Below are 51,613 nucleotides of genomic sequence, written 5' to 3'. Positions count from 1 at the left end.
CCCGCGGTGCCGACGCTCAAGGATCGCTTCGGCGTCGAAGGCAGAGTCATCTCGGCGGTGGACCTGGTCAACGGACTCGGCCGGCTCGCGGGACTCGAATTGATCAAGGTGCCGGGCGCGACTGGATATCTGGATACCGACTATGCGGCGAAGGCGCGCTACGGGCTTGAATCGCTCAAGTCGCGCGACTTCCTGCTTTTGCATATCGAAGCGCCGGATGAAGCGGGCCACATGGGCCGCGCCGATCTGAAGACGGAAGCGATCGAGCGTATCGACGAATTGATCATCGGGCCGCTGCTGAACGATCTGGGCGCGCTCGGCGATTTCACGATCCTGCTGATGCCCGATCATGCGACGCCGAGCCAGCTCAAAACGCATTCGCCGGAGCCGGTGCCGTTCGCGCTGCTGACCTCATCTGCGATGAAGGCCGGTATTGCGCGCCGCTACACTGAAGCCGACGGCAAAAAAACCGGAATCGTCGTGAGCGACGGCTTCCACCTGATAGAGTCGTTGTTCGGAAGTGAATTGAGTTTGGCGAACTGACGCGGAGGCCCGGATGGAGCGGAATCTTGCCCTTGAGGTTGTGCGCGCGACAGAGGCGGCCGCGCTGGCGGCGGCGCGATTCATCGGCAAGGGCGACGAGCGGATGGCCGACCGGGCCGCCTGCGACGCGATGCGCAAGACGCTCAACTCGGTCGCGATGGACGGCAAGATCGTGATCGGGGAGGGCAAGGAAGACGACGCGGAATTTTTGTACGAGGGCGAGATCGTCGGCACCGGCGCGGGACCCGAGGTGGACCTCGCGCTCGATGCGCTGGAGGGTTCGCTAATCTGCGCGACCGGGGGACCGAACGCGTTGTCATGCGTCGCGCTGGCCGAGCGCGGACGAATCCTTAGATGTCCCGACACTTACATGGACAAGATCGCGTGCGGACCGGCGGGGCGCGGCGTGATCAATATCGATCGCTCGCCGACCGACAATCTGAAGGCGCTGGCCGAAGCGAAAAAGGTGTACGTCGAAGATTTGCGGATCGCGATCCTCGACCGTCCGCGCCACGAAAAGTTGATCAACGAGATGCGGCGCGCCGGCGCGGGAATCAAGCTGCTGTCAGCCGGCGATCTGTCGGCGGCGATCGCGACGACGCGGCCGGAGAGCGAAATCGACATGCTGATCGGCATCGGCGGTGCGCATCAGGGGGTGCTGGCCGGCGCGGCGATTCGCGCGGTGGGCGGCGAAATGCAATGCCGCTTCATGCCGCGCAATTCGGTAGAGGCCGAGGCGTGCATCGCGATGGGCATCATGGATTTGAAGCATCGCTACACGCTCGAGGAACTGGCGGGCGAAAACGTGATGTTCGCCGCGACCGGCGTCACCACTGGCGATTATCTGCACGGCGTGCGTTTTTTCTCCGGCGGCGCGAAGACCAACAGCGTCGTGATGCGTTCGACGACGCATACGGTGCGCTTCATCGAGGCAGTTCATCATTTCGACTTCAAGCCGGAGTATTGACCCAGAGCGGCTGCGCGTGTCGCGATAAGAGTTCAGTCGCGATCGATGTTTCGGCTCGCGAGAGGAAATTGAGCAATGTGGTTGCGGGTATCAATCGACCATCAGCCGGTGATGATCAACGGCGATCGCATTCTCAAGATAGTCGGACTGCCGAAGGAGGAAGGGCGCGGCTGCATGTTGTTTGTCTCGCAGACAGAATTCATCACGGTCGATCAGTCGCTGCAGGAAGTGATGATCTCGCTCGGCTTCGAGGATCGCGGCTGAGGCTCTTTTCACCCGCGTCAGAAGTTTTCGAGCGCGCGGCAGGTCGGCGTATCGGCTTTCACCTGGCCGCCGAGGCACGCGAGCTTGGCTGAATCGACCAGCGCTGGCACATCCAGATTGCGTGGCCACGTGCCGACATTGACGGCGGCGCAGGCGCGCGCGTTGTTTGCGGCGCACCATTCGCTGAGTTCCGCGCGAATCACGGCAAGCTGCTGGCAAGTGTCCTGACGGCCGGCCTCGCAACTTGGAGTCAGCGCCGGAAGATCGCTCACCGATTCAATCGCGACCCGGGTGCCGACGATCTGTATGATGGTGTCGCAGGCGGGCTGATTTCCCTCGTGGCATTTTTGATCGGCGAGCGCGCGCAGCTTGTCCACCGCGGCTTCCGACTGCGATTGCTCGGCGCATCCGGCGACCAACACCGTGAGCATCGACGCCGCCGCCACGACTGCAGCAGATCGCAGTAAAGTTTGCGCACGACCGATCGCAAGCCGCTCGAACATCCGCGCATTGTTTCCCGCGATTGGCAGTGGCGCAAGCGTGATCGATCAGTCCGCTACGCTTGGTCGGGTTCGTTACCGCAGGGTTGACATCGCGGGCGCGGCGGACGGAACTAGGGTGCATCAGCACGAGTGGCCGTGCGCGATGCTCGATCATTCACAGCAAAAGGAGTCACTTCGGTGGAACTGAAAAATCTGATTTTCGACAAGGCTGCGATCGCGACGTTGACGGTGAATCGCCCGACGGCGCTGAACGCGCTGAATCGCGAAGTGCTCGAGGAACTGGCGCGGGTGATTCGCGAGGTGCGCCACGATTCGTCGATCCGCGTGCTGATCGTGACCGGCGCGGGCGAGCGTGCGTTCGTCGCCGGCGCGGATATCGCCGCGATGTCGAAAATGTCGGCGGCTGAGGGCTTGGATTTCTCGCGGCTGGGGCATCGCGTGATGGAGACCTTCGAGGATCTGCCGATCCCGGTGATCGCGGCGGTAAACGGCTTCGCGCTGGGCGGCGGCCTCGAACTGGCGCTCGCCTGCGACCTGATTATCGCGAGCGACAAGGCGCGCTTCGGACAGCCGGAAATAAATCTCGGACTGATTCCGGGATTCGGCGGAACGCAGCGCCTGCCGCATCGAATCGGCCACAATAAGGCGCGCGAACTGATCATGACGGGCGAGATGTTCGACGCGAAGGCGGCGCTCGAGTGGGGGCTTGCCAACCAGGTCGTGCCGGCGGCCGAATTGATGGATACGGCGCGGAAGCTGGCGGAGAAAATCGCGGGCAAGTCGGCGTTCGCGCTCAGGCAAGCGAAAGCGGCGCTGCGCGCGGCGTTCACGATGGAAGAAGACGCGGGGCTGCGCTTCGAGCAGCAGACGTTCGGCGTGGTGTTCGGCAGCGCCGATCGCGTCGAGGGCACGGCGGCCTTCGTCGAGAAGCGCGAGCCTAAATGGCAGCACAAATAGCCGCGATTCGCCGAAGCCTGCGGGTCCCCCGAACGGCTCGTCGGGAGGCTACTGCTCTGGAAGACTCTGTGCCTTCTTGAGTTCGGCGGCGGTGCTGGAGACGCATTCGTCATAGAGCTGGCCGTAAGTGATAGGCTTCCTTTGTGGCAGTTTGCGATCGCGTGGAGACTGTTTGTACGAAGCGCATCCATCCACGTCAGATTCCGCATTGGCGATGGCAAGTTTTTTACGCTCCAGTGCATTGCGCCGCGGCAATCCGACCGAGTAGGTTCGCAGAGAGCCGTCGGTCCCTTTGTAAAAAAGTGCTCCGAGTCCCAGCGGGCTATCCGGATCGACCTCAAGCTTGCAGGCGCACCACGCCGCGCGAATCTTCCTCGCCTTATGCGCAACCCGCAGGCATTCCTTGGCATCCGTGTGTGGCGGCACGACTATCGACCCAGGTTCACCGATGTCGCCATAGCCGGTAAAAATGCTGGTTTGAGGTTTCTTCGGATCCATGAGCGATGCCCAATTTCGAGCGGACGATTCGCACAGTGAATCGGGCCATCCCATCTCCGGCGGCGGATGGAAACACCACGTGCCGGAATCGACATGGCAGGGTGGCGTAGTATTCGTGTCGGCAGTGAAAGTTCGTGGCGGCAAACCTGCGCAGAAAACGGTATCCAAATTATAGACAAAGCAATTCGGCTTGAGCTCGGTGAATTCCGACGACGACGCGCACTGACACCACTTGCGGCGTGCCTCGCGCGCGAGTTTCATCACGGCCTGACACATCTCGAAACTGCCGAAATTGTGCTTGACCTCGAAGGTTAAGTCGTAGCAGCGTGAGTTCGGATATCCCATATCAGCGGGTGGATTCGCGCACCACGATCCTGGATCGACCCGACATTGCTGTTCGGCCCAGCCGATATCGTGCAGTGAAAGTGCAGCGAACAGCACCGCGACCAGGAGTGGCGTGTGTGATCTCATCAGCGTTCACCGGAGGTGAACTTCCGACAACTGAGATTGCAGTATCTATTAGATTGCCCGGTATGGCGCCAGCGCGGGCCTATTCCTCGGCGGGATGGAAAACCACCTTGACCCGATCGACGTAATTCAGCAAAGCCTCCGCGTGCCGTTTGATCGCGGTGTCGTCGTGGGCCGCCAGCGCCCGCTCGATCACGCGCGCCAACTCGGTCATCGCATCGAAGCCGTAAGCGCCGCCTTCGCCCTTGAGGCGATGCGCCGCACGGCGGACGCGCTCGTAATCGTGGCGCGGCAAGGCGTCGAGAATGCTCTGGACGTCGGCGCGCTTGCGTTCGAGAAACCCCGGAATCAGATCGCTCAGGCTTTCATCGACACTGATGGTTATATGCTCGGACATGCTCCACCTCGGCGGGTCGGTGTCCCGCTGGCGAGCTCAAAAAGCAAATGCGATGCCCGCGCGACCATCGCCCAATCGAGCTTTGGTTTGCGCTTAGGCGTCGCCCTCAATCAGCGCATGTACGAAAATGAGATTTCGCCGCTAGTGTGGAACATCGGATGACACATGGGCGGCGAAGGAAGCTCAATCGCCAAGCGCGGTCTCGAAGTCCTCGAGCAGATCGTCGCTCGACTCGAGCCCGACCGACAGCCGGATGAGGCCATCGGAGATGCCGGCGCTCGCGCGATGCTCCGGCGACATCCCGGAATGCGAGGTCGTGGCCGGCCGCGTGATCAGCGTCTCGACTCCGCCGAGGCTCGGCGCGCTGATCGGAATCGTCACGCGCTCGATGAAGCGCGTTGCGGCCGCGAGCCCGCCTTCGAGTTCGAAACTGAGCACGCCGCCGAAGCCGTCGAACAATTCACACGCGCGCAGATGATTCGAGTGGCTCTCGAGGCCCGGGTAATTGACGTGGCTCACTGCGGGATCCTGCTCGAGCCATCGCGCGATTTTGAGCGCGCTTTCATTCTGATGCCGCACGCGCACCCCGAGCGTCTTGATGCCGCGATTCAGCAGGAAGCAGGCATGCGGATCGAGCACGCCGCCGAGATGATTGAGCGTCCGCGTCACGCTGCGCACCAGTTCCGCGCGGCCGATCACCGCACCCGCGACGATGTCGGTATGTCCGTTCAGGTACTTGGTGCCGCTATGCAGCGAGAGGTCGAAGCCGATTTCCGCGGGCCGAAAATTGAGCGGGCTCGCAAACGTATTGTCGATGATCGAGAGCAATCCGTTCTCGGCGGCGAATGACACCACCGCTTCGAGGTCGCCTACCTGCAACAACGGATTGGACATCGTCTCGACGTAGATGGCCTTGGTGTTGGGACGGAGTGCCTCGCGCCAGGTGGCGGGTTCGTCGCCGTCGATGAAATCGACTGACATCCCGTAGCTGGGAAATTCCACGTTCATCAGATCGTGGGTGCCGCCGTAGAGGCAATCCTGAGCGAGCAGATGGCCGCCGCCGGCCAGCACGGTGAAGAGCGTCGCGGAAATCGCCGCCATCCCGCTGCCCGCGACCAGCGCCGCTTCCGCGTTTTCGAGCGCCGCCAGCTTCGCGTGCAGCACCGTATGATTGGGCGTGTTGCTGAGGCGGATGTAGCGCAGATCGTGGTAGCTCTTCTGGCCGCTGTACTCGAAGGTGGACGACTGGAAAATCGGCATCGTGACGGCGCCGCCGATCAGTGGTTCGGGCTCGCCGGCGTGAATCAGCTTGGTGTCGAATCCTTTGATTAGCCGCGCCATCTAGCACGCCTCCATGAGATGATCGGTTCTAGCACCGGTGGTCGGCAGAATCACCTGCCGGGGCATCGATCGCAATCCGCGCGGCGCATCCGGAGTGGCTCGGCTGAGGGTTTCCCGCGAACTTCGGCGCGGGTAAGCTTGGCGCGATGAATACCAGAATCGTCGAAGCGCCGGGGCCTCGCGCGTGAAGGCGCTGATCATCGGCGGCGGCATTATCGGGAGTTCGATCGCGTGGCGATTAGCCGCGGATGGCAACGCCGTGACTGTCCTCGAGCGCGCGCGTTTAGGCCAGGAGGCGTCGTGGGCGGCGGCCGGACTTATCGGCCCGCAGGCAGAGGCTCACGAGCCGGGCGCGTTCTTCGATCTGGCGCTCGCGGGAAAACGATCGTTCGACGAAATTGTCGAGCGGCTGACGCGCGAGAGCGGCGTCGATCCTGAGTACGATCGTCAAGGCGTCCTCTACGCGGCGTTCACCGAGGAAGATCGCGCGGAATTGCAATCGCGCGCGAAATGGCAGCGCGCGGCGGGCGGCGAGGTCGAGGAACTCACGCCGCGCGACGCCTTGAAACTCGCGCCGATGCTGTCGGCAAAAATACTCGGCGCATTGCACATGCCGACTAACTGGCGCGTCGAGAATCGCAAGCTCACGCAGGCATACATCAATGCGGCGATCGCGCGCGGCGCTCTGTTTCGCGAAGGCGCGCGCGTCGATTCGATCGTGACTGCGGGCGGCCGCGCGACGGGCGTGCGACTCACGGACGGTTCGATCGAAACTGGCGATCTCGTGATCAACGCGGCTGGCTCGTGGTCGGGCGAGATTCGCGGACTCGAAGAAGATCGAATTCGTTTTTATCCGGTGCGCGGACAGATTTTATGCTTCGATGCGCTGCCTGGATTGGTCGGGCCGTCGCTGTTTTCCGCCGACGGCATCATCGTGCAGCGCCGCGACGGTCGTATCCTCGCGGGCTCGGTGTTCGAAGAGGCCGGCTTCAACAAGAGCGTGACGCTCGACGGGCTTGAGCGGGTTTCTCGCGCGGCGCGAGCGCTGGCGCCGGATTTGGCGTCGATGCCGTTTCGGGAAGCGTGGGCGGGGCTCCGTCCGGCCAGCGAAGATCTGCTGCCGGTGCTGGGGCCGTCGCCGACGGTCGGCAACGTGATTTATGCGGCCGGACATTTCAGGAGCGGTATTTTGCTCTCGGCGATCACCGGCGAAGTAATCGCGGACCTCGCGGCGGGGCGGAAGCCGTCGATCGATTTGGCGCCATTCGCGCCGGCGCGATTTCGCGATGGAATCGCCCATCCGGTCAAGCTTGCCGATTGGAAATGACGGAGCGATTTGGATGAGCGAGCGAATCGCACTCGGATTGGTGCGCGATTTGTTTTTCAGGTCGAAGATCGACGCGGTGGCATCGGCGCTCGGCGCCGACGTGATCTACGCGTCGTCGCTCGACGCTGCGATCGAGCGATGCGGCGAGAAAATCCCGCAGACTGTGTTCGCGGATCTGTCCGATGCGGCGTTTCCGGCGCTCGAGACGGTGGCGAGGATTCGCGCCGTCGCGCCGAATGCACGCCTGGTGGGTTTCGCATCGCATATTGATTTGAAACCGCTCAAGGCGGCGCGCGAGGCAGGCTTCGAACTTACGCTATCGCGCAGCGAGTTCACGGCCCGGTTGCCCGAGTTGCTGAAGTCGTAATCACGAGCGATTGTGATCGAGAATAAGCCCGATGCCCCCCGTCATCGAGAGCGAAGGTGCTCTCCTCCGTCATCCCGTATGGGGGCCGGAGTCGGGGAGCGCAAGTCGTTTCTGTGGCGCGCGATCCGGCCCCCCCTCACCTACCTCGTCGCTTGAGAGCGACTCGGCCTCCTCTCCCGTAAAGTAACGGGAGAGGTGTTAGGACCGGAACTTTTCTTGCCTGTCGTTGCTGCTACATCCTTCAGCTCCGGCGGTCTCCGTTGACTATTGAGTTATTACTTATTGATTAAAATAGTTCGATTACTCACTTAGTATTGAACTGACTAAGCAATTCGGCGAAGCGGCTGGTATCCAGGAACACCAGAACGGCGGCGCCGGCGGCGAACATGATGACGAAGCCCGCGATCAGCCGCAGATAGAAGGCCGGCTGATTGCTCGATTGGGCAATTGCCGACTTGAAAATCGCATTGACGCCGGCGGCGAGCGTCAATCCGACCACCGCATCGCGGGCCGCGGTGCTGCCGGCCTGGACGAAGCCCGCGAGCGTGAGCGAAATCGCGTCCACATCGACCAGTCCGCTGATCGCTGACACGATCGTCTGGCCGCTATTGCCGAGGTAGTATTTCGCGGCGCGCGCCAGGAACAGCACCGTCATGAACCCGACGCCGAACTTGAGCGCCGGCCAGAGCGAAAACGGGTTGGAGAATTCGGAGGCCGCGACTTCTTCGTGGTGGCGATCGGTGGCGCGGCCGAGCAGATACGCGGCGAGAAAGCCGGCGGCGGTCATAGCGGCGAAGGCCGGAATCCCCGCAATCGCGAGAGCCGGGGAGACGAGCGCCACCACCAGCAGCATCCGCGGAAACAGGATCGAGTTTGCGATCAGGGCGTTGCGGGCGGCCGCGATCGCGGTTTCCGGGGAATCGGCGACCGAGCGCGATATTCCGGTGGTGTAAGCAGTGGTCGAAGCCAACGCGCCGATCACGGCCGTCAGCAGCGCGCCACGCTCCTCGCCGACGAACTTGATCAAAAAATAACCGACGTAAGACACGCCCGAAACAAGAATTACGAAGAGCCAGATTTTGCGCGGATCGAAAAAACCAAACGGTCCGTACTGACCGGGCGGCAGCAGCGGATAGATGATGAAGATGAGGCCGAGGAAACTCAGCGTGTCGATGTATTCCTGCTCGGAAATTTCTTCGCGCACCAAGCGGCGCAACTGGTCGCGCTGCGCCAGCACCATCGCGAGCACGATTCCGAGGCCTGCGCCGAACTCGCGATCCTGCGTGAGGCAGAGGCTCGCGAGGATGAAAGTCGCGAGCGCGGCAAGTTCGGTGGTGATGCCGCTGCGCTCGGGATGATGCGCTCGCATCACGAGCAGCACGCCAACGATGCCCGCAAACAGCGCGATCGAAATGGCGACGATGCCGAGATGGCCGGCGACCGCGCCGAGCATCGCGATGATCAGGAAATCGCGGATGCCGGGACGCTGCGGCCCTCCTTCGAGCGGCTCGCGGCTGCGCCCGACGAGAAAGCCGATCGCAAGCGCGAGCAGAAACCCGATGGCGGGGGATTCGGGACCTTCGAGACCCGGCATCAGAGGGCACGCATCGCGGCTAGTCGAGATGGGTCGCGAGAAATCTGAGGCATCGGCGCCACGAATCGAGGTTGGCGAGGTGATTGGCCGCGGGCGTACCGCCGAGCGCCATCGGGGTTTTCACCACCGGATGAAATATTTCGGTGATCACCGGCGTGTACGGAAACCGGATCAGGTGACCGGCGCCGGCGTAGGCGACGTGCTCGTGCGGATGCGGGAAATTGAGCGCGTTGAGGCGCTGCATTGCGATGTCGGCGAGATTGAGCGACGGCCACATCTGGTCGTCGGTGCCGGAGAACATCAGGACCGGGCCGCTGATTTTTTCGACGGCGATCGCGGCGCGCTCGGCGCTCTGGCGATGTTTGAGGCATTCGAGGAACCACGGCGTGAGCGCGACCGGCGACTGCTGCCACGCTTCGAGGCCGTCGGTGGTGGTCGCGATGCAGGGAACTTGCTCACCCTTCAACGTCCACGCCGACCGGACCGGCGCGCCCGCCGCGCCGATTCCCGGCCATACGATTCCGCTCGGTACGTATGCGACGACCGCCTTGATTTCCGGAAACGTTGCACCGAGGAGCAGCACCAATTCTCCGCCGCGCGAGCTTCCGATTGCAGCGATCTTGTCGCCGCGCACGCTCAGATGATTGCGCATCCAGGCGATCGCCTTGGCGAAATATTCGAGCGGGATGTCCATCAGGTCGCGCGGCAATCCGGGCATCGCGAAGTAGCCGAGCGACATCACGGCGAAGCCGCGCGAGGCCAGCATCGCAGGATGCTCGACGGACAGGCCGCCGCCGGAGCCGCCGAGCAGGATCACGCCGGACCGCGGGCCGTCTTCGTGATGAAACATCGTCGCGACGAGGCCGTCGTCGGAGACTTGCTTTTGCACGATGCCGGGCGCGAGGAAGCGCCGGGTGAGCTCGGCCTGATCGACGATTTTCCCGTCGGTCGCGGCGCTGAGCTTTATCGATACGGGCTCCGCGTTGATTTTGACGAACGGCGTGCGCTCGACGATTGCGGAATCGAGCGTCATCGACCACAAAAGGCCATTGGCGTCGGCGAGACTGTAGCTGTCGGCGATCGGCGCGGTGCGCGCGAGATCGATTGCGCCGGTCGAATCGGTGACGAATTCCGCGTAGGAAGCCCATCGATGGCCCAAATCGTCGATCGCATCCGCTCGAACCACGACCTGCGTCGAGGCGGGCAGACCTGCGAGCCGGATTGAAATCGGCTCGTCGTAAAGTGCGTCGGCAGGACTGGCAAGCATAGGGCCCACTTAGCAATATAGGCTGATATCGTCAAAGAAGGCACTGGCGGCTGAGTTTGTTGAATGTTGACTGGCGCGGGAGGGCCGCCACCTTGCCCGGAGGTTGGCCCGGATGATATTCTAACAAGCGCTAAGTGGGCGCGTGCCCACTTTTTTGTTGGCGTCGCCGAAGTGACCCCGAATATTGAGCGGATTTGGCCGCGCGGAATGGGAGGAGGTGAGTACCGATGGGGGTGCTGACGCTTCATCCGGTCGCGGAGAAGGTGGCGGGATTGCTGGAACCGCACATCGAGCGCGAGGGCTATGAGTTGGTGTCGGTGGATTATCGCCACGGGACGCGCAACTCGCTACTGCGGCTCCTGGTGGACAAGCCGGGGCGCGGAATCGCGCTCAGCGACCTCGAGAAGCTGAGTCCGAAGCTGGGCGACTTGCTCGACGTGTACGATCCGGTCGAGGGGCGCTACACGCTGGAGGTGTCGTCGCCGGGAGTGAACCGGCCGCTTCGGAAGCTCGAGCATTTCGAGGCGTGCCGCGGGCGGCGGGTGAAAGTGAGGACGCATCGCGCGCGCGAGGGGCAGAAGTCGTTTATCGGCCGGCTCGAGGCGGTGAGCGCGGCTGGAATTGAAGTTGAAGATGAGGTCAGCAGAAAACGTCAATCATTTAGTTTCGACGAGATCGCGGGAGCGAATTACGAATACGATTTTGACAAAGGCGAATAGCGAGGCGGTTCGATTTTTGAGCACTGCGATACCGCCGATGAAGAAAGCTTTTGGCGCGGAGCGAGTTTCGCGCCCCGGGGAGGCGGTATGCAGGTTGATCTGAACCGGGTAATCGAACAGGTCTCCAAGGAAAAGGGCATCGATAAGACGATCGTGATTAACGCGGTCGAGGAGATGATGCATTCGGCGGCGCGGCGCACGTTCGGCCCCGACCGCAATATCGAGTCTCGCTTCAATCCGGATATCGGCGAGATCGAGTTGTTCGAAATCAAAACCGTCGTCGAGAAGGTGAACAATGCGGCGTCGGAAGCAGACGTCAAAGAGGCGCGCGCCAAGTACGATCCGGAAGCGGAAGTCGGCGACGAAATCTTGATCAAGCTGGACACGGCCACGATGGGCCGAATCGCGGCGCAGGCGGCCAAGCAGAATCTCATCCAGCATATCCGTGACGCCGAACGCAAGCAGATCTTCAACGAGTTCAAGGATCGCAAGCAGGAAGTCGTCTCGGGCATCGTGCAGCGCTTCGAGCGCAAGAACATGATCGTCAATCTCGGGCGCACCGAGGCGATCTTGCCGGAGAAGGAACAGATTCCGCACGAGCGCTATCGGCAGGGCGATCGCATTCGCGCGCTGATCCTGGACGTCGATCTCTCTGAAAAAGGGCTCGCGATCATCCTCTCGCGCACCTCGACCGATTTCCTGATGAAGCTGTTCGAGCAGGAAGTCCCGGAGATCTACGAAGGCATCGTTGAGATTCGGCAGAGCGCACGCGAGCCGGGCGGCCGCGCCAAGGTCGCGGTCCATTCGAAGGACTCGGACGTTGATGCGGTCGGCGCATGCGTCGGGATGAAAGGCACCCGCGTACAATCGGTGGTGCAGGAGCTGCGCGGCGAAAAAATCGACATCGTGCCGTGGACCGACGATCAGGCGGAGCTGGTATGCCGCGCGCTCGCGCCGGCCAAGGTATCGAAAGTGATCATCGACGAGGACGAACATGCGATGGAAGTGATCGTGCCCGACGATCAGCTATCGCTCGCGATCGGCAAGCGCGGCCAGAACGTGCGGCTCGCCCATCGCCTCACCGGATGGAAACTCGACGTGCGGAGCGAGGCCGAAGCGGAGGAAGAAGCGCGATCGGCGCGCGCGTCGCTGAACGCGATACCGAGCATCGGCGATATCAACGCGGAGTTGCTCTACCAGTGGGGATTCCGATCGGCGGAGCAACTAGCGGAGGCCGACGAGAACGCCTTCGACGTCGAGGGAATCAGCGCGGAGCGGGCGCAGCAGATAATCAACGCGGCGCGCGAGCACGTCGCGAACAAGAAGTTGCAGGCAGAAGCCAAGGCGCAGGCTGCGGCGCTGGCGGCGGCGGCCGCGGCGGACACGGCCTCGACAGTCGAAGGCGCGACTGCCGGGGAGCCGGAGGAAGCAGAAACGTCGGCGATCGCGGCGCCTGAGTTGTCCGAGGCGGATCACGATGCCGGAGAAAAAGCGGAAGATGCCGGAGGAAAGTCATAAGGTAGAGCGCACCTGTATCGGATGCATGAAGAAGGATGCGAAAGCCGCGATGGTTCGAATCGCGTTGGTGGAAGACAGCGTCGTGGCGGATTGCGAGGGGAAGCGAGCGGGGCGGGGCGCATATTTGCATCGCACGAATGAATGCGCGCTCCAATTAGTATATACTAAGGTAAAGGTGTTTAGCTCGCTAAGACGGAGAATCGATCGCGGCGAGCGGCTCAGGATCGCAGAAGCAGTTAAACTTACTCTGGATAGAAGCACAAAGGTCGAATAGCATAAACAGAATGGCGCGAAAGCGGATCAAAACACTGGCCGCTGATTGGGGACACTCGGTCGAGGAACTACTCGCTTCGAGTGCACGGCTTAAGCTCGGACACGGTCCCACGGAGTCGAGTCTGCTCTCTCCTGAAGAGGCGGATCGGCTGAAGGCCGACCTCGACGAACAGGCGCATCGCGCGACCATCCTGCGGCGCGAGACGGTGCTCGAGACCAGCACCGGCAAAATTCTCGAGAAGCGGCTGACCGCAACGGTGATGCGCCGGCGGCATACGGAGCCCGGGCAATCCGCGGCGAATGCCGAGGCGCCGTTTCATTTCGAAGTCGAGAACCAGAGCGACGAATCGTTCGTGTCGCCGTTCCTGGACGAGGCGCCGGAGCCCGCGCTCGAAGCGCCGATTTTTGTCGAGCCCGAGCCGGGAACGAAACCGGCGATTCAGGCGGCGGAATCCGCGTCCGCGAGCGAGGCTGCCTTGCCGGCAGAGAGCCGGCCCGCCGAGCCTGAAATCGAATCGCAAGCGGAAGCGATGAAGCATTACGTGGAGCCTCTACCGGAGCCCGAGCCAGAACCCGTGATCGTTACGGAGCCCGAGGCGCGGCCAGTCGTTGAAGCTCTGGCGCCCGCCGCTCCTCCCGAACCGCAGGCGCCTGCGGCGCCGTCGTCACGCTTTGGCTATCGCACCGATCGGGTGCGGACCGCGGAACTGCCGGCGCGCAGCACGATCAATCTTACGCGCGGGTCGCAATCCGGCCCGACGCTTGACGATGGCCAGAAGGGGCCCAAGGTTCTCGGCAGGATCGATTTGAGGCCAAAAGCGCCGGTGCGTCCGGCAATGGCGCCGAGTCGTCCGGGCGGTCCGCCGGCTTCGCGTCCTGGCCTTACCGGACGCTTCGCGACTCAGCAGCAAGCTCCGCAAGCGCCGGCTGACGGGATGCCGCAGCTTCCGCCCGATCAGGCAGCCAAACCGGGCGGCGGTCGCGGGATCAAGAAAAAGAAAGTCGTCAAGAAGGGCAGCACCGACCTCGCCGCCGAGCGCGAGATGCGCGGACTGCGCGTGCCGAAGAAGCGCCGCGCGCTACCCGGCAAGGAACAGCGCAAAACCGAAATCACGACGCCGCGAGCGTCGAAGCGCGTCGTGCGAATCACCGAAGGCGTGACGGTCGGCGATCTCGGCCGCAGCATGGGCGTCAAGGCTGGCGACCTGATCAAGAAATTGATGGAACTTGGCCAGATGGCGACGCTCAATCAGACGCTCGATGTCGATACCGCGACGCTGCTCGCGAGCGAGTTCGGTTACAGCGTCGAGAACGTGTCGTTCGACGCGGAATCCGCGATCGAGGAGACCACCGAGGAAGTCGCTGCCGGCGAAAGCGTGACGCGTCCGCCGGTCGTCACGGTGATGGGCCACGTCGATCACGGCAAGACGTCGCTGCTCGATGCGATCCGCCACACCAACGTGACGGCGCGCGAGTTCGGCGGAATCACGCAGCACATCGGCGCCTACACCGTCGAATCGAACGGGCGCAAGATCGCATTCGTCGATACGCCGGGCCATGAGGCGTTCACTGCGATGCGCGCGCGCGGCGCGAAGGTCACCGACATCGTCATCCTGGTGGTCGCCGCCAACGAAGGCGTGATGCCGCAGACGCAGGAAGCGGTGGCTCACGCGCGCGCGGCCAAGGTACCGATTATCGTCGCGATCAACAAGATCGATTTGCCCGACGCCAACCTCGATCGCGTCAAGCAGCGGCTGACGGAGATTGGACTGGTGCCGGAGGATTACGGCGGCGACACGATCACCGTGCCGGTTTCGGCGCGCACCAGTGAAGGAATCGATCGATTGCTCGAGATGGTGCTCTTGCAGGCCGACGTGATGGACCTGAAAGCGAATCCGAATCGTCCGGCGCGCGGCACGATAGTCGAATCGCAGCTCGATCGCGGACGCGGACCGGTCGCGACGGTGCTGGTGCAGGAAGGCACCCTCCATCAGGGCGATGCGTTCGTCAGCGGCACGTCGTACGGACGCGTGCGCGCGATGCAGAATCACCTCGGCCAACGGCTCGCGGAAGCGGGGCCGTCCACGCCGGTCGAAATCTTCGGGCTGTCGAACGTGCCCGAGCCGGGCACCGTGTTTACTTGCGTCGTCGAGGAATCCAAGGCGCGCCAGGTCGCCGAGTATCGGCGCACCAAGCAGCGCGAGGGCGAACTCGCCAAGACCAGCCGCATCTCGCTCGAGGATTTGAGCCAGCGGATGGCGGCCGGCGAAGTGAAGGAACTCAAGGTCATCTTGAAGGGCGACGTGCAGGGCTCGGTCGAGGCGTTGGCCGACTCGCTGCAGCGGCTATCGACGCCCGAGGTCAAGCTCGAAGTGATCCATCAGTCGGCGGGCGCGATTTCCGAAACCGACGTGACGCTCGCGTCGGCGTCGAAGGGAATCGTGATCGGCTTCAATATCCGGCCGGAGCCCAAGGCCGCCGCGCTGGCGGAAAAGGAAGGCGTCGAGATTCGCCTCTATACGGTCATCTACGAAGCGATCAACGACATGCGCGAGGCGATGGAAGGTTTGCTCGCGCCGACATATCGCGAGAAGTCGCTCGGCCGCGCCGAAGTGCGCAAGACCTTCAACGTGCCGGGTGCGACCGTCGCCGGCGCGATGGTGCTCGACGGCAAGCTCGTGCGCAGCGCGCGTTCGCGACTGGTGCGCGACGGCCGCCAGGTCTGGGAAGGCAAGCTCGCGTCGCTCAAGCGGTTCAAGGACGATGCGCGCGAAGTGGCCGCGGGTTACGAATGCGGTGTCGCGCTCGAAAATTTCAACGACGTGAAGCCGGGCGACATTATCGAGGCCTTCGAGATGGAAGCGATTCTGCGCAAGCTCGAGGCGCCCAGGCCGCAGACGGTGCGCGGGCAGGCGGCGGTCGAGAAGCAACTGCAGACTTGAGCGGCCGATGCCCGTGGCGCAGGCGCGGGCGGGTTGGTGGAGATTGCAATCATGGTCGTCGGCGTCATGCGGCTGACCTTGTTTCTGCCGGAGAACCATTCGCTAAAGGGCAAACGTCAGGTGCTGCGCGCGATCAAGGCGCGCGTGCGCAACAAGTTCAACGTCTCGATCGCCGAGTCGGACGGCCATGACATGTGGCAGCGCGCCGAGTTGGGAATTTGCCAGGTTGGCAACGATCGCGCATTCGTGGACCAGGCGCTACGCGAAGTCGTGAACTTTATCGATTCGCTCGCGATGGCGCCGCTCGGCGAAGAGTGGCTCGAGATTACCAACTATTGAGCAACGCGGCGGGCGCGATCTGCGCGTCGCGAACGCTCGTCTCGTCAGTGAAGATAAAGTGGCTGAAGGACGGAGATCCGAACGCGTCGGCGAAGCAGTGCTCAGGGAGATGTCCGAGCTGCTGATTAAGGATTTGCGCGATCCGAGGCTCCGCGGAATCACGCTCACCGGCGTCAAGATGGACGACGATCTCCGCCACGGGCGCGTGTACTTCTCGCATCTCGAGGGCTCGGTGCGCGCGGCGGAGGCGATCGCGGGCTTCAAGAGCGCCGCGGGATTTATCCGGCGCCAGATGGGCAAGGCGCTCGGGCTGCGCTACACTCCGGAACTGGTCTTCGAATTCGATCCAGGGCTCGAGCGCGCCGCGCGAATCGACGCGCTGCTGAAAGGCGCTGCCCCGAAGTAGTCGCGCGGCTGTGATACGGCCTGGTTCGAATTTTTAAACCTTCTCGTAGCCGAGCAACCTTCTTCGTTGCAGATTTTTAATTCTGTCATTCCGAGCGCAGCCGAAGAATCCCGGCTCTTTGTCCTATACCTCTCCCGTTACGTCACGGGAGAGGGCGCTCCAGCCTCCGCTCAAGACAACCGAAGGCATGAGCGCTCAGGACTTAAGAAGTATGGCCGAGCAGTTAGCTCACAAAGGTGTTACTTGACGATAGCAGAGTTAGAAGCAGGACTGCGCGGTTCTTAAGGACCAATAAACGAAAAGACGGCGCCATCCGGGCGCCGTCTTCTATCGCGGGAATCGACTAGTGCTTACTTCTTGAGAGCATCCTTCACCTTGTCGACTCCCTTCTCGACCGCTTGCTTAATCTTGCCAGAGGCCTTGTCGAGCCGGCCAGAATCCTTCAGGTCCTGATTGTCCATTAGATCGCCGGCAGCTTCCTTGATGCGGCCTTTGATTTCTTCAGCTTTTCCGTCTGCCATTTGTAACTCCTACAAAAGTCGAGATATATGCGGCGTGGAAAGCCACTTTATGCTATCGAATCAGCAATCATTGTGCCATGACCTATACTTACGATTTCTGTCCAACAAAGCTTACGAGTATGGAACTAAACCACGTAATGTTCGGTAATTACCTTCCCAAACACCCAAACGATAGGCGACGTCATCCGTATAAGACCCGATAAGACAAGGTATCCGCGGATGAATGCGAATGGCCTGCTTCGTGCTTCTATCGGCGATAAGGAGCCTTTACTCAATCCTTGACTTTAATCCCCGACCTGCTCTTAAGATCGTTCAGACGCTTGCCTAACCTTCAAAGAGGAAACATGAGTCTCAAAAACCCTGCACTTGTAGCGCTGGTCCTTTTGGTCACTGTAGGAGCCTCGATGGCGCCTGCCTATGCGGAGGAACACAACGTAACGGTCAAGACCGGTTATCTAACCTGTCACGAAGCGGCAGGATGGGGCTTTATTATCGGGTCGTCGCGAAAGATCCGATGCACCTATTCGTCGAACGGGGGGCGCACGGAGTACTACTCGGGCTCGATATCGAAGTTTGGCGCCGACATTGGGTATCTCTCGTCGGCGGTGATCTTGTGGGCAGTCGCCGCGCCAACCAGGGACATTAATGCCGGCGCGCTCGACGGCAACTATGCGGGCGCGAGTGCGAGCCTGACTTTGGGTGCGGGTGCGGGCGCGAACGTACTGCTAGGCGGTTTCCACAATTCGATCGCGCTGCAGCCGGTATCGTTTGAAGGTCAGAGCGGATTGAACGTGGCGGCCGGAATCGGCGCGATGAGCCTGCATTACGAAGGATTGAAGGCTCCGCGCGTTCGCGAATAGCTCTCCGAACCGCGGCAGCTAGCGTCGAATCGGCGCGAGGCGTTAGTAGTGATTTAATCTTGCGAGTCGGTGTGCGTGGAAGTTCGTATCGCCGAACAATTCCTGGCCGACTCGCACTCGCTTCATGAAAAGGCCGACGTCGAATTCGTCGGTCATCCCGATTCCACCATGCATCTGCACTGCTTCCTGGACGGTGAGCGTCGCGGTGGCGCCAGCTTTGGCTTTCGCGATCGACACGATCGCGCTCGAGGCTGCGACAGATTCGTCGAGTGAATGCAGCGCTTTCAGCACCGCAGATCGAGTCAGTTCCAGTTCGCAATAGAGATGAGCCGCGCGATGCTGCAGCGCCTGGAACTCGCCGATCAGCCGGCCGAACTGCTTGCGCTCGCGGAAATAACCCACGGTGCGCGTAAAGGCTTCCTCGCCGGCGCCCAAAAGTTCCGACGCGATTGCGGCGCGACCGACATTGAGAATGCCTTCGAGTGCATCGGAGCCGTCGTTGATCTTGCCCAGGATCGCATCGGCAGGAACGCTGACGTTGTCGAATGTGATCCTCGCGGCGTTATGAGAATCGACCATCGGCGTGCGCTCGGCTTTGACGCCCTTGGCGTGCGGGTCGACGACGAACATCGTGACGCCGCCGGTCTGGCCCGGCGCGCCAGAGGTGCGGGCCGCGACGATCAGCAAGTCGGCGACGTGGCCGTCGATAACAAAAGTTTTGGCGCCTTTGAGCGCGTAACCGGATGCGGCGCGGTCGGCGGCAAGCGCGATTCTATCCGGGCGATGCTTCGACGACTCGTCAACGGCCAGCGTCGCGAGCAATTCGCCGGCGGCGATCCGCGGCAGAAAATCGCGCTTCTGCTTCTCACTGCCGAAGCGCGCGATCGCGGTCGCGGCTAGAATCGCGGTCGAGAGGAACGGAGAGGGCGTAAGCGTACGTCCCAGTTCCTCCATCACAACGCCGGCTTCGACGTGGCCGAGCCCGAGTCCGCCATGTTCCGCGGGAATGAGAATACCGGCCCATCCCATCGCGACGAATTCCTGCCATAGCGCGCGCGAAAATCCCGTCGCGTCGCCACTGTCGCGAAGCTTGCGCAGATGCGCGATCGGCGTATTCGCTCCGAACGTGAGATTCAAGGGTCGCGACTACGCTTGGCAACCTTCCCGCTCGGGGGATGAGATTGCGCGGCGACTAAGGTATAGATTATCGGGCGATCGATAGCGCCGGTCTGGTTCGCCGCTCGGCAGAGGATCGCGATTTCAGATTAGTCAGTCGATTACTCAGTTCGGAAAGTGCATTAGCGATATGGCTTTAATAAGAGTGTGCGGTCTCGATGAACTGGCGGACGGCGCCGCAATCAAGCTCGAGCGCACTCCGCCGATCGCGATGTTTAGGGTGGGGGACAAGTACTACGCGGTGGACGATACCTGCACGCATGCGCAGTCGTCGTTGTCAGAGGGATATATCGAGGGTGACGCGGTCGAGTGCGCATTTCACGGCGCGCGATTCTGCCTGCGGACGGGCAAGGTATTAATGTTGCCCGCGAGCAAACCGCTTCGTACATATCCAGTCAAAGTCGAAGGAAACGAGATTTTCGTGGAAATAGAATAGCCAGTCGAGGCCGTACGCTACTAAAGAGGAATACTACAATGAGCGGAATTGCGGGACTGGGATACCTGGGTATTGGCGTTAGCAATCTGCCGGCATGGGAAGATTTCGCGACGAACGTGTTGGGGTTGCAGGTGAGCGGCCGTGACGAACGGACGCTGGCGCTTCGGATGGATGAGTATCGCCAGCGATTCGTGCTGCACGCCGGCGGCAACGACGACGTCGCCTACGTGGGATGGGAAGTTCGCGACGCGGCGGCGATGCAGGCGGTCGCGAGCAGGCTGCGCGAGACCGGGATAAAGGTCGAGGCCGGCTCGGCGGAGGAGGCAGCCGCGCGCGGCGTGACCGAACTCGCCAAATTCGACGATCCGAACGGGCTCGCGACCGAAATTTTCTATGGACCGCTAATGCGATTCGAGGAACCGTTCCATTCGCCGCGGGCGATTTCCGGATTCGTTACGGGCGAGCAGGGACTCGGCCATATCGTTCTGGCAGTGAGGGATTTGGAGCAGAGCCTGCATTTTTATCGCGATATTCTGGGCTTCCGGATCAGCGATTTCATCGACATGAGTTTCGGCCCGATGAAAGCGACGCTGGCATTTTTCCATTGCAATGCACGGCATCACTCGCTCGCGATAATTGCGGCGCCGCTGCCGAAGCGATTGCTGCATTTCATGCTGCAGACCAAATCGGTGGATGACGTGGGCTCGACGCTTTACCTCGCACAGGACAAGGGCGTCGAGATCGCGTCGAGCCTGGGGCGCCATACCAACGATCATATGCTGTCATTCTATATGCGCACCCCGTCGGGTTTCGAGGTCGAGTACGGCTGGGGAGCGCGCACGGTTGACGACGCGGTGTGGCACGTGCAGCGGCATCAGGCGCCGAGCATCTGGGGGCATCGCCGGGAAGCCGGACGCAGCCGATAGAGCTAGCTGGCTAGTCTACTGAGTAGTGCGAGGATAGCTAGTTAGGCCGAAGTGTTCATTTGATATAGCTACTGAACTGAGTAATAGAGCGACTAGTTAATAGTCAATTCGATCGAGGAAAACGATGGATCTTCAGATAAAGGGCAAGACTGCGCTGGTACTCGGTGGCAGCAAGGGTATCGGCCGCGGAATCGCCGACGCGCTCGCACAGGAAGGAGTCGCGGTCGCGCTAGTCGCTCGCAGCCAGGAAACGCTCGACAAGTCAGTCGGCGAGATCAATGCGACCGGTGCGCGCGCGATCGGGGTAGCGGGTGATCTGGCGGATTGGCCCAGCATGGAGAAGGCGATCGCGTCGGCGCGCAATCAACTCGGACCGATCGACATCCTGATCAACAATTCCGGCGGTCCGCCGCCATCGGGCGTGGTGGGTGTTAGTCCGGAGTTGTGGACTGCGCAGTTCAACGCGATGGTGCTGTCGTTATTTCGAACCACCGACCTGCTGCTGCCCGAGATGCGCGCGCGGAAATGGGGCCGGATCATGACGGTGGCGTCATTCAGCGTGATCGAACCGATTCCGACGATCGGAATTTCCAACACTTTGCGAAGCGCGATCGTCGGATGGGCGAAGACGCTGGCGGGCGAGGTGGCGCGCGACGGCATTACCGTGAACACGCTGCTGCCGGGCGTGATCGCGACCGATCGGTCGCTGAGTCTCAGCCGTGCGCGCGCGGAACGCGACAAGATTCCGCTCGAGGAAGCGATCAGGCGCAACGCGCAGGGAATTCCGGTCGGGCGGCTCGGCACGATCGCGGAGTTCGGCGCGGTCGCGGCGTTCTTGGCGAGTCCGCTGGCGGCGTATGTGACGGGTTCGATGATTCGAATCGACGGCGGGCTCACGCGATCGGTGTGAATCATCGCGATGACTCGCGCAGTTGAGATGGCTCCGATCCCAGAAATCGTACGCCTCGACGCGCTCGCATTGTCGAGCGCGATCAAATCGCGCCGGATCTCTTGCGCCGAGGTGATGAGCGCGTACCTTGGCCATATCGAGCGGATCAATCCGAGGGTAAGCGCGATCGTTTCGATGCGCGGTCGCGATGAATTGATGGCGGAAGCGAAAGGGCGCGACGCGCAAATCGCGCGCGGCGAGTATCTCGGCTGGATGCATGGGTTTCCGCACGCGATCAAGGACCTCGAACAGACGAGCGGTATCCGCACGACGCTCGGCTCGCCGCTGTTCAAAAATTTTGTGCCGAAGAGCGACACGATTTTGGTCGAGCGGATCAAGCGGGCCGGCGCGATCATAATCGGCAAAACCAACGTGCCGGAATTCGGGCTTGGATCGCATACTTACAACGAGGTGTTTGGGGCCACGCTGAACGCATACGATCAGAGCAAGACCGCGGGCGGCAGCAGTGGCGGCGCGGCGGTATCGCTGGCGCTCAGGATGCTCCCAGTCGCCGACGGCAGCGATCATGCAGGGTCGCTTCGAAATCCGGCAGCGTTCAACAACGTGCTTGGATTTCGCACCTCGTTCGGGCGGGTGCCGTCGGATGTGCGCGACGTGTTCATGCCGTCGCTGTCAGTGCACGGGCCGATGGCGCGGACGGCGCCGGATCTCGCGATGCTGCTCTCGGTGATCGCGGGTTACGATGCGCGCGCGCCGTATTCGGTCCGCGAGGATGCGGCCAAGTTCGCGCAACCGCTCGAGCGCGATTTCAAGGGCGCGCGAATCGCGTGGCTCGGCGATTTTCGCGGCTACCTGCCATTCGATCCTGGCGTGCTCGAGCTATGCCGGAGCGCGCTGAAAGCGTTCGAGAGTCTCGGCTGCGCGGTTGAGGAAGCGATTCCGGATTTTCCAATCGAGCAGGTGTGGGAGAATTGGCTGAAGCTGCGCGCATGGCAGGTCGGCGCGATCCTGGGGCCTTTGTACCGCGACGTCGCGAAGCGCCCGCTGATCAAACCGGAAGCGCGATGGGAAGTTGAGTGTGCGCTCAAGGTGAGCGCGATGGAGATCGCAGACGCGTCGGCGGTGCGCACCGTGTGGTACCATTCGGTGAACGCGATGTTCGAGAAGTTCGATTTCCTGATCGCGCCGGCGGGGCAGGTGTTCCCGTTCGATGCGGCTATACATTGGCCGACCGAGGTCGGCGGCAGGCGGATGGACACCTATCATCGCTGGATGGAAGTGATGATTCCGATCACGATGTCGGGCTGTCCCGCGCTATGCGTGCCGGCGGGATTCAACGCTGACGGATTGCCGATGGGAATCCAAATCGTGGCGCCGAATCATCGCGAAATGGATTGCCTCCGGCTGGCGCACGCGTACGAGCAGGCGACGGATTGGGTGAGCCGGCGGCCGCCGCCGCTGCTCGATTTGCGCTGATCAATTTTCGAGCACGCAGCACTTTTGAATTTCGGTTTGCGCTTCGTCGGCATCGATCGGATTCAAGTGCGGATGGCCGAGCAGCCGGCCCCATCCAAAATCTTCATTGAAGTAATAAACACGCGGCTCGGCGTGGATTTCGACCTGGTCAATGGTTTCGGTCTGCACGCTGCACTGGACGGTCTGCCCGGCGGGAACGACATACGCATGATAACCGCCTGGGCCGATCGAGGCGGATTGATCCCCGCACGTCACCGGCGGTTTCAGCAACGAGCTTTCGAAGCGATACGGCCGGTAAACATAGATGGTGGCGTTATTCGGCGGCGAAGTTGCTTTTTCGAAGGGGCGGCCCTGCACGGCGCATCCGAGCGCGAATGTGATCGCGATATAGATGAGCGATATCGCAAACCGGCGATTCATCTGGTCGAGGTGGTCGAGGAACTCGCGATCTTTTCGGCGAGCCGAGCCGCGTCGCCGTACAACTGCTGATCGATCTTGGTGCGCACCGCGTTGCGCGCGGCCTGATCCAACTCTTTGTGCGTCGGCTCGGCAAACAAGCTGTACGGCATCGTGACCCGCTGCTGCGCGGTGTAGTCGGCGAGCACCGTATCGCCCTCGCTGATCGACAACGACGCGAACGCCGTGACGCCGTACTGGCCGGTCGCGGAGCCGGCGTAGGTGGCGGGATCGAAGGCGGAGGACCAGAGCGGCTTATGGCTTTCGTCGTGGGTCAATTCTTCTCGATAGGAAAAAGTGACGGGCGAATCGTCGGAGAGCGACATCGCAACGGCGGGCGGCAACTCTTGCAAGTTGCCATCGAAGAGCCGGCCCTTGAATGGCAGCGGATGCGCGGGAGTCTGAACGACGTCGGGTGGCAGCGTCGGCTGCTGAACGGTGCATCCGAAGGTGGCGATCGCAACGGCAAATCCCAGTGCCGCGATCGCGCGTTTTGACATCGTGCTCAACTTCCTTCTCGCCGTTGAGATTATTATCCGCCGTCGCAAGGCGCCGATAAACTGGCCGCGATTTTCGAGGGGCAAGATCGATCTCGCATCGGAAAACTGCCACTATCAGAATCCTGAAACTGAACTCATCGACGATACTCGCGATATTCGGCGCCGGACTCGCGGTCGGCAGCAGCGGATGCTGGCTGGCGGCGATCCAATTGGCGCCCGTGGCGCTGCACGTCGTGGAGGGAGTCGGGTCGGGCGCGATGCATGTGGCCGAGAGCGTGATTATCGGCGCGCACAATTCGTCGAATAACGATCCCAACGATCTGCATCCGGGCGAAAACGAGGTCGATCGGCGCGATCGATGCGACCGCCTCACGGTGGAAACGCCGGGCGTGATCGAGTTGCGATCGAACGCGTCAGGGGCGCCCGAATATCGCGAACTCTTGCTGAACGTCACGTTCGAGCATACCGACTGGCGCCCGCTGATCGATGAAGACACCGACCCGGACGGCTGGCGGCCGGCGGTGAATTTCATGCAGATGCATTTCGCGCCGCCGCTCGACGTCAATCTGCCGAAGGACGGCAGCGACTACCTGGCGTACGCGACGGTCGAGCCGAAGAGCGCGGAGGAAGAGGATCGCCTGACCAATCTGGCGGCGAACTTCAGTCCTCCGATCGGCACGTTCGTGTGGAACGAGCGGACGTTTCAGTACGTCGCGGGCCGTTCGCTGCCGTGTTTCGCGGCGCCTGGAGCGAAGTAGCTTCGGCTATTTCGCCCAGCCCTTTTCGTACGGCGCGGCCATCCTGCCGATCGCGCGTAGATGCTTGAATTTCCACTCGCCGTTGACTTTCACGTAGTCGTCTTCGTAGCGCGCCGCGAGCCACATCTGGCGGTTGCCCTTGCGCATCGTGAATGGCCCGAGGAAATACCAGATGCCTTTGGCGGTGCTGCCATCGACGGCGATATCCGGGTTCATCACGTTGTGCTGGGAGAAGCTGATGCGCTGCTGGAAGTTCTGGAACAGCTTCCGAATCGCGTCGTGGCCCTGGTGCGCGCCGACGTCGGCGCCCTCCCAGATGCCGTCCTCGGCGAACAGGGTGGTGATTTTTTCAGGATTGTGATCGTCGTCGCAGACGGCGCAGTAGCGGGCTTTGAGTTTTTTGATCGCTTCGATGTCCTCGAGAATCGTGATTCGTTGTTCGAGCGCGCTGATGTCCATCGGAAAGACCTCCTGCGATTAGCAAGCTTTAAATTGAACGAGGGAGGCGCGTCAATCGCGCAGCGAAGGAGGGGGAAGGAAGATTCTCCGAAACCCCTCACGGGTTTCGGGCTTCCTGGGGTGACGCGCAGCCGACTTCGGGCCGCAGGGCCGAATCGCATCAAGAGAGGATACGCGCTACGCGCTGATAGTAGGGAAGTTAGGAAAAGAAGGGTTGCGCCTGTCCGTGTCATCCTGAACGGAGGCTGCCGGAGTCGGAAGATCGCCCAGCGATGCGAGGCAAAGAAGAAATCCGGGACTCTTCGGCAGCGCAGCCTTCGCCTCAGAGTTACGAAAGTGGTGATGCGCGGACTGACGAAGAGTCGTGATGCGCGGAGTGACAAGAGGGGTGAGGCCGGAGTGGGGGAAGTGGTGAGGTGCGGAATGACAGGTGGTATTTGTAGGTATAAGAGAGTTAGAAATCGAAGGACAGCAACGATCGCGCAAAATCAAGGAGGCGCCTGATGGTGTCAAGAAAGCAGCGAATACCGTTTCGTGATTTTTCCACGCTGAGCGAGGAGGATCGCGCACTCGCCGAGCGTAGCAAGGTGCAGGGCAGCGTGGTCAACATCTTCAAAACGTTGATGAATCATCCGACGCTGACGAAGGCGTGGCTACCGTTCGCAAATCATATTCTCGGCAAAACGCAGACGCTGTCGCAGCGCGAGCGCGAGATGATCATCCTGCGGATCGGGTGGCTCAACCAGGCCATCTACGAATGGGAGCAGCACGTGCTGATCGGCAAACGGGCGGGGCTGACGGATGCGGAAATCGAGCGCATCACGAAGGGGCCCAAGGCTGACTGGGATCGCCACGAGGCGGCCTTGTTGCAGGCGGCGGACGACCTGTTCGAAAATTCGGTGGTGTCGGACGAAACGTGGAAGGTGCTCGCGGAGCGCTACAGCACCGAACAGATGATGGACGTGGTGTTCACGATCGGGCAGTACAACATGGTGTCGTGGGCGCTTAACAGTTTCGGCGTGCCGCTGGACGATTTTTTGCCGGGAGCGAAGAAATAGAATCGCAATCGATATGAAGAAGATTTTGATGGTTTGCACGGGCAACCTCGATCGCAGTCCGACCGCGGCGATGGTGCTCGCGGAAATGTGCGCGCCGATGTGGGTGTCGTCCGCGGGGACGGAGCCGTGGGCGAAAAATCCGGTGACGCTGGAGCTGGTCGAGGAGGCGGACGTGATCTGCGTGATGGAAGAGGCGCATCATCGCTTCATCCGGAATCGATTCGGCGACGAGCATGCGGAAAAAGTCCTGGTACTCGATATCCCGGACAATTACGTGTGCTGGGAGGACAAGCTGATTCACCTGCTGAAGCCGAAGCTGCGGCAGGCGCTGGGGCTGCCACGACGAGAGCTATAGATTGCGTCAGCCGACGCGGGGCATCACGCGATCGGTGAACGATAGAAAAGTCTGATGGCTCAGCGGCGCGCCGATCAGGTAGTCGAGCCGGATTTCGTCGCGGAGGCGGAGGAGCTGATCGATGACGCTCTCGGGTGTGCCGTGAATCACGACCGAATCGACGTAGCGGCGCAGCATCTCGTTCACGTCGCCGCGGCCAGCCGGATTGACGTAAGTTCTGAGTAGCCATTTGACGCCGTCGGTGGCGACTTTTCGCGCTTCCGATTCGGTGTCCGCGATCGCCATCAGGCGCGCCATCGGAATTTCGCGCCCCGCGATCGTGTGGCCGTGCGCTTCGAGCTCGCGCTGATAGAAAGCGCGCTGCTCGCCGATTTCAGCATGAGTGGGATGCGGGCTCATCAGGATGGAATGTCCGGCCGACGCAGCCCACTGGATACCGTCGTTAGTCGAAGCAGCCACCCAGGCCGGCGGATGCGGTTGTTGCATCGGCTTGGGCAGCACTTCGAGGTCCTCAAAGGAGTGGAAGCGGCCGTGAAAATCGAGGCGCGGATTGCGCCAGGCCTGCAGCACGATTTCGACCGCCTCGTGAAATCGCACGTGGCTTTCGTCGGGCGGCACGCCGAAGGCGCGGAACTCGCGCGGATCGAAGCCGCGGCCGGCGCCCCAATTGACGCGGCCACCCGAGAGTATGTCGAGCAGGGCGATTTCCTCGGCGAGGCGCACCGGATGATAAAGCGCGGCAAGCGTGACAGCAGCGCCGATGCGCAGTCGGCTGGTGCGCGCCGCGGCATACGCACCCATCACGGGAATCGACGGGCACACGCTGTAGTCGTTGAAATGATGCTCGGTGAGCCAGACGGCGTCGTAGCCGGAGCGATCCATGATTTCGATTCGCTGGAGGGCGCGTTCGTACACGGTCGGCAGCGAGACTCGCCGATCGGGCCAGCTAAAGAATTGGAGGATGCCGAATTTCAAATAGATCGCTCCATAGAGAAGGGCGCCAAAATCAGATGCACCGCACGATAACCCTATACGGTGGATTCGCGGCGGGCGACAAGTGCGGCGGCGAACGATGATGTCCGCCGCCGCACAGTCTCAGGCGAGATTCGAATTGGCCTCAGTCGCGAAGCTGGCTTCGGTCGCATGACGAACCGCGCGTGAGTGCGTATCGCCGAGGCATTCGCGAAGCACGCCCAAATAGCTCCGCGTCAGGTGCACGCCGTTTTTGAACTCCGGCTTCGACATCAGCGTGCGATGAAGCTCCGGCAACCGGTAGAACGGCACGCTCGGGTAAAAGTGATGCTCGATGTGGTAGTTGACGTTCTTGGGCGCAACGAAAAGATGCTCGAGCATCGAGGCCTGCGTCGATCGGGTCTGCGAGTAGGCGCGATCGCTGCTGTCAATCGCGGAGTGCTCGGCGATGCTGCGGATCCTGAAAATCACGATCAACCAGGTGAAGAGCGGGACGAACCAGTAGAGCAGCAGGAGTGTGAATGCGCCGAACCAGACAAAGAGCGCGGTGACGGCCACGTAGAATCCATAGCGCGCGCACAGGAAGCCGGTCGATACCCCGGTGTCCTTGGACAGCAGCGTGCGCGCGAGGCGCAGGAAGAAAATCGCGCCGACGCCGGATGCGTCGCGGATGATGAGCATCGCGAGCCTGCCCCAATGCATCGGAAAGACCCACGACGCGTCCCCCTGGCGCCGCGCCCAATCGGGATCCTGCGGGGTGTTCAGGTAGCTGTGATGGGCGAAGTGATTTTTGCGGTAGGCGCGCGCGGAAATCAGGTTCGGCCATGCAAGGACGATCTCGGCGATCCAGTCGTTGAGGCGTCGATTTCGAAACAACCGATAGTGCACTCCGTCATGCATCAGGATGAGCAATGCGTGTTGGCGAGCGCCGATGAACGCGACCGTGATCAGGTAGAGGAAGGGATTCCAAAAGCGCTGGCAAAGATAGACGGACGCGACAATCAGGATCCATTCGGCGGCGATATGGAGCGAGCCTCTGAACGGGCTCAGGCTCGACAGTTCGAGCAACTCCTGTTTGGTGAGTTTGACCGGAATCGTTCCGGCAAAGACGTCAGTTGGGCCGGTCTGAACGGCCCTTGAACCAGCATAATCTAGATTCATTTCATTCCCCATTTTGTCGCTGAGTTGAGTATGCGCGCGGCCGGGCAGGAGTGTTCAGGATCATGCAATCGGATGCTCACGATTCACCTCGCTTATAGATTCGCCGCGGAAGCAGCATCGATGGCAACGTGCGCGCGTGCGGCAATCGCGCTTTGAACGTGTCCGTTACTCGGGATTTGCGCATCAACACGCGCAGATGGCCGCAGACGATCTGATTTGCTGAACCGAATTGTTTGGTAGTCGTTCAGACTCTGGATTTTCAGTTCGCGCACAGAGGCCGTCAGTCTCGCCAACGCTCCACCGTCGAGAATCATCGGCTGCACCCACAGCTTGCCGTCGTCCGGACCTTCGAGGTACGGGTGCTCAACCGGCCCGCCAGATTTGAAGAAGCCCATCGCGGAATAAAATCCACCGTGATCGGGACCTCCGACGGCCAGGTAGATGAGGACCGCGCAGGGTTCTCGGCGAACGACTTGAACCGCGATTCCGCGCCAGGCATGAATGCCGGCGCCTCTCGAGAGTGACCAATGATCGCTGCACTCCAGCACGGAGCGAGGTGGCAAATGCGAGAAGTCTGGCTGCTGGCAGCTTTGCGGAAAGGCTTCCAGGTCATGCAGCGCGACTCCGCCGACCATCGATTCCGCTGGGGCGCAGTCGCTTTCGAACAGAGCGTAAACGTCGGCGGACGCCAGGCGGATCCGATTGTTGGTCTGCGTGGGGCCTACGTCTTTGAAGCTCGCTCCGTGCGTGGCTCGAGCCTCGGCCAGGCGCTGGGCGAAAATGTTTCGCTCGCGCGCTGTAGTCAAAAGGCGAAATTCCATGGCGTATCTCCCTTTGGTGATGATTGATGAGAACGAAAATCGTGTTTCGGGCGGAACATAAGCGGTTGCGCAGTAGGAGGGCCTCGTACTAATGGAGAAAAGAGGGCGCGAGCGCCGCAGGGGGACGTATGATTTAGCGACAGACTGTTTTGTAACCTGAGGGACGCAGATGCTATTCTAGGTGGGCGATCGAAGAGGCAGTTGAGCCGCCGGAGTGCATATTGACAATTAGTCAGCATCTCTGGGTCGACAGAGGGTAAAATTGATGACAGTAAGTCATCATGTACTGTCCATGAGTGAGCGTACAAACGCTATTTTGTTACATATGCGTACGAGACTAAGTAGCATTCTATGTTGCGAGTCACATAGGAACGTAGTAAACGAATAGTTGATACTGCCGTAATTCTGGGGGATGGCGTCACGCGGAACCAGTTTTCATCGATGGAGCGTTTGGCCGCGGAGATCCTCGGAGCGAGGAAGACATCGCTGCTGCGGGGGGATGCGTCGGGCGGGGACGGGATTCAATCAATCTTGCACCGCGATTACGGGCAGGCGCTGCGCAAATGCCTGGATAGATCGCAGGTGGCAGAGATAGTTGCGGAGGCGACCTGCGCCGTCTGGCCGAATCTGAATCGCGAACCCGTGAGGCTGGTTTCCCCCAAAGAATTCACGCGCCTTTGGTCCAGCCTGGGAGTTGAATTTCGGCTGGCGAAGCTAGGAAGTCCGGAAGGGCTTGCCCTGCTGGGTTTCTATGCACCCAAGATTGGGGCGGCAAAGCGTCCGTTGATCTGCGTAAACACGGCGCATCATCCGGCCGCGGTAGGAGCGGCGTTCACTCACGAGATGGGTCATCATCTAGCGGCCCGAATTTTCGACTCGAAGAGCGATCAAGTGCAGTTACTCGCCTCGACGGTATACGAAGAGCATCTGGAGGAGTCGGCCGAGCTCGCGGCGGACTGCCTCGTGAGCCTCGGGGTGTTGCCGCAAAGTATCGCGCGCAAGTGGTTCGACGATGGCGAGAGCGCATCGGCGAGGCGCGATCACAGGCAAATCGCGAAGCCGGTATTTGCGAAAGTGATCGACTATTTCGAGACACGCTACCGCCTCGATTTCGCGGGCTTGCCTTCAGAAAAGACAGAGCATTATCTGGCCGCGGTGATTCACTATGCTAAGCTGCGGCGTGCACTGCTGCTCGAATACAGCATCTGAAAATCGCCGGCGCCGATCAGTGATCGCGCCTTTCAGCATCGTTCGGTGATGAGAAGCGAAGGCTGGGCGAGGGCACTGGTCGCGGTGGCCGCAATGATGCTGGGTATCGCGGCGTGCGCGGGCGCCGATGACCGCCTGTCGATCGATCCGATGCGCCGCATCCAGCCGCCGCAGTTCGCCAATCCACAGCGTGTGACGATCCTGGGCTTCAGCGAAGACGCGATGGAGCCGTTCATCACGCGCAACGGCAAGCATCTATTTTTCAACAATTCGAACTCGCCGTCGGTCAACACGAATCTCTTTCAGGCGACGAGGATCGACGATCTGACTTTTCAGTTCGACGGCGAGATTGGCGGCGTGAATACAGCAGCGCTCGACGCCGTCGCCTCGATGGACCTGGCGGGTAATTTTTATTTCGTTTCGACGCGGAGCTATGACTCGACGGCGTCGACGATCTACCGCGGTGCGTTCGCGAGCGGCGATGTGACGGGCGTCGATTTGGCGCCGGGGGTGTCGTTGCAGAGGCCGGGTATCGTCGATTTCGACGCGGAGATCAGCGCCGACGGCAATACACTGTACTTTTCCGAAGGGAGGTTCAGCGGCGGACCGGTTCCGGACACCGCGAAGATTTTGATCGCGAAGCGCACCGAGTCGGGATTCGTACGCCCCCGCAATGCCAAGGCGATCACGCGCCGGATCAATACCCCGACGCTGAATTATGCGGCCGATATATCCGCGTCGGAACTCGAGATATTCTTCACGCGGTTCGATCCCGGCGGACCAGCGATTTACACCGCGAGCCGCGCGTCGAAGACGAAGCCATTCGGCAAGCCGCAGAAAATCAAGGCGATCACGGGATTCGCCGAGGCGCCGTCGATCTCACCGGACGGCAAGTCGCTCTACTATCACAAGAACGAAGGCGGGATTTTCGTAATCTATCGCGTGACGCGGCCCTGACCCGCGCTGAGAGTCGATCGGATCATTTGTCCGGCGGCAGATCGACGAACACCGCCGCGGTGACAACCGTTGTCCACAGGCCGTCGCGATCGCCGATCGCGGACTGCGTGATATTGCGCGTCTTCACGATCTTGTCCGACAGCTTCCAGATATCTTTGCGTTCGTCGTAGCTGACGTTGGGATCGAAATCGACGCCGAGCGCCGTCGCGAGCATCGTGGCGGCGAGGTCCTCGGCGTAGTCGCCGGCCTTCTGATCGGTCTGCCCGAAGCTTTTGTGCTCGGACAAATAGCCGTACTGATCTTTCTCCGCGGGGATCGCGAGGCCGACCGAGGCCGCGACCAAGCGATGCGGTTCGTCGGTCGAGTTGTCGTACATGACGGCGTAAACGATCTGGCCGGGGGTCAGGGTTTTGAGGCCATCCTGAATCGACACGACTTTGCATCCGGGCGGAAAAATCGAACTCACGCGCACGAGATTGAACTCGGCGATGCGCGCGTCACGCAGCGCGAGCTCGAAAGAAGTCAGCTTTTCGCGATGCTTGCCGACGCCTTTGGTCAGAAAAATCGCTTTTCCGATCGGACCCATCTAATTTCCTCGATTGCCGTCGTCGATTGCCGCCGCAAAACCTTCGGCGCCGACCCACCTCAAGCAATAGCAAGGATCGGGCGCTGCCGAAATATCGCGGGGCGTTAAGCGCGTGTGAACGTCGATCATCTGAACGCGGGCGCGACTTCTTCGGCGACCAGTTGCATGTTCTGATCGATGTCGGCAGCGCGGCACGCCCAGCTCACCAGGATCGTTTTGGCGCCCGCATCGACATACTCCTTGACGCGCTTGCGGCAATCGTCGGGATTGCCGGTTAGGGTGTACATGCCGGCGATCTTCGAGAAATCCTGCGCGTAGGTGCGGCCGAGCACCTTGGCCGCCTGCTCGCGCGCCTCGTCGCGATCAGGATAGATCGACGCGAAGATGAAAAGGCCCGTGCGGAAGTTGCTCATGTCGCGGCCGGCCTCGGCGCCGAACTGCTTAATCTTCTCGACGCTCTCATGCAGCATCTCGGGCGTGTACATATAGGGAATCCAGCCGTCGCCGTAGAGCGCCGCGCGGCGCATCGCGGGTTCCTTGCGGCCCGCGACCCAAATCGGTGGATGCGGTTTCTGGGTGGGATGCGGCGAGATCGTCACGCCGGAGAATTTGGAATAGCGCCCGTCGAATGAAACCTTCTCCTCGGTCCAGAGTTTCTTGATCACCTGGAGCGCTTCGTTCGAACGCGACGCGCGCTGCTTGACCGGAATTCCGCACGCCTCGAACTCTTTCGGAAATTCGCCGCCGATGCCGATGCCCATGTGGTAGCGGCCGCCGGAAGCGACGTCGAGCACCGAGGTCAGTTTCGCGAGCACGGTTGGATTGTAGAGCGGCAGCAACACAATTGAACTCATCAGCTTGATCTTCGAGGTCGCGCCGGCGGCGACCGAGAGCGTGATCAGCGTATTGCCGACCGGTCCGTGGAACATCATGTGCTCGCCGGCGCAGAGATAGTCGTAGCCGAGGCTTTCCGCGCGCTGCGCGAATTCGGGAATTTTGGTGACGGCCGGTAACGCGGTGCCGAATTCTATTTTTTCCACTTGAGCTCCTGCCTCTGCGGTTTGATACTCTTTGAGCGGCGCGCCCGATAGCGCGTGTGCCAGTTGATAACACGAGCGCGCGATCGATTTCACGCGCTCGAATGATGCCGGCGAGGCCGCTCGGCCGGCGGTGGAGAATCGAAAATGCCAAAATTGAGCGAGCGTGAAATCGACGGGTTTCTTGCGGAGCGCGGCCATCTGGCGCGGATCGCGACGGTCAAGGCCGACGGCGCGCCGAGCGTCGTGCCGGTGTGGTTCATTTATGAGAACGGCAGCATCCTGATCACGCCGCGAAAAAATTCCGAGTTTCTGGCGAATGTGCGGCTTGAGGCGCGGGTCGCGATCACGATCGACGAAGATGCGGCCGGCTATCGGAAGGTCCTGTTCGAGGGCGCGGCGAAAATTCTTTATCAACCCGGTGAAGATCGAAAATGGGACGACGTCTATCGGCGGATCGCGTGCCGCTATATTGACGACGATTCCGCGGATCGATACCTCAGCGAGACGCGCGATCAGCCGCGGGCATTGATCGCTGTCGAGCGGGCGCGCGCGAAAATCACGTCGTGGCGGATGCTCGGCGCGGACGAGCCGTACACCGGAATCTGGGCGGCGCGCTACTATGAGCCGGGCTCGAAGATGGCGCAGGCGGCGAGGAGTAAATCGCGGCAGGGGTGAAGGGCACGAGTCGCGGCGTTCGGGTCGCTGGCAATCGCGCGGTGAACGAATTACATCATGAGGAGCAATCAGGAGAACTGACTAATGGCAAATCAGGCACCGCGGATGCTCGAAGGGTATCGAGTACTGGATTTCACGCAGTTCGTCGCAGGGCCGACCTGCACCCGGATTCTCGGCGAGATGGGCGCCGAGGTGATCAAGGTCGAGCTTGCGCCGGCGGGCGATCGAGTGCGCGGGGACGGGCTCAAATCGCTCGATCCGAAGTACAAGGATTCGAGCCACAGCACCTATTATCTTCAGCACAATCATTCGAAGCTCAGCTTCGCGATCGATCTCAAGCGTCCGGGCGCGCGCGAAATCGTGATGGCGATGATTCCGCAGATCGACGTGGTGGTGGAAAATTTCGCGCCGCACGTGATCGATCGTTTGGGATTTTCGTACAACGACGTGAAGAAAGTGAATCCGAAGATCATCATGTGTTCGATTTCGATGGGCGGGCAGACCGGGCCGCTGTCGACCAAGGCGGGCTACGATTTCATCGGGCAGGCATACGCGGGAGTGACGGACGGAATCGGGCAGGCGGGAGGGCCGCCGGCGCTGACGTCGATGGCGATCGGTGACATCTCGACCGGCGTCAACGCGGCGATGGCGGTTGGATTTGCATTGTTGCATCGCGAGCGCACGGGCGAGGGGCAATATCTCGACGCGTCGCTGCTCGACACCTACTTCCACATGCACGAGAAGACGGTTCCGATCGTGTCGTTGCGTGGCGACAAGTTTCGGCCGACGCGCAGCGGCTCGGTTCATCCTGATGGTGGAACGACCGGGATCTATCATTTCCGCGGCGATCAATACGTGCAGATCACGGTGCCGCCGCATCAGTGGCCGCAACTTCTGCGCGCGATGAAGATGCCGGAGTTGGGGACCGATCCGCGGTTCAAAAATGCGCGCGGCCGGCGCGATAACAAAGAGCAACTAGTCAGAGTGATCGAGGAATGGCTCGGGACGTTTCCGACGCGCGACGACGCGATCGCGGCGATGGACGCGGAGCGGGTGCCGTGCGCGCCGGTGCTGACGGTGAACGAGGCGGTGAAGCATCCGCATCTGAACGAGCGCAAGACGGTGCGCTGGATCGACGATCCGTTGCTTGGCAAGGTGGCGCTGCCGGGGATGCCGGTGAAGTTCTCGGCGTGGCCAGATCGCATCGACGTGCATGCGTCGCGGTTGGGCGAAGACAACGAGCGCGTGCTGGGCGAATTGCTCAAAATGCCCGCCGATCGTGTTCGCGAACTCTATGCAGAGGGAATTTTGGTGCGGGATCCGACGCTGGAAAACAATCCGAGCGCATAAGAATCAGAGCGAGATTTCGAGATAGGCGCGGCGCTTGATTCGTCCCGAGAGCCGCGAAAAAAAGCTGAGCACCGACATCTGCCAGCCGTATTTCTGCGATAGTGATGCAAGCGCGCGTCGAATGATTGCGGGGTCGTCGATTTTGCGTGCGCGTCCGTCGGCGAATTCACCGCGGACGATTCCGCGCGCATCGCAAGCTGCAATCTGGATTCGATCGGTCACTCTGAGCCGCTTCATCTTGGCCGAGGCGCCGTCGGTAAACGCATAGAGTTTGTCACCGGCGCGCGCGATCCAGATCGGCGTCGGCACGCCCTTGCCATTGCGTCGGAACGTCACGAGGCTCACGTAGCGCTCGGCGGCCAATTGATCGATGGTTGGTTGCGGCATCTTTTCAGGACGCAGTGACGGTTTTCGATACAAATCTCGGCTCAGGGATTCTTTTCAGCAGTTCGCGTGAGGACGAGAATTTTAAATGTGCCGGGCGCCTGCTCGTAGCGATGACCGCCCGCCGTCTTCATTTCCGCGGTCGGCAAATACACGGTTCCGCTCGAGGGATCGACCGTCAAAGTGCGCGCGCCAACCGCCGTCGATACCGTCTGCATCGGCACGAATTTGTCCGCTGCAATTTCGCGGAACACCGACATCGTGCCGTCGAAACAACTTGCGAGAATCAGGCCGTCGATGAACGCGACGCCGTCGACGCCCTGGCCGATCGGAAAGTCTGCGACGATGACGCCAGTGTCCGCGTTCATCACGATTAGCCTGCCATTGCGGCATCCAATGAACAGCCGCCGCGTCTTGGGATCGATCGCGAGTGCGGTTGGCTGTTTGCCGGCGCCGGTGGGCCAGCGCGCGATCACTTTCATCGCGGCCGAATCGATCACCGCCAGTTCGTCGCGATCGACGATATTCACGAAGATCTCGCCGCGCCCGTCGGCGACTCCGTATTCGGGCGTGCCGCCAAGGTCCACCTTCGCGATTGCTTTGCCGCGCTTCGGGTCAACGTCCGGCGCGATCGCGACCATCTGGTGCGCGTCGCCGCAGAAGACCAGCACGCGCTTGCTCGCGGGATCGTAGATGATCGCGTCGGCGTCATCCGCGGCAGCGACTCTGCCCAATTCCGCGCCGGTATTCAGATCGAAGACGACGACGGTTCCCGCGCCGCCGTCGCTGACGAAGCCGCGGCCGGCGTCGGGCACCAACACCACGCCGTGGGCGATCCGCAGGCCGCGGATATCCGCGGTGGACTGGCCGGTCGCAAGATCGATGACCATCGTATGCGTCGTGCGGGTGACGTAAAGCGCGTGCCCGTTGGGGCTTAGCGCGAGGTAATCCCATCCGCCGTCGCCGCCAATCTTGATCGACCCGGTGAGCCGGTAGATTTGCGACGAATAGGCGGCGCGCGCGAGGTGACCCGAAGTCGTCGAGCAGAGCGCGACCAATGTGAGGACCAGGAATCGGAGCGAGAGATTTCTCACGCCTTTATCAGACACCACTCAGCCGCGACACGAAAGTCTGGATCGACATCGCCGTATCGCTCACATTTTAACGAAGGTGAGCATCCCCTGCTTGAGAATTCGCGATAGATATGGAATCAAGTCGAGCGATTCCAGTTCCGCCGGCGTGGCCCATCGATGCTCGACGTGCTCGTGCGGCGCCAACTGCACGTTCTGGAACACGGTGAGGCGGCACGCATAGAGGGCCTGCAAGTACGGCTCATCGATCATGCTGTGCAGGCCGAGCAATCGTTCAATCGCGACGTCGAGCGCGGTTTCTTCCTTGACTTCGCGGCGCAGGCAATCTTCGAAATTTTCGCCGACCTCGAGATGGCCGCCGGGCAAATCCCAACTGCCCGGACGATACGGCATCCGCGGCGCGCGCTTCAGGACCAGTATCCGTCCGCGATTCGCGATCACGGCGTGGATGCCAACGTAGAACTGATGCTCCGCCATCGGGATTAAATTTATCGGCAGGCCCATCGCATCCGCAACGATTGTCGATTTTCGTTCGATAGCGGTAGGATTCGTTCGCCGGAGGCTGGACGCATGAAGAAAGCTGACTTCTATCGCAACGCGCGGCACGATTTGACCGGACCGCTGGAAGGGATTCGCGTGATCGATGCGACCACGAGTTGGGCGGGGCCGATGTGCGCGTGCATGCTGGCCGACCTCGGCGCCGATGTGATCAAGGTCGAGGCGCGCGAGGGCGAAGTGTCGCGGCGAATCCCGCCGTTTCTGCCCGGCCACGATACGCCGGTCGGATTCGCGCAAGCGTCGGTCAATCGCAACAAGCGGAGCCTGACGCTGGATTTGCGGCATCCCGAGGGCCGTGAAATTTTTCTGAAACTGACGAAGCGCTCGGACATAATCGTGCAGAATTTTCGGCCCGGCACTTTCGACAAATGGGGAATCGGCTACGAGGATGCGCGCGCCGTGAAGCCCGACATCATCTACATCTCGATCAGCGGCTACGGGCAGTTCGGTCCGATTCACGATCGCGTCGCGTACGATCCGCTGGCGCAAGCGATGAGCGGATTCATCTCGATGAACGGCACCGCGGACGGTCCGCCGGTCAAAGCGCCGACCTGGATCTGCGACGACTTGGGCGGCCTGCACGGCGCGATTGGCGCACTGTCGGCGCTGCGTCATCGCGATCGGACCGGCGAAGGACAGCACGTTGACGTCGCGATGCTCGATGCGATGCTGTTTCAGTCCAACGGATTTCTCACGCTGGCGGCGCTCGGCCTCGAGCCGAAGCGGATGGGCAACGAGTTTTCGTTTTCGATTCCGAGCAACGTTTATCGATGTCGCGACGGGCACGTGCTCGCGGGCGTTTTGCTCGATACGCACTGGAAGGTCGTCGCGCGGATGGCGGGGCGTCCCGATCTCGCCGAGAATCCCGACTACGCGACGATTCCGGGCCGCATGAAAAATCGCGCGGAGTGTGATGCGATGCTCGCGGCGTGGTGTGCGGCGCGCACCGTCGATGAAGCCGTCGAGGAGTGCGCGAAGCTTGGAATCGCGTGCGCGAAAGTGCGGACCTACACCGAAGCGGCGCGCGACCCGAATACGCTCGAGCGCGACATGCTGCAGGAGGTTGCGCAGGAAGACGGCAAGCTCGCGCCGATCACGGGGCCGGCGGCAAAGTTCTCACGCACGCCGACTCGTGTCCGAAGCGGCGCACCGCGACTCGGCGCGCATACCGACGAAGTGCTCGAGGAACTTGGTATCGACGCGAAATCGCGCGAGCGGCTGCGTTCATCGGGCGTGATCTGAGCTGGCATAGCGATAGATCAAAATTCCATTCATCCGAAACCCCTCACGGGTTTCGGGCTTCCTGGGGCGACGCGAAGCCGACTTCGGGCCGCAGGGCCGAATCGCACTAAGATTTCAGGATGCGCGCTACGCGCTGTTAGTAGTGGATGAGGATAGGAAGGACGTGGAGGGCGCACGATATCAGCGGCCCCAGCCGCCGCCACCGGGCGTCTCGATTCGAATGCGATCGCCGGGCTTCAGATCGATGTTGGTCTTGCCGGGCAACGATTTTCGATTGCGCCCGCGCACGAGCACGTTCCGTCCCTTGGCGCCGGCGCCGCCGCCCGCCAAACCGTAAGGCGCGATCTTGCGGCGCTCCGTGAGCACGCTCACGTTGGAATCGACCAGACATTCGAGCTCGCGCACGAGACCGTCGCCGCCGCGCGCGCGTCCTCGACCGCCCGAGCCGCGGCGCAGATGATACGCAGTGATACGCATCGGGTAGTACGCCTCGAGCGCCTCGATCGGCGTGTTGAGCGTGTTCGTCATGTGAGTGTGAATTCCCGACGCACCCGGCAGTCCCTTCGCCGCGCCCGCGCCGCCGGCGATCGTTTCGTAGTACGAAAAGTGGCGGTTGCGGAAACGATCGAATCCACCGACGGTGAGATTCGACATCGAGCCTGAACTCGCCGCCGGAATCCGGGCGGGCGCCGCCTTCGCCAGCGCGCGAAAGAGGACGTCCACGATTCGCTGCGAAGTCTCGACGTTGCCGCCCGCGACCGCCGCCGGCGCCAGCGCGTTGACGATCGAGCCCTCGGGCGCGATCAACTTGATCGGTCGCATCAGGCCTTCGTTGGCCGGCACCGCCTCCGACGCGAGACATTTCATCGCGTAGAAGGTGGCGGACAGCGTGATCGCGTAGTTCGCGTTGACCGAGCCGCGCACTTGCGATGCCGATCCGGTGAAATCGACGAGCGCATCGCCGCCGCGAATTTTGATCGCCACTCGGATTGGAATCGGGCCGGTGCCGAAGCCGTCGTCATCCAGAAAATCCTCGGCGCGATAGGTGCCGGGCTTCAGTTCGCGCAACGCCGCGCTCATCAGGCGCGACGCGTATGATTTCAGCGCATCCATCGCAGCCTCGACAGTCGCGCGTCCCGACGACTTCACGAGATCGAGCAGGCGCGCCGAACCAACCGTCAGCGCGGCAATCTGCGCGCGCAAATCGCCTTCGCGCTCCTCGCCGACGCGGGTGTTGGCGAGAAAGAGCGTCATCACGTCGCGTGCGATCTCGCCGGCCGCGACGATCTTCACCGGCGGCAGCCGAAATCCTTCCTGGTAAATTTCCGTCGCTAGCGCCATCGAGCCCGGCGCGATGCCGCCGATATCCGCGTGATGCGCCCGGTTCGCCGCGTACCCGAACGGCTTGCGCTCGTTGCCTATAAAAATAGGCGCGACGAGAGTGAGGTCCGGCAGATGCGTTCCGCCTGCGAACGGATCGTTGAGCGCCGCGATATCGCCACGGCCGAGATCGAGCCTCTCGATCGCGGCGCGAACCGAAAGCGGTGTCGAACCAAGATGAACCGGGATGTGCGCAGCCTGCGCCACCAGTTCGCCGCGCGCATCGAAGATCGCGCAGGAGAAATCATGGCGCTCCTTGATATTTGGCGAATATGCAGTCTGGCCGAGTACGACGCCCATCTCCTCGGCAATCGCGGCGAGGCGGTTGTTCATGACGGCGAGCGTGATCGGATCGATTTTCATCGCGCGGCCTCGAGTTGCAGATTGCCGAAATCATCCACGCGCAGTTCGAACTCGGGTGCGACGTAAGCAGTCGAGCTGAGTTCGACGACGACGACTGGTCCGCGCAGCCGTGTACCGGCGCCGAGCGAATCACGCGCGTAAATCGACACGATACGTTCGCGATTGCCAACCATCACTGATCTGCGCGAAATCGGCGCCGCCTTGCTTTTCATTCGCGCGATCTTCTTGGGCGCAGTCGGAGCTTTTCCGGCGGCGATCGCGCGAATCCTGATGTTCACGACCTCGACCGCCGCGTCGGGAGCGGCGTGCCCGAAGGTTTGCCGATGAAGCGAATGAAACTCCGCGACAAAGCGCGGCGTCAGCGCGACTTCGAGCTCATACGATTGTCCGCGATAACGCATATCGACCCAAAGTTCGTGTTCGATCTTCGCGGCGCCCTCGGATTTCAACTCGTCGCGGACGCGGCGAATCATTGGTGCAGCGTGATGGAGCAGCCGCGCATGATTCGGATTGGTTTCGCGCACCGTGAGCGAATACTCGCGGCCAAGCGGAGCGCCGACCGCGCCCCACGCGCACAGCAGTCCCGGATTTTGCGGCATCACGATATGCCGGATTCCCAAATCGAGCGCGAGCTCGCAGGCGTGCATCGGACCGGCGCCGCCAAATGCGAGCAGCGCGAAATCGCGCGGGTCGTAACCGCGCTCGACCGTGATCACGCGAATCGCGCGTTCCATGTTGGCATTGACGACCCGAATCACTCCGCGCGCCGCCGCCGCGGAAGTGGACTTCATCTTGTGCGCGAGCCCCGACAATGCTCGCGCCGCGCGCTCCGGTTGCAGCTTCATTTTGCCGCCGAGAAAATTTTCGGCGACCAATCGACCGGCGACCAGGTCCGCGTCGGTCACGGTCGCAGCGTCACCGCGGCCGTAGCAGGCCGGTCCTGGATCGGCGCCCGCGCTTTGCGGACCAACCTGCAGCGAACCGCCCGCGTCGATGCGCGCGATCGAACCACCGCCCGCGCCGACAGTATGGATATCGATCACAGGCGTGCGAACGGCGTAGCCCTCGGGATGACTCAGCGTTCGGATGCGCGCGCGCCGATCGAACAACGACACGTCGGTTGAAGTCCCGCCCATGTCGAAAGTGATGAATCGATCGGTGCCGATTGCACTGGCGAGCGTCGCCGCGCCAACCACGCCGGCCGCCGGTCCCGACAGAATCGTCCGAATCGGTTCGACGCGGGCCAATTCCGCGCCAATCGCGCTGCCGTTCGATTGCATCACGCGCAGCCGCGCGCCCTTGAGCCGCGTCTCGAGATTTTGCAGATGCGACGACATCCGCGGCGCGACGTACGCATTGACCACCGCCGTCGAGAAGCGCTCGTACTCGCGGTACTCGGCCAGGATGCGATGCGACACCGACAGTGGCCGCCCGAGCGGCTTCAGCGTGCGCGCGATCGCCTCCTCGCTCTTCGGGTTGGCATACGAGTGAAGCAGGCAGATCGCGAACGCTTCGGCATCGATCGCCGACGCGAGTTTGCGAATGCGCGCGAGTTCCGAATTGGTCAACGGCTGAATCGTAGTGCCATCGAACAGCGTGCGTTCGGCGATTCCGAACCGCATCGCGCGGCTCACCAGCGGCTCGGGACGCGACGGCGCCAGTGCATACAGATCGTCGCGATTCTGGCGCCCGATTTCGATCACGTCCTCGAAACCGGCGTTGGTGATGAGCGCGACGCGCGCGCCTTTTTTTTCGAGCAGCGCGTTGGTCGCGACGGTCGAACTGTACGTGACCGCGGCGGGCGTATCATCGGCAAGCATCTCGGCGAGCCCGCGAATTACTGCGTCGGCGGGGTCGGCGGGCGTCGAGAGCACTTTATGAACGCGCAATTCACCGCGGATAATCGCGACGAGATCGGTAAACGTGCCGCCAGTATCGACGCCGACGATCGTCGTGCCGGAATCGGATGCGCGTCGCGTACGCGATGAAGAGTTCTGCGCGACGCTCACGACGGCTTCAGCAAAATTTTGAAATTGGCGGGGTTCTCGGCGGCGGCAAAAGCTGCGATGCCGTCCTTCAGCGCGAAGGTGCCGTCGAGCAGCGGCCGCGGATCGATCTTTTTCGCTGCGAGCGCATCCAGGGCGGGGCCGAATCGACCGCATCGCGAGCCGACTACGGTGATCTCATTTACGACCACTGGCGCGAGATTGATCGCGACGCCTTGAGCCGCAGTGCTTTTTAGAATGATCGTGCCGCGCGGCTTGACCATCGCGATCGCTCGCGCGAGTCCTGCGCCGTGGCCGGTGCAATCGACAACCACGTCGAACCGATCGCCGATTGTGGCGTCGATCGCGGTCGCCAGTCCTAAATCGGCGAGGCGACTTAGTTTCTCCGCGTGATGACCGACGACGATTGGTTGGTACTGCTCGCCCTTCAGCGCGAGCGCCACGAGCGCGCCCAGGCGTCCGTCGCCGAGCACCGCGATTCGATGATTGCGCGACAAATGCACCTGCTCAAAAATTTCATAGGCGGCGGCAAGCGGCTCGACAAAGACCGCGGCGTCGTCGGGAACCGAATCGGGAACCGGAATCAGATTTTCGTCGGGGAGGCGCAGATACTGGGCGAACGCACCGTCGCGTCCGAGTATTCCGAGCACCGTGCGCGCCGCGCAATGACGCCCGAGACCCGCGACGCAACTGGCGCATCGTCCGCACGCGGCATTGATTTCGCCAACGACGCGACGGCCTCGCAGCGCCGCATTTGCAGTCTCCGCGACGCGGCCGACGAATTCGTGGCCGGGCACGCCGCGGTACGCCATGTATCCGCGCGCGATTTCGAGATCGGTGCCGCAGATGCCGGCAAGCGAAACTCGCACGATACTTTCACCTGGCGCCGCAGCCGGCACCGGGTGATCCGCGCGAAACTCGAGGCTGCGATCAACGACCAGCGCATTCATAGGCTCGCAATTGAAACAAAAAAGCCGCGGGGCGCGCTACCCCACGGCTCGATTCGCGACATTCTGCTGATTGCTATGCTGCTGGCTTGGCCGCCGCGGCTTTTTCCGGCGTGCTCTTGCTCTCGGATGCAGGCTTCGATTCCTTGCCCGACGATTCGCTCGACGACTTGGAAGTGTCGCTCGAGGATTTCGACGACTCGCTCGACGATTTTGAAGACTCGTTTGATGCAGACGAACTATCGCCGTTGGTCTTGGTCGTCTCCGAAGCTTCCGTACCGCTCGACGGTGATTTCTTCGCGTAATCCGTCGCGTACCATCCGCTGCCCTTCAGGATGAATGAGCCGCGCGAAATCTGCCGCTCGACCTTGCCCTTGCAGGTAGGACATTTGCGGAGCGACGGCTCCTTGATCCCCTGCATCACTTCGAACACGCCGCACTTGCTGCACTTATACTCGTAGATTGGCATTTCAAACTCGCGCCTGCTGACTCGAAAAGCAGGATCCCTCTCACTCTAGGTAACCACGTCAGGCGCTGGTGTCAATGAAACAGCCCAGTTTCGCCTGATATTCGCCGAATTGCGATTGGCACACGTCATTCGGGATTGCTAATCCGCGTGAGCCGCGCCGCGATCCTGGTGGGCTCGTGGGTGATGATGCGGATAATTTTTTTGCGCGATGTCGCTCCGCGAATCATCATGATCGCCGCGCGCGGGATGCGCAGTTCGTCGGCGAGGTAATCGATCAGTTCGTCATTGGCTTTGCCTTTTTCAGGCGCCGAGTTGACTGCGATCACCAAGCCTTGCGGGCCGGCGCGAACCACTCCGCGCCTGGACGATCGCGGTTGCGCCGAGACGTCGATGACAATCTCGCCGACACCAATCCGCATCCACGAAGGATCGTTCGGCTTGGCGCGCTCGCGACGGTTCGGCGGATCGGTCACGTTACCAGCGGAGTCGGGATAAGCCAGTCGCGCAGCGTCGGCAGCAATACTTGTCTGATCAATCCAATCGCGAAGAAAACGACGATCGGCGATAAGTCGAGGCCGCCCAGCACGACCGGCAGATGCTCGCGGACCCAATCGAACAGCGGTTCGGTGATCGAGTGAATGAATCGCACGATCGGATTGTACGGATTAGGTTCGATCCAGGTCATCACCACCGCGATAATCACGACGTAGATGTACAACTGCAAAATCGAATCGACCGTGCCAAACGTGTAGAGAACGAGTCTTTCCCAACCCTGCATCGAATGTCCTGATTAGTTGATTCCGCGGCCCAGTTCCCGCGAGCGATCGCTGGCCGCGTGGATGGCGTCGGCGACGATATCAGAAAATCCATGCTCGGCGAACCGGCGCAGCGCGGCTTCGGTGGTGCCGCCCGGCGAGGCGACGGCGCGAATCAATTCAGCCGCGTCGCGCTTCGATTCGCGCATCAGATGCTCGGCGCCGCGAATCGTCTTGAGCGCCATCCGAATCGCGAGGTCGCGCGGAATTCCCTCGCTGACAGCCGCATCGGCCATCGCCTTGGCGAACAGATAGACGTAAGCGGGACCGCTGCCGGAGAGCGCCGTCACGGCGTCGAGATGTTTTTCATCCTTGAGCGCGACCGCGTCGCCGACTGCGCGAAAAATTTTCAGCGCGAAACTCTCATCGGCGGCCGACGCGGATCGCGCCCGCACCATCGCGGCCATCCCGTCGCCGACCATCGCGGGCGCATTCGGCATCACGCGAATCACACGCGCGCGTTTGCCCAATCCCGCCGTCAGGCGCGCGAGCGTGATGCCGGCCGCGATCGAAATGAACAGCTTGCCCCTGGCTGCCGATTTGCCGGACGGCTTGGCGAGCGCGGCGGAGAGCTCGGTCATCACCTCGTCGATCGTTTGCGGCTTCACCGCGAGCAGGATCGCGGGCGCCTCGCGCATCACTTCCAGATTGTCATCGGTGGTGGCGACTTTCAGCGAGCGCGCGAGCTTGCGGCGGCGCACCGCCGCGACGTCCGACACGATAATGTCTGCGGGCTTGAACACGCCGTGCTGAATCAGGCCGTGCGCGAGCGCCTCGGCCATGTTGCCGCCGCCGATGAACCCGAGTTTTTTCATTTTTTCACTGTTTCACTTTTTCACTGTATGCGCTCGCCGAAAACCGCGCGTCCGACGCGCACGATGGTCGCGCCTTCCTCGATCGCGATTTCGAAGTCATCCGTCATTCCCATCGAAAGCTCACGTAGCGCAACGCCCGATCTCATCGCAAGCCGGTCTCGCATCTCGCGCAGGCGAACGAAGTAGGGCCGCACGAGTTCGGGCGTCGCGGCGGGCGGCGGAATCGTCATCAAGCCGTCGATTTCAATTTTGCCGCGCGCCGCATCGAGCAGGGCCTCGACTTGATCGGGAGCCACGCCGGTCTTGCTCGACTCGCCGGCAAGATTCACTTCGATGAGCGCGCGCACCGGCGAATTTTTCCGTGCTCGCGCGAGCGCCTCGACGAGTCTTGTCGAATCTAGACTTTGAATGAGATCGAATGACGCCGCGGCGACCTTGGCCTTGTTGGTTTGGAGATGGCCGATGAGATGCCATCGAATGTCCTTCAAATCGGCGAGTTCGGCGCGCTTGGCGATCGCTTCCTGCACGTAATTTTCGCCGAAATCGCGCGCGCCCGCATGATACGCGGCGCGAATCGCAGATGCGGGCTGGGTCTTGCTCGCGAGCACCAGGCGGATCGACGCGATTTCCCGGCCGGCTCGACGCGCGCTCGCCTCGATTCGCGATCGCACCCGCTCGAGCCGTTCTGTAATTTCATTGTCGTCGATCATTTCAGCTTGATTCTGCCGCGATTCCGCATCGCGCGAGCGCCGCAATCACAGAATTCGTCGGCAAGCCCATCACGTTGTCGCGCGAACCCTCGACGCTCGCGATAAATCCTCGAGCCAATCCTTGAATCCCGTACGCGCCGGCTTTGTCGAATGGCTCGCCGGTCGCGAGGTACTCAGCAATCTCGCCGTCGCTGAGCGCGCGGAAGGTGACGCGGCTCTCGACCGGTTCGTGCTCGAGGACGGCGCCGCCGCGCGCGATTGCGAACGCCGTAATCACGAGATGCGTGCGAGCGGCGAGCATCCGCAGCATCCGGCGCGCGTCGTTCGGCGACGCGGGCTTCTCCAAAATTTCATCGCCGCATACGACGATGGTGTCTGCGCCAACGACGATCGCGCCGGGAAATCGAATCGAGACGGCGCGCGCCTTTTCGGTCGCCATCCGCATCGCGTAATCGCGCGCCGGTTCGCCTTCGCGGCGGATTTCAGCGACGCTGCTCTCGACGACCTCGAACGATAAGCCGGCCGCGCTCAGCAACTGGCTGCGCCGCGGCGAAGCCGACGCGAGAATCAACTTGATTGAATGTGCCATCGGTATCGACGCGCGGATGCCGCGCATCCGACTGTTCCAGACGCTCGCCGCGCAGGCAACCATCGCCATTTTGCGAGCGATTTTTCCGTCACCCAATTGAAGCCGCTCGACGCATGCGCTAACCCCAATCAGCATGATCAAGATTGTCCGGCGTTACGTTACGCTGATGTCCGCCTGCGCGATTACGCTGCCCGGATGCGCCTCGGCGCCTGCTCGCGCCGACGCTCCCCGCCAATCCGCGCCGGCCGCCGAGCGAGCGGCGGAGTCCGCGCCAGTACCGGCGTTGACCCGCGCACCTGGGGAGCGTCCATCCGACGCGGAGGCGGCGTTCCTCGACGGCTACCGCGCCTACAACAATCACGACTATCGGCGCGCGATCGATCGCCTGAAGTTCGCCGCGGACAATTTCCTGCCACTCGGCGATTACGCGCTCTACTATCTCGGACTTGCGGAGCGCGACCAGGGCGATCTGAACAGCGCCGTCGATTCGTTCGATCGGCTGGTGCGAAGTTATCCGCGCAGCGTGATGCTCGATCGCGCCGAGCTTCAACTCGCGATCATCCAGCTCAAACTGGGCCGCAGCGCGGAGGCCTCGGCAACGGCGTCGCGGTTGATCGCGCGCGGGCCCGACGCGTCGATCGAGCAAAACGCGCGGCTGGTCGAGGGCAAGGCACTTATCGCGCTAGGCAATCCGAAAGCGGCATACGCGCAACTGATGGAATTACGCGCTGCTTATCCGCACGCGGACACCGATACGGAAGCGCGGAACCTGTGTTACGCGCTGCTCGCCGCGAAACCCGAGCTGGCGCAGGCTGATTCGCTCGCTTATCACCTGAGCGAATCCGAGTTGCTGCTGAAGGAGGGCGATCTTCCCGCCGCGGTCAAGCAGGCGATGGCGGGCCTCGCGATGAATCCCGAGCCGGGCATCCGCGCCGAGCTGACCTGGATCGAAGCGCGAGCGCTGAAGCCTGAGCCCGAAGCCGCCAAGCGTGCGTTGCTCGAATATTTGCGGATCGCGCCGCGCGGACCGGCTGCTGCGCCCGCGCTCGAAACGCTCGCGCTGATCTACTGGCACGAGGATCAGTTCGACCCGGCGCGCGCGACCTTCGAACGCCTGATCGCAAATTTTCCGGCGAGCAAACTCGCGCCCGGCGCGATGCTCCGTATCGGTCGCAGCTTCGAGGAGCAGAAAAGATTCGACGATGCGCGCGCGGATTATCGGCGACTGACTGCGCGATATCCGAGCAGCGAGAGCGCCGCCGACGCGCGGTTCCGCGGGCCGTGGACGCTCTACCAAGCGCGTCGCTATCAGCAGGCGGCCGCGGGCTTCGAGCAGGCTCGCGCGCATGCGAATCAGCCGTCGGATCGCGACATGTGCGATTACTGGCGCGCTCGTGCGCTCGAGAAACTCAATCAGGAGGCGGCGGCGCGCGCGATCTTCGCGAAGGTCGCGCAGAGCATCGATACCAATTATTACCCCGCGATGGCCGCACTCCGCGTTTCCGCCGCGACGCCCGAACTGCCAGCGGCATCTGCACCGGATCCCGCGTTCAATGGAACTCCATCCGTGACCGGTGCGGCGCAGTTTCATCTGGCGCGGCTGCAGACGTTGCGCGCGATGGACTTGCGCGAACTTGAACCCGACGAGTTGAAAGCGCTGGCGCAAGAGGGCGGCAACTCGAGCGAGATGCGCCGCTTCGTGCTCGCGGGATTTGCCAAGGCGGGCGCATGGTACGACGCGATCGTCGTCGCCACGCGGATGGAAAAGCACGGACAGCTTGGCCACGACGTCGCCGAACGCGTGCGCTATCCGCGCGCATATTGGGACCTGGTGCAGAGTGCGTCGAATCGGCTCGCGCTCGACCCGTACCTGGTGCTGGCGCTGGCGCGGCAGGAGAGTCTCTTCAATCCGCGCGCTACGTCGGTCTCCAACGCGCGGGGCCTGATGCAGTTGATTCCATCGACGGCGCGCAAGGTCGCGGCCGAGCGCGGGATGAGCACGGTCGCGGTGCCGCTCTACGATCCGACGGTCAACGTCGATCTCGGCACGACCTATCTGAAGAGCCTGTTCGAGATGTTCAACGGCGATTCGTTCCGCGCGGTCGCGGCCTACAATGCGGGCGAACACGCGGTGCAGAAATGGTCGGCGAATTTCGCCGGCGACGACGACGAATGGGTCGAGAATATCGCGTACAAGGAGACGCGCGAGTACGTCAAAAAAGTGATCGGAGGACGACGCGAATATCAGCTTTTGTATCAGCCCAATGCAGCCGCATCGGGATTCCGCGAGACGCCGCGATCGTCGGGATAGACGTCGGCGAGAATCGTCTCGACCTCGCGAGCATCGATGCCAGGCGGCGAACGCTGCGCTACGCGCAGGTCGCGCTCGTGCAAATTGGCGGCAGCGATCCAATCGGCGCGCTGGCGAATGCGCTTGCTGAAGCTGTTCCAGAACTTCGCGCCGGTGCGATCGCGATCGTCGATTCGCCGCGCAGCCCGCTCGATCTCGATTGCTCAACGACGTTTTTCAGGCAAATGGTCCCGCAAAAGGTGAGGACAATTGATATCGAACTTCGTAAGCTGGTTGGGCTGCTGAACTACAATCCTGGCCGCGATTCAAAGTTGCGTCTCTCGCTGTTTCCATCACGCCTCGCGAAATATTTTATCGATTGCGCGTTTCATCCTGACTGCAAGCCGCATCTGAGCGCCTTCGGCAAGCACATATTTGAAGGGATTGCGCATGACGCAATCGCAAATCCGGCCAAGCTCAGCGGCGGGGCGCTATTCACCCGCTTCATGATCGCGGGCTTCGCGACGTATCAGGCGCTCGCAAGGCTCGGCGCCGAACCTTTCGAGGGCTATCCCTACCTCGCTTTCCGGCTGTGGATGAACGCCGAGGAAGAATTGCCGCCGAAAAAGAACAGACTCAAAGCGCTAGGGCGCCGCAAATCGATCTTGAATCGGCTCGCGACGCTTGCGTCAATCGATATGCCTGCGCCCGGCACGCTCGATCACGCCGACGCCGCGATCCTCGCAATCACGCCGGCTGCCGCGTCGTCGCAGGGTGGCGTGATCGCGCAAATCATGTTCCCTCCCGAAGGCCGCTTCCTCGTCGCGCTCGACAAAATCGACTGCGACTGGTTTACCTCGTCGGCGCTTCTATAAATCGAGCGGCTTGACAAGTGCGGAAGCAAACAGGTTGAAAGGATTGACTGGATGCGCTCAGTTGGGTGACTTTGCCCCAGCCGACGCGCACTGTTCGAGGACTCTCGATTGCCACCCCGCGAATTCAAAGCCATCTTCTTCGACCTCGACGGCACGCTGGTGGATATTCACGGTCCGCTCTACAGCGCGGCCAGAAATGCGCTCGATGAGTTGGGGCACAAGCCGCCGCTGACCCAGGAGCGCTATCGCGAGGCGCTCGCGCGCGACGACGTGTGGCTCGGCGTGCCCGCGCACCTCCGGCCCGAGTACGTCAAACTCGCGTGGGCGTACTTCATGGCCGAGATCGACAAGACCGAACGCCTCGAAGTTCTGCCGCACGTGAGTGAGACGCTCGCCGAACTGAAACGCCGCGGTTACGAGACCGGCGTGATCACGAGCCGGCCGGGCAATTCGCAGCGGCTGGTCGAAAAGCTCGCGATGGTCGGCCTCGCCTCGCATCTCGATCACGTCGTGACGCAGTCCACTGCGACGATGGGCGCGCTCGACAAGTCGGCGAGCCTCAAACAGACCGCGATCAAAGCCGCGACTCATCCGCACGCCTGCGTGTATGTGGGTGACGAGCCGCGCGACATCATGGCGGCGATCAATGCGGGTTACGGAGCGTCGGTGGCGGTCGCGACTGGCGCCGCGTCGTTCAATTATTTGCAGAATCATCCCGAGTACAAACCTGACTACGCGATTCGATCGATGAGCGAATTGATCGGACTGCTCGATCGGTTGAAAGAGGAGAGCAGCATTTAGCGATGGCGCGATTTGAAGAGTATCGCGAGCCGCCGCGCGCGCTCGAGGGACTGAAGGTCGTCGAATTGCCGTCGCTCGATACGATCCCGTTCGTGGCGGCTGCGATGGCGGCGAAATCTTTTGCCGATTTCGGCGCCGAAGTAATCAAGGTGGAGCCGCCGCGCCGCGGCGCGCTTGAACGCACGCTCGGTCCATTTCGCGACGAGATGCCGGATCCCGAGACCGGCGGCCTTCATCTGTTTTTGAACACTAACAAGCTCGGCGTGACGCTCGACGTCGAGCATTCGCGCGGCCGCGATCTGCTATTCGAGCTGTTGGCGAAGGCTGATATCGTGTTCAATCCGAATCGCCCCGCACTAAACGAAAAGATCGGAATCGATTGGCGCGCGCTCACCGCGCGATTTCCGCAATTGATCGTCGTATCGATGACCTGCTTCGGCGCCGAGTCGCCATATAAAAATCTTCGTGGAGGCGATCTGGTCGCGACGCACATGAGCGCGGTGGGCTTCGAAACGCCGTGGCATCAGGTGACCGATCCATCGACGGAACCGCCGCTCAAACTTGGCGGACGCCAATCGGATTACTTGACCGGATACACCGGCGCAGCCGCGGCGATGTGCGCGCTGTACGGCCGCAAGGCGAACGGCGCGGGCCAGCACGTCGATGTCAGCCAGTGGCTAGCGATGATCAGCATGGTGCGGCCCAACCTGGGTTTTTATTCGCACGAATCGAAAGAGTCGGCGTCATACCAGCGGCTCAGCGTGCGGAAAAAAAGCGCTGCGCAGTGGGTCTATCCGTGCAAGGACGGATGGGTGAGTTTCAGCGCCGCGACCGACCGGTTCTGGCAGGGCGCGAAAAAGGCGCTCGGCAATCCGGAATGGATGGAGACGGATTTTCTGCAGACTGCGCTGGGACGCGTTGGGCAT

General features: G+C 61.8%; 56 protein-coding genes and 1 pseudogene. 29 read left to right on the top strand and 28 right to left on the bottom strand.

The window, feature by feature from the left end; all coding sequences use genetic code 11:
• The 3 genes and pseudogenes from Q7S58_RS17470 to Q7S58_RS17460 form a co-directional block, all read left to right on the top strand.
• Nucleotides 1–543: pseudogene (locus tag Q7S58_RS17470) on the top strand (phosphoglycerate mutase); the annotation flags it as partial.
• 13 nt (nucleotides 544–556) lie between these two features.
• Nucleotides 557–1,510 (top strand): class II fructose-bisphosphatase, encoded by a 954-nt coding sequence (glpX, locus tag Q7S58_RS17465; protein ID WP_304828819.1) that lies wholly within the window; start codon nucleotides 557–559, stop codon nucleotides 1,508–1,510.
• 75 nt (nucleotides 1,511–1,585) lie between these two features.
• Nucleotides 1,586–1,774, top strand: coding sequence for a hypothetical protein (locus tag Q7S58_RS17460; protein WP_304828816.1), 189 nt, complete (start codon nucleotides 1,586–1,588; stop codon nucleotides 1,772–1,774).
• A 17-nt stretch (nucleotides 1,775–1,791) separates the two neighbouring features.
• Here the strand turns inward: Q7S58_RS17460 and Q7S58_RS17455 are convergent, their stop codons facing one another.
• Nucleotides 1,792–2,277: a hypothetical protein gene (locus Q7S58_RS17455; protein ID WP_304828813.1), complete on the bottom strand. Its 486-nt coding sequence runs from the start codon at nucleotides 2,275–2,277 to the stop codon at nucleotides 1,792–1,794.
• 177 nt (nucleotides 2,278–2,454) lie between these two features.
• Between Q7S58_RS17455 and Q7S58_RS17450 the strand changes: the two genes are divergently transcribed.
• Complete coding sequence (locus Q7S58_RS17450) at nucleotides 2,455–3,234, top strand: enoyl-CoA hydratase/isomerase family protein (protein ID WP_304828810.1); 780 nt, start codon at nucleotides 2,455–2,457, stop codon at nucleotides 3,232–3,234.
• Between the two features lie 48 nt (nucleotides 3,235–3,282).
• On the opposite strand, the gene Q7S58_RS17445 is transcribed toward Q7S58_RS17450, so the two are convergent.
• The 3 genes from Q7S58_RS17445 to Q7S58_RS17435 all read right to left on the bottom strand — a co-directional run bounded on the left by Q7S58_RS17445 (nucleotide 3,283) and on the right by Q7S58_RS17435 (nucleotide 5,938).
• Complete coding sequence (locus Q7S58_RS17445; protein ID WP_304828806.1) at nucleotides 3,283–4,173, bottom strand: hypothetical protein; 891 nt, start codon at nucleotides 4,171–4,173, stop codon at nucleotides 3,283–3,285.
• Nucleotides 4,174–4,282: 109 nt separating this feature from the next.
• Nucleotides 4,283–4,597, bottom strand: coding sequence for an Hpt domain-containing protein (locus Q7S58_RS17440; protein WP_304828803.1), 315 nt, complete (start codon nucleotides 4,595–4,597; stop codon nucleotides 4,283–4,285).
• Nucleotides 4,598–4,780: 183 nt separating this feature from the next.
• The gene (locus Q7S58_RS17435; protein ID WP_304828800.1) at nucleotides 4,781–5,938 is read right to left on the bottom strand and encodes a PLP-dependent aspartate aminotransferase family protein; all 1,158 of its coding nucleotides are present in this window, start codon (nucleotides 5,936–5,938) and stop codon (nucleotides 4,781–4,783) included.
• A gap of 184 nt (nucleotides 5,939–6,122) precedes the next feature.
• On the opposite strand from Q7S58_RS17435, the gene thiO reads away from it, so the two are divergent.
• A complete protein-coding gene (gene thiO / locus Q7S58_RS17430) occupies nucleotides 6,123–7,265 on the top strand; it encodes a glycine oxidase ThiO (protein WP_304828797.1) in 1,143 nt (380 codons plus the stop codon).
• 13 nt (nucleotides 7,266–7,278) lie between these two features.
• Entirely contained in the window at nucleotides 7,279–7,632 is a 354-nt protein-coding gene (locus tag Q7S58_RS17425; RefSeq protein WP_304828795.1) for a hypothetical protein, read from the top strand.
• A gap of 304 nt (nucleotides 7,633–7,936) precedes the next feature.
• Here Q7S58_RS17425 and Q7S58_RS17420 read toward each other — a convergent pair whose 3' ends face one another.
• Together Q7S58_RS17420 and Q7S58_RS17415 are read right to left on the bottom strand one after the other, a co-directional pair.
• Nucleotides 7,937–9,226, bottom strand: a complete 1,290-nt coding sequence (locus Q7S58_RS17420; protein ID WP_304828792.1) for an MgtC/SapB family protein — start codon at nucleotides 9,224–9,226, stop codon at nucleotides 7,937–7,939.
• A 19-nt stretch (nucleotides 9,227–9,245) separates the two neighbouring features.
• Entirely contained in the window at nucleotides 9,246–10,493 is a 1,248-nt protein-coding gene (locus Q7S58_RS17415) for an acyl-CoA thioesterase/bile acid-CoA:amino acid N-acyltransferase family protein (RefSeq protein ID WP_304828789.1), read from the bottom strand.
• A 227-nt stretch (nucleotides 10,494–10,720) separates the two neighbouring features.
• Between Q7S58_RS17415 and rimP the strand changes: the two genes are divergently transcribed.
• The 6 genes from rimP (at nucleotide 10,721) to rbfA (ending at nucleotide 16,690) form a co-directional block, all read left to right on the top strand.
• Nucleotides 10,721–11,212 (top strand): ribosome maturation factor RimP, encoded by a 492-nt coding sequence (gene rimP / locus Q7S58_RS17410; protein ID WP_304828787.1) that lies wholly within the window; start codon nucleotides 10,721–10,723, stop codon nucleotides 11,210–11,212.
• An 87-nt stretch (nucleotides 11,213–11,299) separates the two neighbouring features.
• Complete coding sequence (nusA, locus tag Q7S58_RS17405) at nucleotides 11,300–12,730, top strand: transcription termination factor NusA (RefSeq protein WP_304828785.1); 1,431 nt, start codon at nucleotides 11,300–11,302, stop codon at nucleotides 12,728–12,730.
• Nucleotides 12,690–13,004 carry a YlxR family protein gene (locus Q7S58_RS22300; protein WP_370655537.1) on the top strand — a complete coding sequence of 105 codons (315 nt, stop codon included), beginning with the start codon at nucleotides 12,690–12,692 and terminating at the stop codon, nucleotides 13,002–13,004. Before nusA ends, Q7S58_RS22300 begins: the two co-directional genes overlap by 41 nt.
• A 10-nt stretch (nucleotides 13,005–13,014) precedes the next feature.
• A complete protein-coding gene (infB, locus tag Q7S58_RS17400; RefSeq protein WP_304828782.1) occupies nucleotides 13,015–15,945 on the top strand; it encodes a translation initiation factor IF-2 in 2,931 nt (976 codons plus the stop codon).
• A gap of 36 nt (nucleotides 15,946–15,981) precedes the next feature.
• Nucleotides 15,982–16,284, top strand: coding sequence for a DUF503 domain-containing protein (locus tag Q7S58_RS17395; protein ID WP_304828779.1), 303 nt, complete (start codon nucleotides 15,982–15,984; stop codon nucleotides 16,282–16,284).
• Between the two features lie 58 nt (nucleotides 16,285–16,342).
• Entirely contained in the window at nucleotides 16,343–16,690 is a 348-nt protein-coding gene (gene rbfA / locus Q7S58_RS17390) for a 30S ribosome-binding factor RbfA (protein WP_304828777.1), read from the top strand.
• 350 nt (nucleotides 16,691–17,040) lie between these two features.
• On the opposite strand, the gene Q7S58_RS17385 is transcribed toward rbfA, so the two are convergent.
• A complete protein-coding gene (locus Q7S58_RS17385; protein ID WP_304828774.1) occupies nucleotides 17,041–17,211 on the bottom strand; it encodes a CsbD family protein in 171 nt (56 codons plus the stop codon).
• Between the two features lie 404 nt (nucleotides 17,212–17,615).
• Between Q7S58_RS17385 and Q7S58_RS17380 the strand changes: the two genes are divergently transcribed.
• Complete coding sequence (locus Q7S58_RS17380) at nucleotides 17,616–18,071, top strand: DUF992 domain-containing protein (protein WP_304828771.1); 456 nt, start codon at nucleotides 17,616–17,618, stop codon at nucleotides 18,069–18,071.
• A gap of 42 nt (nucleotides 18,072–18,113) precedes the next feature.
• Here the strand turns inward: Q7S58_RS17380 and Q7S58_RS17375 are convergent, their stop codons facing one another.
• Nucleotides 18,114–19,208 (bottom strand): acyl-CoA dehydrogenase family protein, encoded by a 1,095-nt coding sequence (locus Q7S58_RS17375; protein ID WP_304828768.1) that lies wholly within the window; start codon nucleotides 19,206–19,208, stop codon nucleotides 18,114–18,116.
• A gap of 169 nt (nucleotides 19,209–19,377) precedes the next feature.
• Here Q7S58_RS17375 and Q7S58_RS17370 point away from each other — a divergent pair, with 169 nt between their 5' ends.
• The 4 genes from Q7S58_RS17370 to Q7S58_RS17355 all read left to right on the top strand — a co-directional run bounded on the left by Q7S58_RS17370 (nucleotide 19,378) and on the right by Q7S58_RS17355 (nucleotide 22,995).
• The gene (locus Q7S58_RS17370; RefSeq protein WP_304828764.1) at nucleotides 19,378–19,683 is read left to right on the top strand and encodes a bifunctional 3-phenylpropionate/cinnamic acid dioxygenase ferredoxin subunit; all 306 of its coding nucleotides are present in this window, start codon (nucleotides 19,378–19,380) and stop codon (nucleotides 19,681–19,683) included.
• A gap of 38 nt (nucleotides 19,684–19,721) precedes the next feature.
• Nucleotides 19,722–20,609: a biphenyl-2,3-diol 1,2-dioxygenase gene (gene bphC, locus Q7S58_RS17365; protein ID WP_304828761.1), complete on the top strand. Its 888-nt coding sequence runs from the start codon at nucleotides 19,722–19,724 to the stop codon at nucleotides 20,607–20,609.
• A 124-nt stretch (nucleotides 20,610–20,733) separates the two neighbouring features.
• Nucleotides 20,734–21,519 carry an SDR family oxidoreductase gene (locus tag Q7S58_RS17360; protein ID WP_304828758.1) on the top strand — a complete coding sequence of 262 codons (786 nt, stop codon included), beginning with the start codon at nucleotides 20,734–20,736 and terminating at the stop codon, nucleotides 21,517–21,519.
• Nucleotides 21,520–21,546: 27 nt separating this feature from the next.
• Nucleotides 21,547–22,995, top strand: coding sequence for an amidase (locus Q7S58_RS17355; RefSeq protein ID WP_304828755.1), 1,449 nt, complete (start codon nucleotides 21,547–21,549; stop codon nucleotides 22,993–22,995).
• Here Q7S58_RS17355 and Q7S58_RS17350 read toward each other — a convergent pair whose 3' ends face one another.
• Both Q7S58_RS17350 and Q7S58_RS17345 read right to left on the bottom strand, forming a co-directional pair.
• Nucleotides 22,996–23,415 carry a hypothetical protein gene (locus Q7S58_RS17350; RefSeq protein ID WP_304828752.1) on the bottom strand — a complete coding sequence of 140 codons (420 nt, stop codon included), beginning with the start codon at nucleotides 23,413–23,415 and terminating at the stop codon, nucleotides 22,996–22,998. It abuts the gene before it with no gap.
• Nucleotides 23,412–23,951, bottom strand: coding sequence for a hypothetical protein (locus tag Q7S58_RS17345; protein WP_304828749.1), 540 nt, complete (start codon nucleotides 23,949–23,951; stop codon nucleotides 23,412–23,414). The genes Q7S58_RS17350 and Q7S58_RS17345 overlap by 4 nt, the downstream gene beginning before the upstream one ends.
• Nucleotides 23,952–24,160: 209 nt before the next feature.
• Between Q7S58_RS17345 and Q7S58_RS17340 the strand changes: the two genes are divergently transcribed.
• A complete protein-coding gene (locus Q7S58_RS17340; protein WP_304828746.1) occupies nucleotides 24,161–24,709 on the top strand; it encodes a hypothetical protein in 549 nt (182 codons plus the stop codon).
• Nucleotides 24,710–24,715: 6 nt separating this feature from the next.
• Here the strand turns inward: Q7S58_RS17340 and Q7S58_RS17335 are convergent, their stop codons facing one another.
• Entirely contained in the window at nucleotides 24,716–25,168 is a 453-nt protein-coding gene (locus Q7S58_RS17335; protein ID WP_304828743.1) for a nuclear transport factor 2 family protein, read from the bottom strand.
• Nucleotides 25,169–25,671: 503 nt separating this feature from the next.
• Between Q7S58_RS17335 and Q7S58_RS17330 the strand changes: the two genes are divergently transcribed.
• Together Q7S58_RS17330 and Q7S58_RS17325 are read left to right on the top strand one after the other, a co-directional pair.
• Nucleotides 25,672–26,226, top strand: coding sequence for a carboxymuconolactone decarboxylase family protein (locus tag Q7S58_RS17330; protein ID WP_304828740.1), 555 nt, complete (start codon nucleotides 25,672–25,674; stop codon nucleotides 26,224–26,226).
• 13 nt (nucleotides 26,227–26,239) lie between these two features.
• The gene (locus Q7S58_RS17325; protein ID WP_304828737.1) at nucleotides 26,240–26,581 is read left to right on the top strand and encodes a hypothetical protein; all 342 of its coding nucleotides are present in this window, start codon (nucleotides 26,240–26,242) and stop codon (nucleotides 26,579–26,581) included.
• A 6-nt stretch (nucleotides 26,582–26,587) separates the two neighbouring features.
• Here the strand turns inward: Q7S58_RS17325 and Q7S58_RS17320 are convergent, their stop codons facing one another.
• The 3 genes from Q7S58_RS17320 to Q7S58_RS17310 all read right to left on the bottom strand — a co-directional run bounded on the left by Q7S58_RS17320 (nucleotide 26,588) and on the right by Q7S58_RS17310 (nucleotide 29,535).
• Nucleotides 26,588–27,556, bottom strand: a complete 969-nt coding sequence (locus Q7S58_RS17320) for an LLM class flavin-dependent oxidoreductase (RefSeq protein ID WP_304828734.1) — start codon at nucleotides 27,554–27,556, stop codon at nucleotides 26,588–26,590.
• A gap of 120 nt (nucleotides 27,557–27,676) precedes the next feature.
• Nucleotides 27,677–28,714 carry a fatty acid desaturase family protein gene (locus Q7S58_RS17315; RefSeq protein WP_304828730.1) on the bottom strand — a complete coding sequence of 346 codons (1,038 nt, stop codon included), beginning with the start codon at nucleotides 28,712–28,714 and terminating at the stop codon, nucleotides 27,677–27,679.
• Between the two features lie 92 nt (nucleotides 28,715–28,806).
• The gene (locus Q7S58_RS17310) at nucleotides 28,807–29,535 is read right to left on the bottom strand and encodes a hypothetical protein (RefSeq protein ID WP_304828727.1); all 729 of its coding nucleotides are present in this window, start codon (nucleotides 29,533–29,535) and stop codon (nucleotides 28,807–28,809) included.
• Between the two features lie 582 nt (nucleotides 29,536–30,117).
• Between Q7S58_RS17310 and Q7S58_RS17305 the strand changes: the two genes are divergently transcribed.
• Complete coding sequence (locus tag Q7S58_RS17305; protein ID WP_304828724.1) at nucleotides 30,118–30,744, top strand: hypothetical protein; 627 nt, start codon at nucleotides 30,118–30,120, stop codon at nucleotides 30,742–30,744.
• Between the two features lie 48 nt (nucleotides 30,745–30,792).
• The gene (locus Q7S58_RS17300; protein ID WP_304828721.1) at nucleotides 30,793–31,701 is read left to right on the top strand and encodes a hypothetical protein; all 909 of its coding nucleotides are present in this window, start codon (nucleotides 30,793–30,795) and stop codon (nucleotides 31,699–31,701) included.
• 22 nt (nucleotides 31,702–31,723) lie between these two features.
• Here the strand turns inward: Q7S58_RS17300 and Q7S58_RS17295 are convergent, their stop codons facing one another.
• Nucleotides 31,724–32,287 (bottom strand): pyruvoyl-dependent arginine decarboxylase, encoded by a 564-nt coding sequence (locus tag Q7S58_RS17295; RefSeq protein ID WP_304828718.1) that lies wholly within the window; start codon nucleotides 32,285–32,287, stop codon nucleotides 31,724–31,726.
• A gap of 125 nt (nucleotides 32,288–32,412) precedes the next feature.
• A complete protein-coding gene (locus tag Q7S58_RS17290) occupies nucleotides 32,413–33,327 on the bottom strand; it encodes an LLM class flavin-dependent oxidoreductase (RefSeq protein ID WP_304828715.1) in 915 nt (304 codons plus the stop codon).
• A 144-nt stretch (nucleotides 33,328–33,471) separates the two neighbouring features.
• Between Q7S58_RS17290 and Q7S58_RS17285 the strand changes: the two genes are divergently transcribed.
• The gene (locus Q7S58_RS17285; RefSeq protein WP_304828712.1) at nucleotides 33,472–34,002 is read left to right on the top strand and encodes a pyridoxamine 5'-phosphate oxidase family protein; all 531 of its coding nucleotides are present in this window, start codon (nucleotides 33,472–33,474) and stop codon (nucleotides 34,000–34,002) included.
• An 84-nt stretch (nucleotides 34,003–34,086) separates the two neighbouring features.
• Nucleotides 34,087–35,352, top strand: coding sequence for a CaiB/BaiF CoA-transferase family protein (locus Q7S58_RS17280; protein ID WP_304828709.1), 1,266 nt, complete (start codon nucleotides 34,087–34,089; stop codon nucleotides 35,350–35,352).
• A gap of 3 nt (nucleotides 35,353–35,355) precedes the next feature.
• Here the strand turns inward: Q7S58_RS17280 and Q7S58_RS17275 are convergent, their stop codons facing one another.
• Genes Q7S58_RS17275 through Q7S58_RS17265 form a run of 3 tightly spaced genes read right to left on the bottom strand, consistent with a single transcriptional unit; the run spans nucleotide 35,356 to nucleotide 37,331 of the window.
• The gene (locus Q7S58_RS17275) at nucleotides 35,356–35,739 is read right to left on the bottom strand and encodes a PPOX class F420-dependent oxidoreductase (RefSeq protein WP_304828706.1); all 384 of its coding nucleotides are present in this window, start codon (nucleotides 35,737–35,739) and stop codon (nucleotides 35,356–35,358) included.
• A gap of 41 nt (nucleotides 35,740–35,780) precedes the next feature.
• Complete coding sequence (locus Q7S58_RS17270; protein ID WP_304828702.1) at nucleotides 35,781–36,845, bottom strand: hypothetical protein; 1,065 nt, start codon at nucleotides 36,843–36,845, stop codon at nucleotides 35,781–35,783.
• A 45-nt stretch (nucleotides 36,846–36,890) separates the two neighbouring features.
• Nucleotides 36,891–37,331, bottom strand: a complete 441-nt coding sequence (locus Q7S58_RS17265; RefSeq protein WP_304828699.1) for an NUDIX domain-containing protein — start codon at nucleotides 37,329–37,331, stop codon at nucleotides 36,891–36,893.
• Nucleotides 37,332–37,397: 66 nt separating this feature from the next.
• Between Q7S58_RS17265 and Q7S58_RS17260 the strand changes: the two genes are divergently transcribed.
• Nucleotides 37,398–38,627, top strand: coding sequence for a CaiB/BaiF CoA-transferase family protein (locus Q7S58_RS17260; RefSeq protein ID WP_304828696.1), 1,230 nt, complete (start codon nucleotides 37,398–37,400; stop codon nucleotides 38,625–38,627).
• A gap of 180 nt (nucleotides 38,628–38,807) precedes the next feature.
• Here the strand turns inward: Q7S58_RS17260 and Q7S58_RS17255 are convergent, their stop codons facing one another.
• The 9 genes from Q7S58_RS17255 to Q7S58_RS17215 form a co-directional block, all read right to left on the bottom strand.
• Nucleotides 38,808–40,370: a hydantoinase B/oxoprolinase family protein gene (locus Q7S58_RS17255; RefSeq protein WP_304828693.1), complete on the bottom strand. Its 1,563-nt coding sequence runs from the start codon at nucleotides 40,368–40,370 to the stop codon at nucleotides 38,808–38,810.
• Nucleotides 40,367–42,379: a hydantoinase/oxoprolinase family protein gene (locus Q7S58_RS17250; RefSeq protein ID WP_304828690.1), complete on the bottom strand. Its 2,013-nt coding sequence runs from the start codon at nucleotides 42,377–42,379 to the stop codon at nucleotides 40,367–40,369. The genes Q7S58_RS17255 and Q7S58_RS17250 overlap by 4 nt, the downstream gene beginning before the upstream one ends.
• The gene (locus Q7S58_RS17245; RefSeq protein WP_304828687.1) at nucleotides 42,376–43,326 is read right to left on the bottom strand and encodes an alcohol dehydrogenase catalytic domain-containing protein; all 951 of its coding nucleotides are present in this window, start codon (nucleotides 43,324–43,326) and stop codon (nucleotides 42,376–42,378) included. The genes Q7S58_RS17250 and Q7S58_RS17245 overlap by 4 nt, the downstream gene beginning before the upstream one ends.
• Before the next feature lie 73 nt (nucleotides 43,327–43,399).
• Nucleotides 43,400–43,792 carry a zinc ribbon domain-containing protein gene (locus tag Q7S58_RS17240; RefSeq protein WP_304828684.1) on the bottom strand — a complete coding sequence of 131 codons (393 nt, stop codon included), beginning with the start codon at nucleotides 43,790–43,792 and terminating at the stop codon, nucleotides 43,400–43,402.
• Between the two features lie 125 nt (nucleotides 43,793–43,917).
• On the bottom strand, nucleotides 43,918–44,265 hold the full coding sequence (locus Q7S58_RS17235; protein WP_304828680.1) for a DUF167 domain-containing protein: 348 nt from the start codon (nucleotides 44,263–44,265) through the stop codon (nucleotides 43,918–43,920).
• On the bottom strand, nucleotides 44,262–44,570 hold the full coding sequence (locus tag Q7S58_RS17230) for a YggT family protein (RefSeq protein ID WP_304828677.1): 309 nt from the start codon (nucleotides 44,568–44,570) through the stop codon (nucleotides 44,262–44,264). Before Q7S58_RS17230 ends, Q7S58_RS17235 begins: the two co-directional genes overlap by 4 nt.
• Before the next feature lie 12 nt (nucleotides 44,571–44,582).
• A complete protein-coding gene (gene proC, locus Q7S58_RS17225; RefSeq protein ID WP_304828673.1) occupies nucleotides 44,583–45,422 on the bottom strand; it encodes a pyrroline-5-carboxylate reductase in 840 nt (279 codons plus the stop codon).
• A gap of 20 nt (nucleotides 45,423–45,442) precedes the next feature.
• Nucleotides 45,443–46,132, bottom strand: coding sequence for a YggS family pyridoxal phosphate-dependent enzyme (locus tag Q7S58_RS17220; protein ID WP_304828669.1), 690 nt, complete (start codon nucleotides 46,130–46,132; stop codon nucleotides 45,443–45,445).
• 1 nt (nucleotide 46,133) lies between these two features.
• The gene (locus Q7S58_RS17215; protein ID WP_304828666.1) at nucleotides 46,134–46,856 is read right to left on the bottom strand and encodes a nucleoside triphosphate pyrophosphatase; all 723 of its coding nucleotides are present in this window, start codon (nucleotides 46,854–46,856) and stop codon (nucleotides 46,134–46,136) included.
• Between Q7S58_RS17215 and Q7S58_RS17210 the strand changes: the two genes are divergently transcribed.
• From Q7S58_RS17210 to Q7S58_RS17195, 4 genes are all read left to right on the top strand, one after another.
• Nucleotides 46,855–49,032 carry a transglycosylase SLT domain-containing protein gene (locus Q7S58_RS17210; protein WP_304828663.1) on the top strand — a complete coding sequence of 726 codons (2,178 nt, stop codon included), beginning with the start codon at nucleotides 46,855–46,857 and terminating at the stop codon, nucleotides 49,030–49,032. The genes Q7S58_RS17215 and Q7S58_RS17210 overlap by 2 nt on opposite strands.
• 77 nt (nucleotides 49,033–49,109) lie before the next feature.
• The gene (locus Q7S58_RS17205; protein WP_304828660.1) at nucleotides 49,110–49,886 is read left to right on the top strand and encodes a hypothetical protein; all 777 of its coding nucleotides are present in this window, start codon (nucleotides 49,110–49,112) and stop codon (nucleotides 49,884–49,886) included.
• 108 nt (nucleotides 49,887–49,994) lie between these two features.
• On the top strand, nucleotides 49,995–50,687 hold the full coding sequence (locus tag Q7S58_RS17200) for an HAD family hydrolase (RefSeq protein ID WP_304828657.1): 693 nt from the start codon (nucleotides 49,995–49,997) through the stop codon (nucleotides 50,685–50,687).
• 2 nt (nucleotides 50,688–50,689) lie between these two features.
• The coding region (locus Q7S58_RS17195; RefSeq protein ID WP_304828654.1) for a CoA transferase at nucleotides 50,690–51,613 on the top strand (924 nt) is incomplete at its 3' end.

It is taken from the genome of Candidatus Binatus sp. (genome assembly GCF_030646925.1).
Lineage (GTDB): Bacteria > Desulfobacterota > Binatia > Binatales > Binataceae > Binatus.
Note: the sequence above shows the minus strand (reverse complement) of the source record. Positions and strands in the feature narration are given on the sequence as shown.

Coding starts and splice junctions, on each gene's coding strand:
- glpX (WP_304828819.1), top strand. CDS start 557: ATGGAGCGGAATCTTGCCCTTGAGGTTGTGCGCGCGACAGAGGCGGCC.
- Q7S58_RS17460 (WP_304828816.1), top strand. CDS start 1,586: ATGTGGTTGCGGGTATCAATCGACCATCAGCCGGTGATGATCAACGGC.
- Q7S58_RS17455 (WP_304828813.1), bottom strand. CDS start 2,277: ATGTTCGAGCGGCTTGCGATCGGTCGTGCGCAAACTTTACTGCGATCT.
- Q7S58_RS17440 (WP_304828803.1), bottom strand. CDS start 4,597: ATGTCCGAGCATATAACCATCAGTGTCGATGAAAGCCTGAGCGATCTG.
- Q7S58_RS17435 (WP_304828800.1), bottom strand. CDS start 5,938: ATGGCGCGGCTAATCAAAGGATTCGACACCAAGCTGATTCACGCCGGC.
- Q7S58_RS17425 (WP_304828795.1), top strand. CDS start 7,279: ATGAGCGAGCGAATCGCACTCGGATTGGTGCGCGATTTGTTTTTCAGG.
- Q7S58_RS17420 (WP_304828792.1), bottom strand. CDS start 9,226: ATGCCGGGTCTCGAAGGTCCCGAATCCCCCGCCATCGGGTTTCTGCTC.
- Q7S58_RS17415 (WP_304828789.1), bottom strand. CDS start 10,493: ATGCTTGCCAGTCCTGCCGACGCACTTTACGACGAGCCGATTTCAATC.
- rimP (WP_304828787.1), top strand. CDS start 10,721: ATGGGGGTGCTGACGCTTCATCCGGTCGCGGAGAAGGTGGCGGGATTG.
- nusA (WP_304828785.1), top strand. CDS start 11,300: ATGCAGGTTGATCTGAACCGGGTAATCGAACAGGTCTCCAAGGAAAAG.
- Q7S58_RS22300 (WP_370655537.1), top strand. CDS start 12,690: ATGCCGGAGAAAAAGCGGAAGATGCCGGAGGAAAGTCATAAGGTAGAG.
- infB (WP_304828782.1), top strand. CDS start 13,015: ATGGCGCGAAAGCGGATCAAAACACTGGCCGCTGATTGGGGACACTCG.
- Q7S58_RS17385 (WP_304828774.1), bottom strand. CDS start 17,211: ATGGCAGACGGAAAAGCTGAAGAAATCAAAGGCCGCATCAAGGAAGCT.
- Q7S58_RS17380 (WP_304828771.1), top strand. CDS start 17,616: ATGGCGCCTGCCTATGCGGAGGAACACAACGTAACGGTCAAGACCGGT.
- Q7S58_RS17370 (WP_304828764.1), top strand. CDS start 19,378: ATGGCTTTAATAAGAGTGTGCGGTCTCGATGAACTGGCGGACGGCGCC.
- bphC (WP_304828761.1), top strand. CDS start 19,722: ATGAGCGGAATTGCGGGACTGGGATACCTGGGTATTGGCGTTAGCAAT.
- Q7S58_RS17360 (WP_304828758.1), top strand. CDS start 20,734: ATGGATCTTCAGATAAAGGGCAAGACTGCGCTGGTACTCGGTGGCAGC.
- Q7S58_RS17355 (WP_304828755.1), top strand. CDS start 21,547: ATGGCTCCGATCCCAGAAATCGTACGCCTCGACGCGCTCGCATTGTCG.
- Q7S58_RS17350 (WP_304828752.1), bottom strand. CDS start 23,415: ATGAATCGCCGGTTTGCGATATCGCTCATCTATATCGCGATCACATTC.
- Q7S58_RS17345 (WP_304828749.1), bottom strand. CDS start 23,951: ATGTCAAAACGCGCGATCGCGGCACTGGGATTTGCCGTTGCGATCGCC.
- Q7S58_RS17335 (WP_304828743.1), bottom strand. CDS start 25,168: ATGGACATCAGCGCGCTCGAACAACGAATCACGATTCTCGAGGACATC.
- Q7S58_RS17330 (WP_304828740.1), top strand. CDS start 25,672: ATGGTGTCAAGAAAGCAGCGAATACCGTTTCGTGATTTTTCCACGCTG.
- Q7S58_RS17325 (WP_304828737.1), top strand. CDS start 26,240: ATGAAGAAGATTTTGATGGTTTGCACGGGCAACCTCGATCGCAGTCCG.
- Q7S58_RS17315 (WP_304828730.1), bottom strand. CDS start 28,714: ATGAATCTAGATTATGCTGGTTCAAGGGCCGTTCAGACCGGCCCAACT.
- Q7S58_RS17310 (WP_304828727.1), bottom strand. CDS start 29,535: ATGGAATTTCGCCTTTTGACTACAGCGCGCGAGCGAAACATTTTCGCC.
- Q7S58_RS17300 (WP_304828721.1), top strand. CDS start 30,793: ATGAGAAGCGAAGGCTGGGCGAGGGCACTGGTCGCGGTGGCCGCAATG.
- Q7S58_RS17295 (WP_304828718.1), bottom strand. CDS start 32,287: ATGGGTCCGATCGGAAAAGCGATTTTTCTGACCAAAGGCGTCGGCAAG.
- Q7S58_RS17285 (WP_304828712.1), top strand. CDS start 33,472: ATGCCAAAATTGAGCGAGCGTGAAATCGACGGGTTTCTTGCGGAGCGC.
- Q7S58_RS17280 (WP_304828709.1), top strand. CDS start 34,087: ATGGCAAATCAGGCACCGCGGATGCTCGAAGGGTATCGAGTACTGGAT.
- Q7S58_RS17275 (WP_304828706.1), bottom strand. CDS start 35,739: ATGCCGCAACCAACCATCGATCAATTGGCCGCCGAGCGCTACGTGAGC.
- Q7S58_RS17265 (WP_304828699.1), bottom strand. CDS start 37,331: ATGGGCCTGCCGATAAATTTAATCCCGATGGCGGAGCATCAGTTCTAC.
- Q7S58_RS17260 (WP_304828696.1), top strand. CDS start 37,398: ATGAAGAAAGCTGACTTCTATCGCAACGCGCGGCACGATTTGACCGGA.
- Q7S58_RS17255 (WP_304828693.1), bottom strand. CDS start 40,370: ATGAAAATCGATCCGATCACGCTCGCCGTCATGAACAACCGCCTCGCC.
- Q7S58_RS17245 (WP_304828687.1), bottom strand. CDS start 43,326: ATGAATGCGCTGGTCGTTGATCGCAGCCTCGAGTTTCGCGCGGATCAC.
- Q7S58_RS17240 (WP_304828684.1), bottom strand. CDS start 43,792: ATGCCAATCTACGAGTATAAGTGCAGCAAGTGCGGCGTGTTCGAAGTG.
- Q7S58_RS17230 (WP_304828677.1), bottom strand. CDS start 44,570: ATGCAGGGTTGGGAAAGACTCGTTCTCTACACGTTTGGCACGGTCGAT.
- proC (WP_304828673.1), bottom strand. CDS start 45,422: ATGAAAAAACTCGGGTTCATCGGCGGCGGCAACATGGCCGAGGCGCTC.
- Q7S58_RS17220 (WP_304828669.1), bottom strand. CDS start 46,132: ATGATCGACGACAATGAAATTACAGAACGGCTCGAGCGGGTGCGATCG.
- Q7S58_RS17210 (WP_304828663.1), top strand. CDS start 46,855: ATGATCAAGATTGTCCGGCGTTACGTTACGCTGATGTCCGCCTGCGCG.
- Q7S58_RS17215 (WP_304828666.1), bottom strand. CDS start 46,856: ATGCTGATTGGGGTTAGCGCATGCGTCGAGCGGCTTCAATTGGGTGAC.